This window comes from Streptomyces torulosus (genome assembly GCF_001419765.1).
Lineage (GTDB): Bacteria > Actinomycetota > Actinomycetes > Streptomycetales > Streptomycetaceae > Streptomyces > Streptomyces torulosus.
The window spans coordinates 1-44,590 of record NZ_LIRK01000183.1; the positions used below are offsets into that span (position 1 = coordinate 1).

At 72.3% G+C, this 44,590-nt stretch carries 40 protein-coding genes and 5 pseudogenes; 23 read left to right on the forward strand and 22 right to left on the reverse strand.

The window, feature by feature from the left end; all coding sequences use genetic code 11:
• The first annotated feature begins 177 nt into the window (after positions 1 to 177).
• Entirely contained in the window at positions 178 to 1,374 is a 1,197-nt protein-coding gene (locus tag AOK23_RS13215; RefSeq protein ID WP_055712910.1) for an IS701 family transposase, read from the forward strand.
• On the opposite strand, the gene AOK23_RS13220 is transcribed toward AOK23_RS13215, so the two are convergent.
• Both AOK23_RS13220 and AOK23_RS13225 read right to left on the reverse strand, forming a co-directional pair.
• Entirely contained in the window at positions 1,335 to 3,305 is a 1,971-nt protein-coding gene (locus AOK23_RS13220; RefSeq protein ID WP_055712944.1) for a helix-turn-helix domain-containing protein, read from the reverse strand. The two genes, AOK23_RS13215 and AOK23_RS13220, sit on opposite strands and share 40 nt — an antisense overlap.
• Before the next feature lie 182 nt (positions 3,306 to 3,487).
• Complete coding sequence (locus AOK23_RS13225; protein ID WP_157878021.1) at positions 3,488 to 4,264, reverse strand: AfsR/SARP family transcriptional regulator; 777 nt, start codon at positions 4,262 to 4,264, stop codon at positions 3,488 to 3,490.
• A 465-nt stretch (positions 4,265 to 4,729) separates the two neighbouring features.
• On the opposite strand from AOK23_RS13225, the gene AOK23_RS13230 reads away from it, so the two are divergent.
• Entirely contained in the window at positions 4,730 to 6,007 is a 1,278-nt protein-coding gene (locus AOK23_RS13230) for a DUF418 domain-containing protein (protein WP_206336193.1), read from the forward strand.
• Between the two features lie 281 nt (positions 6,008 to 6,288).
• Here the strand turns inward: AOK23_RS13230 and AOK23_RS47830 are convergent, their stop codons facing one another.
• Positions 6,289 to 6,501, reverse strand: a complete 213-nt coding sequence (locus AOK23_RS47830; protein WP_157878022.1) for an alpha-amylase family protein — start codon at positions 6,499 to 6,501, stop codon at positions 6,289 to 6,291.
• Positions 6,502 to 6,739: 238 nt separating this feature from the next.
• Between AOK23_RS47830 and AOK23_RS13235 the strand changes: the two genes are divergently transcribed.
• The gene (locus AOK23_RS13235; protein ID WP_055712946.1) at positions 6,740 to 8,035 is read left to right on the forward strand and encodes a DUF418 domain-containing protein; all 1,296 of its coding nucleotides are present in this window, start codon (positions 6,740 to 6,742) and stop codon (positions 8,033 to 8,035) included.
• Between the two features lie 110 nt (positions 8,036 to 8,145).
• Here AOK23_RS13235 and AOK23_RS13240 read toward each other — a convergent pair.
• A pseudogene (locus AOK23_RS13240) lies at positions 8,146 to 8,938 on the reverse strand (GDSL-type esterase/lipase family protein); the annotation flags it as partial.
• A gap of 524 nt (positions 8,939 to 9,462) precedes the next feature.
• Between AOK23_RS13240 and AOK23_RS13245 the strand changes: the two are divergent.
• The 6 genes and pseudogenes from AOK23_RS13245 (at position 9,463) to AOK23_RS13275 (ending at position 14,803) form a co-directional block, all read left to right on the forward strand.
• A complete protein-coding gene (locus tag AOK23_RS13245) occupies positions 9,463 to 10,122 on the forward strand; it encodes a response regulator (protein ID WP_055712912.1) in 660 nt (219 codons plus the stop codon).
• A pseudogene (locus AOK23_RS13250) lies at positions 10,119 to 11,253 on the forward strand (sensor histidine kinase). The gene AOK23_RS13245 and the pseudogene AOK23_RS13250 overlap by 4 nt, the downstream one beginning before the upstream one ends.
• A 54-nt stretch (positions 11,254 to 11,307) precedes the next feature.
• Entirely contained in the window at positions 11,308 to 11,439 is a 132-nt protein-coding gene (locus tag AOK23_RS51640; RefSeq protein ID WP_281403932.1) for a hypothetical protein, read from the forward strand.
• 663 nt (positions 11,440 to 12,102) lie between these two features.
• Positions 12,103 to 13,263 (forward strand): DUF418 domain-containing protein, encoded by a 1,161-nt coding sequence (locus tag AOK23_RS13265; protein ID WP_055712914.1) that lies wholly within the window; start codon positions 12,103 to 12,105, stop codon positions 13,261 to 13,263.
• Between the two features lie 335 nt (positions 13,264 to 13,598).
• Positions 13,599 to 14,042: pseudogene (locus AOK23_RS13270) on the forward strand (TetR/AcrR family transcriptional regulator); the annotation flags it as partial.
• A gap of 272 nt (positions 14,043 to 14,314) precedes the next feature.
• Positions 14,315 to 14,803, forward strand: coding sequence for a GNAT family N-acetyltransferase (locus tag AOK23_RS13275; RefSeq protein WP_055712915.1), 489 nt, complete (start codon positions 14,315 to 14,317; stop codon positions 14,801 to 14,803).
• A gap of 170 nt (positions 14,804 to 14,973) precedes the next feature.
• Here the strand turns inward: AOK23_RS13275 and AOK23_RS13280 are convergent, their stop codons facing one another.
• A complete protein-coding gene (locus AOK23_RS13280; protein ID WP_055712916.1) occupies positions 14,974 to 16,296 on the reverse strand; it encodes a hypothetical protein in 1,323 nt (440 codons plus the stop codon).
• Positions 16,297 to 16,411: 115 nt separating this feature from the next.
• Between AOK23_RS13280 and AOK23_RS13285 the strand changes: the two genes are divergently transcribed.
• Entirely contained in the window at positions 16,412 to 17,674 is a 1,263-nt protein-coding gene (locus tag AOK23_RS13285; protein ID WP_055712917.1) for a molybdopterin-dependent oxidoreductase, read from the forward strand.
• Positions 17,675 to 18,026: 352 nt separating this feature from the next.
• Here AOK23_RS13285 and AOK23_RS13290 read toward each other — a convergent pair whose 3' ends face one another.
• Genes AOK23_RS13290 through AOK23_RS13300 form a run of 3 tightly spaced genes read right to left on the reverse strand, consistent with a single transcriptional unit; the run spans position 18,027 to position 20,163 of the window.
• Positions 18,027 to 18,836 carry a class I SAM-dependent methyltransferase gene (locus AOK23_RS13290; RefSeq protein ID WP_055712918.1) on the reverse strand — a complete coding sequence of 270 codons (810 nt, stop codon included), beginning with the start codon at positions 18,834 to 18,836 and terminating at the stop codon, positions 18,027 to 18,029.
• Positions 18,833 to 19,450, reverse strand: a complete 618-nt coding sequence (locus tag AOK23_RS13295) for a TIGR04282 family arsenosugar biosynthesis glycosyltransferase (RefSeq protein ID WP_055712919.1) — start codon at positions 19,448 to 19,450, stop codon at positions 18,833 to 18,835. Before AOK23_RS13295 ends, AOK23_RS13290 begins: the two co-directional genes overlap by 4 nt.
• Complete coding sequence (locus tag AOK23_RS13300) at positions 19,447 to 20,163, reverse strand: glycosyltransferase family 2 protein (protein WP_055712920.1); 717 nt, start codon at positions 20,161 to 20,163, stop codon at positions 19,447 to 19,449. The genes AOK23_RS13295 and AOK23_RS13300 overlap by 4 nt, the downstream gene beginning before the upstream one ends.
• Before the next feature lie 114 nt (positions 20,164 to 20,277).
• On the opposite strand from AOK23_RS13300, the gene AOK23_RS13305 reads away from it, so the two are divergent.
• Together AOK23_RS13305 and AOK23_RS13310 are read left to right on the forward strand one after the other, a co-directional pair.
• The gene (locus AOK23_RS13305) at positions 20,278 to 21,033 is read left to right on the forward strand and encodes a response regulator transcription factor (protein WP_055712921.1); all 756 of its coding nucleotides are present in this window, start codon (positions 20,278 to 20,280) and stop codon (positions 21,031 to 21,033) included.
• A gap of 2 nt (positions 21,034 to 21,035) precedes the next feature.
• Positions 21,036 to 22,148 (forward strand): sensor histidine kinase, encoded by a 1,113-nt coding sequence (locus tag AOK23_RS13310; protein ID WP_055712922.1) that lies wholly within the window; start codon positions 21,036 to 21,038, stop codon positions 22,146 to 22,148.
• 30 nt (positions 22,149 to 22,178) lie between these two features.
• Here the strand turns inward: AOK23_RS13310 and AOK23_RS13315 are convergent, their stop codons facing one another.
• Entirely contained in the window at positions 22,179 to 23,180 is a 1,002-nt protein-coding gene (locus AOK23_RS13315; RefSeq protein ID WP_055712923.1) for an NAD-dependent epimerase/dehydratase family protein, read from the reverse strand.
• Between the two features lie 273 nt (positions 23,181 to 23,453).
• Between AOK23_RS13315 and AOK23_RS13320 the strand changes: the two genes are divergently transcribed.
• Both AOK23_RS13320 and AOK23_RS13325 read left to right on the forward strand, forming a co-directional pair.
• Entirely contained in the window at positions 23,454 to 24,017 is a 564-nt protein-coding gene (locus AOK23_RS13320) for a DM13 domain-containing protein (RefSeq protein ID WP_055712924.1), read from the forward strand.
• A gap of 40 nt (positions 24,018 to 24,057) precedes the next feature.
• Positions 24,058 to 25,182, forward strand: a complete 1,125-nt coding sequence (locus AOK23_RS13325; protein WP_055712925.1) for a sulfite oxidase — start codon at positions 24,058 to 24,060, stop codon at positions 25,180 to 25,182.
• A gap of 20 nt (positions 25,183 to 25,202) precedes the next feature.
• Here AOK23_RS13325 and AOK23_RS13330 read toward each other — a convergent pair whose 3' ends face one another.
• From AOK23_RS13330 to AOK23_RS13340, 3 genes are all read right to left on the reverse strand, one after another.
• Positions 25,203 to 25,415, reverse strand: a complete 213-nt coding sequence (locus AOK23_RS13330; RefSeq protein ID WP_055712926.1) for a DUF4287 domain-containing protein — start codon at positions 25,413 to 25,415, stop codon at positions 25,203 to 25,205.
• A gap of 172 nt (positions 25,416 to 25,587) precedes the next feature.
• Positions 25,588 to 26,205 (reverse strand): DUF1707 SHOCT-like domain-containing protein, encoded by a 618-nt coding sequence (locus AOK23_RS13335; protein WP_055712927.1) that lies wholly within the window; start codon positions 26,203 to 26,205, stop codon positions 25,588 to 25,590.
• A 239-nt stretch (positions 26,206 to 26,444) separates the two neighbouring features.
• Complete coding sequence (locus tag AOK23_RS13340; RefSeq protein WP_055712928.1) at positions 26,445 to 26,627, reverse strand: hypothetical protein; 183 nt, start codon at positions 26,625 to 26,627, stop codon at positions 26,445 to 26,447.
• A gap of 45 nt (positions 26,628 to 26,672) precedes the next feature.
• Between AOK23_RS13340 and AOK23_RS13345 the strand changes: the two are divergent.
• From AOK23_RS13345 to AOK23_RS13360, 4 genes and pseudogenes are all read left to right on the forward strand, one after another.
• Positions 26,673 to 27,275 (forward strand): annotated as a pseudogene (locus tag AOK23_RS13345) (response regulator); the annotation flags it as partial.
• A 60-nt stretch (positions 27,276 to 27,335) separates the two neighbouring features.
• The gene (locus AOK23_RS13350; protein WP_055712930.1) at positions 27,336 to 29,915 is read left to right on the forward strand and encodes a sensor histidine kinase; all 2,580 of its coding nucleotides are present in this window, start codon (positions 27,336 to 27,338) and stop codon (positions 29,913 to 29,915) included.
• On the forward strand, positions 29,915 to 30,592 hold the full coding sequence (locus AOK23_RS13355; RefSeq protein WP_055540782.1) for a response regulator: 678 nt from the start codon (positions 29,915 to 29,917) through the stop codon (positions 30,590 to 30,592). The genes AOK23_RS13350 and AOK23_RS13355 overlap by 1 nt, the downstream gene beginning before the upstream one ends.
• 73 nt (positions 30,593 to 30,665) lie before the next feature.
• A complete protein-coding gene (locus AOK23_RS13360; RefSeq protein ID WP_055712931.1) occupies positions 30,666 to 31,001 on the forward strand; it encodes a YnfA family protein in 336 nt (111 codons plus the stop codon).
• A 16-nt stretch (positions 31,002 to 31,017) separates the two neighbouring features.
• On the opposite strand, the gene AOK23_RS13365 is transcribed toward AOK23_RS13360, so the two are convergent.
• A complete protein-coding gene (locus tag AOK23_RS13365) occupies positions 31,018 to 32,187 on the reverse strand; it encodes a magnesium and cobalt transport protein CorA (protein ID WP_055712932.1) in 1,170 nt (389 codons plus the stop codon).
• Between the two features lie 186 nt (positions 32,188 to 32,373).
• Here AOK23_RS13365 and AOK23_RS49720 point away from each other — a divergent pair.
• A pseudogene (locus AOK23_RS49720) lies at positions 32,374 to 32,493 on the forward strand (DNA-binding response regulator); the annotation flags it as partial.
• Here AOK23_RS49720 and AOK23_RS13370 read toward each other — a convergent pair.
• Complete coding sequence (locus AOK23_RS13370) at positions 32,469 to 34,400, reverse strand: SMI1/KNR4 family protein (RefSeq protein ID WP_055712933.1); 1,932 nt, start codon at positions 34,398 to 34,400, stop codon at positions 32,469 to 32,471. The pseudogene AOK23_RS49720 and the gene AOK23_RS13370 sit on opposite strands and share 25 nt — an antisense overlap.
• Positions 34,401 to 34,510: 110 nt before the next feature.
• Here AOK23_RS13370 and AOK23_RS47835 point away from each other — a divergent pair, with 110 nt between their 5' ends.
• Entirely contained in the window at positions 34,511 to 34,684 is a 174-nt protein-coding gene (locus AOK23_RS47835) for a hypothetical protein (RefSeq protein ID WP_157878023.1), read from the forward strand.
• 143 nt (positions 34,685 to 34,827) lie between these two features.
• On the opposite strand, the gene AOK23_RS13375 is transcribed toward AOK23_RS47835, so the two are convergent.
• Positions 34,828 to 35,343 carry a YceI family protein gene (locus AOK23_RS13375; protein ID WP_055712934.1) on the reverse strand — a complete coding sequence of 172 codons (516 nt, stop codon included), beginning with the start codon at positions 35,341 to 35,343 and terminating at the stop codon, positions 34,828 to 34,830.
• Positions 35,344 to 35,480: 137 nt separating this feature from the next.
• On the opposite strand from AOK23_RS13375, the gene AOK23_RS13380 reads away from it, so the two are divergent.
• Positions 35,481 to 36,008: a MarR family winged helix-turn-helix transcriptional regulator gene (locus AOK23_RS13380; RefSeq protein WP_055712935.1), complete on the forward strand. Its 528-nt coding sequence runs from the start codon at positions 35,481 to 35,483 to the stop codon at positions 36,006 to 36,008.
• Between the two features lie 24 nt (positions 36,009 to 36,032).
• Here AOK23_RS13380 and AOK23_RS13385 read toward each other — a convergent pair whose 3' ends face one another.
• The 3 genes from AOK23_RS13385 to AOK23_RS47840 all read right to left on the reverse strand — a co-directional run bounded on the left by AOK23_RS13385 (position 36,033) and on the right by AOK23_RS47840 (position 37,761).
• Complete coding sequence (locus AOK23_RS13385; protein WP_055712936.1) at positions 36,033 to 36,941, reverse strand: GlxA family transcriptional regulator; 909 nt, start codon at positions 36,939 to 36,941, stop codon at positions 36,033 to 36,035.
• 10 nt (positions 36,942 to 36,951) lie between these two features.
• On the reverse strand, positions 36,952 to 37,554 hold the full coding sequence (locus tag AOK23_RS13390; RefSeq protein WP_055712937.1) for a cysteine hydrolase family protein: 603 nt from the start codon (positions 37,552 to 37,554) through the stop codon (positions 36,952 to 36,954).
• A gap of 69 nt (positions 37,555 to 37,623) precedes the next feature.
• On the reverse strand, positions 37,624 to 37,761 hold the full coding sequence (locus AOK23_RS47840; protein WP_157878024.1) for a hypothetical protein: 138 nt from the start codon (positions 37,759 to 37,761) through the stop codon (positions 37,624 to 37,626).
• Between the two features lie 191 nt (positions 37,762 to 37,952).
• Here AOK23_RS47840 and AOK23_RS13395 point away from each other — a divergent pair, with 191 nt between their 5' ends.
• On the forward strand, positions 37,953 to 38,144 hold the full coding sequence (locus tag AOK23_RS13395; RefSeq protein ID WP_055712938.1) for a hypothetical protein: 192 nt from the start codon (positions 37,953 to 37,955) through the stop codon (positions 38,142 to 38,144).
• 24 nt (positions 38,145 to 38,168) lie between these two features.
• Here the strand turns inward: AOK23_RS13395 and AOK23_RS13400 are convergent, their stop codons facing one another.
• From AOK23_RS13400 to ppk2, 4 genes are all read right to left on the reverse strand, one after another.
• The gene (locus AOK23_RS13400; protein ID WP_055712939.1) at positions 38,169 to 39,440 is read right to left on the reverse strand and encodes a globin domain-containing protein; all 1,272 of its coding nucleotides are present in this window, start codon (positions 39,438 to 39,440) and stop codon (positions 38,169 to 38,171) included.
• Between the two features lie 236 nt (positions 39,441 to 39,676).
• Positions 39,677 to 40,087, reverse strand: coding sequence for a pyridoxamine 5'-phosphate oxidase family protein (locus AOK23_RS13405; RefSeq protein ID WP_055712940.1), 411 nt, complete (start codon positions 40,085 to 40,087; stop codon positions 39,677 to 39,679).
• Between the two features lie 98 nt (positions 40,088 to 40,185).
• Entirely contained in the window at positions 40,186 to 40,887 is a 702-nt protein-coding gene (locus AOK23_RS13410) for a response regulator (RefSeq protein ID WP_055712941.1), read from the reverse strand.
• A gap of 418 nt (positions 40,888 to 41,305) precedes the next feature.
• On the reverse strand, positions 41,306 to 42,109 hold the full coding sequence (gene ppk2 / locus AOK23_RS13415; protein WP_055712942.1) for a polyphosphate kinase 2: 804 nt from the start codon (positions 42,107 to 42,109) through the stop codon (positions 41,306 to 41,308).
• A 49-nt stretch (positions 42,110 to 42,158) separates the two neighbouring features.
• On the opposite strand from ppk2, the gene AOK23_RS13420 reads away from it, so the two are divergent.
• Positions 42,159 to 44,540 carry a phosphoketolase family protein gene (locus tag AOK23_RS13420; protein WP_055712943.1) on the forward strand — a complete coding sequence of 794 codons (2,382 nt, stop codon included), beginning with the start codon at positions 42,159 to 42,161 and terminating at the stop codon, positions 44,538 to 44,540.
• Positions 44,541 to 44,590 lie beyond the last annotated feature (50 nt).

Sequence of the window (44,590 nt, forward strand, 5' to 3'; positions counted from 1 at the left end):
GCCGAACCACCAGTGGTCCGGCACGCATGGGCGACGGGAGACGGATGCCGTCACCACCTCGTGCGCGGCACCGTCCCCCGGGGATCGTGGGAGGGCCAGCGAGCAGGCCACCCCCCAGGTTGGAGTGTCGTGAACACAGCTGCCATCAGGCGACGAGACCCGGTCCGAACGCTGACCATGCCTCACCGGAACGAACGTCCCGCGGACCCGGCCGTATCCGACGACGCCGTATCCGACGACGCCGTGTCCGAACTCTGCGCCACCCTGCTGACCTCCTTCCTCAGGAAGGACCAGCGCAAGCGGGGAGAGCAGTACCTGCGCGGGCTGCTCACCACCCGGGGACGCAAGACCACGCGCAACATCGCGGCCCAACTGGGCGCCCCCGCCACGGAGCAGACACTGCATCACTTCATCGCCGACTCCACCTGGAACTGGCAGCCGCTGCGCGCCGCGCTGGCCGCCCATCTGGAGCGGAAGACGGCCGTCCAGGGCTGGGTGGTTCGTCGGATGCCGATACCGAAGACCGGTGAGCACTCGGTCGGTGTCGACCGAGGGTTCGCTCCACACCCGGGCCAGACGTTCCGGGGGCAGCAGGCGTTCGGCGTGTGGCATGCCTCCCTGGAACTGAGCGCGCCCGTCGACTGGCGTCTGGTCCTGCCGGATCAGTGGGTCCACGACCACGAGCTGCGCGACCGGGCGGGCATCCCGGAGGGCGCGGGGGCAGAGAGCCCGCAGGAGTGCGCGGTCGCGGTCGCCCTGGAGACCGCGCGCCGCTGGGGGCCCCGCCGACCGGTCCTGATCGATCTGCGGGATGGCGACGTGTCGGCGGCGGTGGCCCGGCTCTCGGCGGCGGGCGTCCCCTTCCTCCTCCGGATCAGCGACACCCAGCGGCTGTCCGGCGCCGACCGCGCCATGCCCGTATTCCGGGGCGGCCCGCTGCCGGCCCAGCGGATCCTCCAACTGGTCAAGGGGGTTCGCCGGCCGGTGCCGTGGCAGGACGCGGCCGCCGGACCCGCCCCGCGCACATCGCTCGCCGCGATGGTCCCGGTGGCGCTGCCGGACGCTTCCGGCGCGACGCGCGGACTGTCCCTGCTCGGTGAGTGGACCGACCCGTCCCGCCCGCCGTCCGCGCTGTGGCTGACGGGCATGACGCGGCCGGGCCCCGGCTCGCTGCTGCGCCTCACCAAGCTCACCCGCCGCGTGGACGCGGACTTCGCGCGCGTCGGCGAGGAGACCGGGTTACGGGACTACGCGGGCCGTTCCTTCCGCGGCTGGCACCGGCACATGACGTTGGCCTCCGCCGCACACGCGGCCGTCGTCCTGTCGGCCGGCGGCTACGGGAGGGGCCGTTCCACCGAACTCGCCTCCGGTTGAGCCTCGGTGGCCGCCCGGCGCTGCCGGCGCAGGACCTCGCGGGAGCGGTGCAGGCGCAGCGCCAGCTGCACCTCCAGCGTTCTGCCGGGTTGCTGCCACGCGTCGCCGAGGAGGTCCGTGACCCGGTCGAGCCGTCGGGACACGGTGTTGGGGTGGACGGTCAGCCTGTCGGCCGCCGCGGCCTGGCTACCGCCCGAGGCGAAGTACGCCTCCAGGGTGCCGGTCAGGTCGGTGAGCCGGTCGCGGTCGTAGTCGAGGACCGGGCCGATCGTGCACCGGATGTAGCCGTCCACGTCGTAGTCGTCGGAGAGCAGCAGGCCGAGGAAGCCGAGGTCCTTCGCCGAGGCCGTGCCGCCCGCGCCGTCGAGCGCGGTGAGCGCGTCCAGGCAGCGTACGGCCTCCTTGTACATCCGGCCGATGCCGGCGGCGCCCCGGCCCGGCCCGGCCGTCCCCACGGACACCGGGTGGCCGAGCAGCGGTGACAGCTGGTCGGCGACGGCGCGGGCCGCGGCCGAGGCGTCCGAACCCGGAAGGAGCAGCACGATGTTGCCGCTGTGGACCGTCTTGAGCCCGGACATCCGGTGCGCGTAGGAGGAGGCCCACACCACGGCTCGCCCCTGCTCGCCGCCCTCGGGACGGGCGACGAGCAGGACGTGGGGTGCCTCCAGGTCGATCCCGAGGCGCCGCGCGCGCTGCACGAGGTAGTGCGTCTGGTGCCCGCTGCGGCTGCCGGCCGCGAGGAGCTCGTCGAACAGGTCGTCCCGTACGAGCCCTTCGGCGACGGCGGTGCTGCGTCGCAGGAGGAGCTGGATCGCGAAGGTCTGCGCGGTCAGCCGGAGCAGCCCCTCGTCCTCCCCCACCAGCGCCGTCGTCGGGCGCAGCACCAGCACGCCCAGGTTCTCCGCGCCCGCGGTCACCGGAGCGACCCAGACGCCCCCGGCAGTGACGACGGGCCTCAGCTGCGCGTGCGCGTCCAGGGCCGCCTCGGCCACGGCCGACTCGTCCAGCTCGCCCAGGTCACCGCTGGCGGCGAGTGGCCGTCCGGCCGGGTCACGCAGGTGCAACGCGGAGTCCAGCGCGTCGCCGGCCGCCTTCGCCACGGTGGTGAAGTCGGCACCGGCCAGCAGCAGGCCGAGGGTGTGGCTGTGCGCCTCGTTGAGCTGCCGCAGCCTGACCAGGCTCGTACGGGTGCGGAAACCGTCCAGTTCCAGGCGGCCGACCTCGCCCTGGGCCTGCTCGAAACTGCCGGCCCGCTCGATGGCGACGGCGGCGAGCGCCGCCAGCGAGGAGACCAGACCTATCTCGTCCGGGCTGAAGTAGCGTACGGAGCGCGCGGCGCCGTAGAGAACCCCGACGGTCTGCTCGCCGTTGCAGATCGGCACGGCCAGCATGGCGCGCAGCCCCTCGGCTCGCACCACGTCGTCGGCGCTCTCGTCGTGTGTGAGCGTGTCGTCGTCGAGGTAGTCGGCCGTCCACAGCGGCGCTCTGGCTGCCAGCGCCGGGTGGCCCAGGCCGTAAGGGGCCGGGATCGTGTGGCCGGCGACGAGCGCGGTGGTGGAGCCGTCGGAGACGTACAACCGAAGGCCGCCCTCCGGTTCCAGCAGGGCGATGGACGTCATGTCGAAGTTGATGAGCCGCTTGACCTTCCGGGTGACCACCTGGAGCAAGGAGTCGACGTCATGTGGCGACGCCAGGTCCGTCGCGGTGTCCACCAGATCGGCCAGGCCGTCCTCACGCTGGCGGCGCTGCCCCTGCCATGCCTGCACGCCCCGGGCCAGTCGCACGGCTCGTTCCAGGCGGATCAGCTCCTCATCGGTGGCGCCGTCGCGACGGGCACGCTGCAACACCTGGTCGAACCGGCTCGCCGGCGCCTGTTCGGAGAGGAGTTCGAGGACGGCCATCAGGCCGGTGTCGTCGGTCGGAACCGTCATGATGTGCGAGCCCCCAGCCTGTCCTGCACGTTCGCCCGTCATCGGGGTGCAACTGGTATTGGTACTGGTACTGGTACTTGTGTCGGTGTCGGTGTCGGTGTCGGTGTCGGTGTCGGTGTCGGTGTCGGTGTCGGTGTCGGAACTGAACTGGAACGGGAACTGGTTCGACGGCGGTCTCGTGGTCAACGCGAGGCGGCAAGCGTGCGGCGCGCCGAGTGGGGAACGGTCCTGGCACGGGCCGCCGCGGCCCTCCCGGCAGGACCGTGCCGCACCGCCGCGCGGTCCGCGCCGGGGACGAGGTCCGCGACCATCACCGCGTATCTGGGTGGCGATCCGCCGAACCGGGAGAGGAAGACGGACAGGCCGGCGTAGAGCTCGTGCCGGCGGCCGAGCCTGCGCTGTGCCTCGACCCACTGGTCGAGGGCCCGCAGCCGGGACTGTTGGAGGCGGGCGATGTGTGTGCGCAGATGTGGTCCGGCCACGACGCCGGTGTAGGGGTCGGAGGCCCACAACTCAAGCGCCTCACCGAGTCGTTCGGCACCCGTCGCGTAGTCCTCCACCTCCATGGCCCGGTAGCCGGCGCCGGCCGCGCGCAGGAACAAGCGCAGGTCGGAGGCGCCGCCTCCGGTGTGGAGCTGGTAGCCGCCGGACAGTGAGACGAGGACGTCGCGCGCCGTCCGGCGCCCGGACGCGGCGGTTGCGCCCGCCACCGGCTCGGGGCGAACGCCCAGCGCGGCGTCGATCAGCTCCCGCAGCTGGCGGACGTGCGTCTCGATGACGTCCCGCGCGTGCGGTGGCGCGCCTTCGGGCCAGAGTTCCTGCGTCAGGACGGTCGTCGGCACGAGGTGATCGGCGTGGGCCACGAGCACTGCGAGCAGTTGGCGGGCCGGTGCCGAGGTGGGAACGATGGGCGTCCCGCCCTCCCGTACGTCGAGCAGGCCCAGCACCTTCAGATCCATGACGCCCCCCTCTGTGACCACGTCCCGCCACACTAAGATAATAATGATTATTCGTTTTTTGAAGGATGTATTTCCTGACGCGGAGGAGCACTCGGCGGGCAGGGGTGCGCCGGGGGTGGGAGCCCAGACCGCTGTTACCGCAGAGCAGTTGGGCAGCGGCCCATGACTCGTCCGCCACGAGGTCGGTCGACGCTCTGCGGATCCCTGCTCCCGCTAGTGGTGCTGTACTCGGAGGAGAGGGAGAACAGGGCGGCATCGCCCGGGAGTACAGCGCCTGGTCGGGGACAGCGAGTACAGACTTGAGTCCCAAACCGAAGCGCCCGAGCCGGCCGCCGGCCGGGCCCGCCCGGCCCGTCGGTGCGGCGCGGTTCCGCCGGTCGGCGGGGCGGTCCCGGCCGGTCGGCGGGGGCGTTGCCGAAGCCTGTCGGATGTTCCGCCTCCTGGCGGCACCGAAGGATTCGTCGTATGACACAGGTAAAGCCGACGCAGGAGCTGTCGGCTCCGCAGAGGAACGCGACTCCACCGCCGCAGGCCTCGTCCGAGTCCGGCGAGGGGGTCTCGGGCGGCCCCTCGATGGGGCGCCTCGTCGGGCTGGATCTGGCCCGTGCGCTGGCGGTGTTCGGCATGTACATCGTGCACATCGCCCCGATGGACTCCCCCCAGGGCAGCGTCGGCAGCTGGGTGTACTTCCTGGCCGAGGGACGCTCCTCGGCCCTGTTCGCCACCCTCGCCGGGTTCTCGCTGATGCTGATCGCCGGCCGCCGTGAGCCGAAGACCGGCCTGGCGGGCCGACAGGCGAAGGCCCGCATCGCGATCCGCGCCGTGATCCTGCTGGCCCTGGGCACCGTGCTGGCGATGGAGTACGGGGACATCATCATCCTCGCCTACTACGGCGTCTACTTCCTCCTCGCACTGCTCCTGGTACGACTGAGCGCCAGGACACTGGCGCTCATCGCGGCCGGGATCGCGCTCGTCATGCCACAGTTGGCGTTCGTTTTGAAGATGTGGCTGAGCGACTCCGTCCAGCAGAGCATCAACGCCTACGACCCGCTGGAACGGCTCAGCACCGTGGGAGTACTCGATCTGCTGCTGACGGGCCTCTACCCGACCATCACGTGGATGGCGTTCGTGACCACCGGCATGGCTCTGGCCCGCCTCGACCTGTCCGCCCCCGTCGTCCGGCGGCGCCTGGCCGTCCTCGGTGCCGGCCTCGCCACAGCCGCCTACGGCCTGGCCACGCTGCTGACCGGCGCGAGCGCGGTATGGAACGTCGGCGGAGGTGGGGGACCCTCCAGCGGCTCCGGTCCGGGCTCCATGGGCAGCGGCTCCGCGGTCTCCGGCTCGATGGGCAGCGCACCCGGCGGGCCCGAGCTGTCGGCGTCGGACCTGCTGGGCGCCGTGTCCCACACCGGCACCACCTTCGACACCATCGGCTGCGCGGGCATCGCGATCCTCGTGATCGTGGCCGCGACGGCGGCGATGGACCGTCTGCCGCTACTGCGCCGCCTGGCCAAGCCGGTCATCGCCGTGGGCACCATGTCCCTGACCGCCTACGTAGGCCACTTCCTCGCACAGTCGGCGTGGCCCGCTTCCGGCGCCGGCACCACGACGTCCTGGGTACCCGTGCTCACGTACATCCTGACAGCGATCGTGTTCGCCACGATCTGGTCCCGCTTCTTCCGCCGCGGCCCTCTGGAGCATCTGCTCAACGCCGCCACCAAACCCGCCAAGTACATCCGCTGATGTCCGGTCGGGGTGGCTCGGCTTCCTGCCCCACCCCGGCCTGCACGGCCCGCTCGGCCCGCAAGGGGACAGCCCTTGCGGGCCTTGGCAGTGGCCGGCCATGTCTGGGCCAGGGGCGGGGACATGGTGCCGGGGCAGGGTCGGGCGCGGGCCAAGGCGCGACTGCCGCCGATGCCGCTGAGGCCACGACGGATACACCCAGGTTGGTGCACCACGGAGTTGGCGGCCACAGGCTCCTCGCCGCCTCATCTGGTCGAAGGGGCAGCGGCGGTTACCTAGGCTCAGCGAACGTAGTTGGCGTTTAGTCGCCGCCACAGCGCGGCGCGTGCGCAGGCGGCGTTGTGTTGTACGCCACCGGGAGCGCTTGGCGCCTCGTCGACGCCCGGGTTGGCGACGCGAAGGTGAGCAGACCGCCCCGTGTCGCTGCCGGGTTCGGCGGTCTGCCACATCGAGACGGCGACCTTCACCTCAAGGTCGGCCAACTGCTCGGCCACAGCGCGGGGTCGGGCCACTCGCTCTCCTCGAAACGCCAGTCGCCCGGCTCCGGCCAGCGGAAGAAGTCGCAGATGATGCCGGATCCGCGGCATCCCGGTGGCTAGTTCGACGGCCACAGTCGTTCCTGTAGGCCGAGACCGCCCCCGCCGACCGGAGGGGGTCGGTGGGCCGACTGGCGGGACACCTCCTGAAGCCTGGCGGATGGTCGATGTCCCGTGCCTCGGCGAGGTTGTCCCGGTGACCGAGATCGAAAGCGCCATCAAGGCGCCTGCCCAGCCCTTGGACGTACCCGAGCCTGATACGGCGACGGGACGCCCTTCGTCGACGGCGCGGCTGGTCGGGGTGGACCTCGCCCGTGCGGTGGCCGTGTTCGGAATGTTCGCCGTGCACGTCGGCCCCTTCAATCCCTTCCCCGTCTCGGGCGACAGCATGGGCACCCGGGCCGTCTGGCTGGCGAGCGGCCGGGCGTCGGCGCTGTTCGCCACCCTCGCCGGGTTCTCGCTGGTGCTGATCGCCGGCCGTCTGGAGCCGAAGACCGGGCTGGCCGGCCGGCAGGCGAAGGTCAGGATCGTGATCCGGGCCGTGATCCTGCTCGTGGTGGGGACCGCGCTGGCGATGACCGACTTCGGCGGCGGCGTCATCATCAACTTCTACGCGGTGTACTTCCTGTTGGCCCTGCCCCTGCTGCGGTTGCGCGCCAGGACGCTCGCGCTCATCGCGGTCGCGCTCGCGCTCGTCATGCCGCAGGTGGCGTACGCCCTGCGGGCGCTGCTCAGCGAGTCGACCGTGAACATGATCGACTCCTACGACCCGATCGCGCGCCTCTCCGGCGTGGGTGTGCTCGACTTCCTGCTCACCGGCTTCTATCCGGCGATCACCTGGATGACGTTCGTGGTCACCGGTATGGCGCTGGGCCGGCTGGATCTGTCCTCCGGTGCGGTGCGGCGGCGGCTGGCCGTGGTCGGTCCCGCGCTGATCGCGTTCGGATACGGCGTCTCGTGGCTGGCGCTCCGGTTGACCGGCGGTGCCAGGGAGGTCATGGCCGGGATGCCTGACATGAAGGGCTTCGACGTCCTGAAGGACCGCACCGCCATGAAGGATCCCGGCATGGCAGAGGGGTCCTTCGACCTGCCGGTCGGCCATGGACTGTGGGGCCCCGACGCCTGGGGGCTGCTGGCGGCGGAGCCGCACAGCGGTTCCACGTTCGACCTCATCGGCTGCCTGGGAGTCGCGATCACCGTGATCCTGTGCCTGACGGTGGCCGTCGACCGGCTGCCGGTGCTGCGCAGGCTGGCAGCGCCGGTCATCGCCGTCGGCACCATGTCCCTGACCCTCTACGTGAGCCACATCCTGGTGATCCTCGCCCTGCCCGGCGAAGGGGTCACCCCACCGCAGTCCGCCTCCTTCGAGCTGCTGCTCTGCTTCGTGGTCGGCGCCACCCTGTTCGCGGGGATCTGGTCCCGCTTCTTCCGCCGCGGCCCGTTGGAGTACCTCCTCAACAGCGCCACCAAGCTGGCGAACCGCGTCCGCTGAGCCCAGGCGGGCACGCCGGGAAATCCGTACAAAGAAGTGGCAGCTGTCCGGGATCACCGCAGAGGGGGCAGCAGCGTGAGTGACCTTCGGCACGCGGGCCGGAAGTTGTAGGTCCAGATATGCACCTTGGTGCCCTTAGCGGTGCCCCCGCCGTCGGCATCGAGGAACTTGCCCATGGAGCGCGCGGTGCCGTCGGTGCAAAGCGATCAGGCCTGATCGGCACTGCCGCTGCAGCCCTGGACCTGGACGGCGGTTCCCGTCGGCGGTGCCGGCACCCTTGAGATCCGTTCACTTGCCGGCGAGGCCGGACCGCACGAGTGCGGACGCGGGGGCCGGGTTCTTCAGCCAACCGGCGCTGCCCGCGGCTTGGACGCCGCGGTGGAAGGCGTCTGCCATCTTCTGATAGCCCGAGTCGTTGGGGTGCAGAGGGTCAGCCAGGTCGGCCGTGGTCAAGCCGCTCATGTCGACGTATGCGACGCGCTTGCCCGCGCCCTGGGCGTTACTGACGATATGGCGGACGGCCTGGTTGTACATGCCCCGCCACTGCTCCTCCGTGCTGCTGGTGGAAACGACCAGGGAAGCGACGAGGACGGTGGCGTCGGGGACATCGGCGGTGATCTGGTTGACCAGTGACCTCAGCCGGGTGATAGCGGTGTCGACCTCCGAGGCCCTTCGGAGGTCGTTGGTACCGATGTGCAGCGTCACGACGTCGGGCCGGTAGCGCGTCAGCGAGGCGTCGGCGAGTGCGGCAATCTGGTCAATGCGATATCCGGAGTGGCCTTCGTTGCCGGGGTCGGACATCGAACCGTTCTGCACCGAGCCCACGAAGTCCGGCGCATGGCCGTCCGCGGCAAGCTTGTTCCACAACGGCCCCCGGTAGCCGTTGCCCGTACTGCTACCCACACCCCACGTTATCGAGTCGCCCAACGGCATTACCCGCAAAGGCGTGTCGGAGGCGACGAGGACAGGGGTCGCACCTGTCGCCGTCACCCCGAGCGTGGTGGCGACAAGCGCGATCAAGGGTAGAACCCAGCACTTTCTCATGGAGTTTCCTCCCTTTCGCGAGTGATTGCGGAATCAGCGGGGCTGCGACGACGCCCCTCTCGGCTTCCAGCCCTTCGCACACGAGGGCGCCGTGAGGCCGTTGCCCCTCAGGGATGCGTCCTCCCGGCAGGCGGGCGGGATGGCTCCGGCGTGCAGTGGTCGGGCCCGTTGATCGTGGTCATGGCCCTCAGACTGGAGGCCGGGCCGATCACGGCCCATCCGGCAGAAGGCTGCCGTCGCCCTGCCGAGTGGTGGGTGCTACCCCGCCGTGTGGCTGTAGCTGCAGCTCAGCGGGCCGCCGGGACCGATCGGGGCTTTAGGGTCGAGTCGGCATGGGCCGGACGGTGTGAACGAAAAGTCAGGGGGAGCGCGTGATCCGGGTAATGGTGGTCGACGACGAGGCTCTGGTCCGCTCGGGCTTCCAGCTGATTCTGGGCACATCCGAGGACATCGAGGTCGTCGCGACCGCGAGTGGCGGTGAGGCGGTCGAGACGGTCCGCCGGGTGCGGCCGGACGTGGTGCTGCTGGACATCCGGATGCCGGACGTCGACGGGCTCACCGTGCTCCGGGAGCTGCGCACAATGGCGGACCCGCCGGTGGTGGCGATGCTGACGACGTTCGACGCCGATGAGTACATCCTCACCGCCCTGCACTCCGGCGCGGCCGGTTTCCTGCTGAAGGACACCGAGCCGGAGCAGCTCGCCCACCTGGTGCGGACCCTGGCCGCGGGTGGTGTGGTGCTCTCCCCGAAGGCGTCACGGACTTTGCTGCACAGCCATCCCGGCGCCGGGACGGCGGTGGACGAGGACGCCGCCCGGGTCCGGCTGCTCACCGCACGCGAGCGTGATGTTCTCGTCCTGGTGGCGGAAGGGCTGTCGAACGCCGACATCGGGGCGCGTATCCATCTGGGGGCGGGCACGGTGAAGGACCATGTCAGCGCCATCCTGACCAAGCTCCGTGTGACCAGCCGGGTGCAGGCGGCCCTGCTGGCGCAGCGGGCAGGACTCCTCGACGAGCGCCTGCGGTCGGAGGTCGGCGGATGAGCCGTGCACGCGCCCTGTGGCAGCGGGTTCCCGCGCCGGTCATCGACCTCGCCCTGGTGGCCGCGGCGGCCCTGGACGTGCGGCTGAACGACTGGGAGCCCACGCGCCTCGAGTTCGCGCTGGCGGCTGTCGGGTGCACCGCGCTGGCCTTCCGGCGCCGGTTCCCGCTCGTCGTCTTCCTGCTCACCCTGCCGATCGCGCTGACGCAGGAGGTCGCCGTCGCTGTGCTCGTGGCGCTGTTCACCCTGGCCGAACGCTCCCGCAACCGCCGTCTCCTCGCCGGGTGCGTCGCCCTGGCCGCCGTCGCGAGCAGCACTCCGTGGCCCCTGGCCGAGGTCGACCGGACCATGACATTGGTCTTCTTCGTGTGCGGCCTGGCTACGGCCGCGGCACCGGTCCTCTTCGGCCAGCTACTCCAGGCACAGCGGGACCTGGCGCGGCGGTTGGCCGAGATCGAGGAAGCCCGAGAACACGAACGCGCCCTGCACGCCCAAGCCGTCCTCGCCCGCGAACGCGCCCAACTCGCCCGCGAGATGCACGACGTCGTCTCCCACCAGGTCAGCCTCATCGCCGTACAAGCCGGCGCGCTGCAGGTCGCCACCCAGGACACGAACGCCAAGAACGCCGCCCGCACCATCCGCTCGCTGAGCGTCACCACGCTCGACGAGCTGCGCACCATGTTCACCCTGCTGCGGGCCTCCGGCGGCGACGCCACCGAGCTGACACTCAGCCCACCCTTGCCGACCTGCGTAAACTCGTGGAATCGAGCGGCACTCACGTACAGCTGACGGGGGAACTGCCGCCCACGGTGAGCACACCCACCCAACGCGCCCTCTACCGTACGGTTCAGGAAGCGCTGACCAACGTCCGCAAACACGCACCTGGCGCCACGGCCAGCGTCGAGTTGTGGCAGGACGGCGAGAGCATCGGAGTGACCGTCACCAACACCCTTTCCACGCGTCCTTCCCTGTCTCTCCCCGGTTCCCAGCAAGGCCTCGTCGGGCTGCGGAACGCGCCGACATCCTGCACGGCACCCCCACCACCAGCGGCCATTCGGCGAACACGGCACGCACCACACCCCGTACGCCGGGACGTCCCTGCGCGTCGCGGTGGGCGATCTGGTGGGCGTAACCATGGGCCAGGGCCGAGGCGAGGGCGGTGAACAGGACCCACAGGGCGTCGTCCATGCGTGCCGCTCGAGTCGTCTCGCCGAACTGGGTGAGCGCGGCGACGGCCGAACTCGACACCAGCAGCCCGTACACGCCGCCGAACAGCGCGGTCGGCTGCGCCAGCCAGCTCCACACCGCACGTCTGTGACCGATGGAGGACTCGGTGTACATGGGCGGCCTTTCGCGGTCTTGGTCTGCGTGGGTGTGGGTGTGGTTGGTTGTCCGGCCGGGCGTGGGGCAGTGGCCGACCGGACTACCTCGCGTGTGGTGGGGTCATCGGGCGGGTCCGGCCGTTCCCGGGGCGAGGGCACGTACCAGCGCTCCGGGCACCTCAGGGCGTACGACGAGCAGGACAAGGGCGCCCGCCGCCAGCACCAGGCCGAGGAACCTCAGGAATTGGCCCCCGGGAGAAACCACGTCATGCCCCGGTTCGTCAGCTGGTGAGGTGCGGGAGGTGTCGGGCTCCTCGTGCCGCGCACGGTGTGTCGTGCCTCCACCCTGGAAGCCCAGCCTCCGCACGCCCATCCGGCACCTGTCGGGTCCACCCCCGCCGAGTGGCTGAACAAGACCACCGCCCGGTCGCACCGGACCGGGTCGGGGACGAGGTTCCGCTGGTCGGCAGGGCGGTACCCGCCGGTCGGCGGGGGCGTCACCGAAACCTGCCGGATGGCCCGCCCCCTGAGCTCCGCGCGAGGTTTGCCGTATGACACAGACGCAGCCGCCGCAGGAGACGTCAGCTCTCCCGGAGACCTCACCTCCGCCGCCCCGAGCCTCCCCCCAGCCCGCCGTGCCGGCCTCGCCCGGTCCCGCGATGGGACGCCTTGTCGGGGTGGACCTGGCCCGCGCGCTGGCGGTGTTCGGCATGTACGTCGTGCACATCGGCCCCCCGCTGTCCGCCACGACCGGCGTCGCCAGCTGGATCCGCTACATGGCGGACGGTCACTCGTCGGTCCTGTTCGCCACTCTCGCCGGGTTCTCACTGATGCTGATCGCCGGCCGCCGCGAGCCCAAGACCGGCCTGGCGGGCCGGCAGGCGAAGGCCCGCATCGCGATCCGCGCCGTGGTCCTGCTGGTGCTGGGCACCGTGCTGGCGATGGAGTACGGGGGAGTGATCATCCTCGGCTTCTACGGGGTCTACTTCCTCCTCGCCCTGCCCCTGGTGCGCCTGAGTGCCAGGACACTCGCGATCATCGCGGCCGCTTTCGCCCTCGTCACACCGCAGCTGGCGTTCCTCCTGAACTCGCTGCTGACGTCGTCGGTCCAGGAGAGCATCAACGCCTACGACCCGCTCCGCCGCCTCAGCGAGGTCGGAGTGCTCGACCTGCTGCTCACCGGCTTCTACCCGGCGCTCACATGGATGTCCTTCGTGATCGCGGGCATGGCACTGGGCCGCCTCGACCTGTCCTCCGGCACCGTTCAGAAGCGCCTCGCCGCTCTCGGCGCCTCCCTCACCGCGGCCGCCTACAGCATGTCCCTGCTGCTCGCCGGATCGGGCGCGTTGAGGAGCACGGCGGAAGACGGGGCGTCGTCCGGCAGCTCCGGGGCGATGCCCCCCGCCAGCGGTTCGATGCCGCCCGACGGGGGGTCGTTCCCCGAGATGTCCGCGTCGTACCTGCTGAAGGCCGGGCCGCACAGCGGGACCTCGTTCGACATCATCGGCAGCGTGGGCGTCGCGATCCTCGTGATCGTGGGCGCGACGGTGGCGATGGACCGCCTGCCGCGACTGCGCTGCCTTGCCAAGCCGGTCATCGCCGTGGGCACCATGTCCCTGACCGCCTACGTCGGCCACTTCCTCGCCCAGTCCGCGCTGTCCGTGCCCGCCGGGACCGGCACCCAGCAATCTTGGGTGCCGCTGATCATGTTCGTCCTCGGGGCGACCGTGTTCGCCGCGATCTGGTCCCGCTTCTTCCGGCGAGGCCCCCTGGAATACCTCCTCAACGCCGCCACCAAGCCGGCGAAGCACATCCGATGAGACCCGGCCGGGGTGGGACGCCCCCTCGCTCCACCCCGGCACCGCGATGCCCGAGCAGTTCCTCATTGAAGAGGGCGAGGTCCTGCGGACGTCACCATGGTGTCTGGGTGGGGGAAGTGGCACCAGCGCTTTCGACGGGTGTTAAACCCGCAGGTAGAGGGGAGGCTGGGGGGAACGTGGATTTGGCGGGGCGGCCCGTCCGGTGCGACGTCGCAGGGGCCCTCGACCAGCTTCGGACCCGGTTTCGGCAACAACGGCTCAATGGGCGACCACAGTTCGTCCGAGACGATCCACTGCCGCGACTGGCGTTCAGCTCAGCAGCACGAACTTCGACTATCGAGGCGGCGGTGGTCGACGCCCTGGAGGAGTTCGGCCAGACCTACGACGAGCGGCTGACCGGGATCGACGACCCGGCGGAACTCGTCGCGGCCGGCTTCCGGCTCAGCGCCCGCATGTCCGACTCCCACCCGGAGCTGATGCAGGTCCTGCGCCGCCGCGGCCTGGGACACATCCACTCGGACAACGGACTGGCCCGACGGGCGCTGCGCGATCTCCAGGTCGGCATCGCCTCCGGCCGCTTCACCACCCTCGACCCGAGGGTCGCCCTGTCCGCGCTGGGCGGAACCCTGCTGGCCCTGGTGGAGCTGCGTTTCGCCCGCCCCGAGGTGGACGGCGACGAGGCCGCGATGAACCTCGCCGAGATGGTTTTGCGCATGCTGGCCGTCCCCGCGGACGACGCCCACGAGGTAGCCCGGCGCCCCCTGCCCGACCTGGACTGACGGCCCCGCACGACGGGAAGGGCGCGCCTCCCGTGACCGGGCCGCGGGCCGCGCGCGGCAGCCGCCCCCGGCTCGGGCTGGTTGACCAAGCCGGTCTGCGGGAAGCCGTGGTTGCCGGGCCGTCGGCCCACCAACACCGCGCCCGCCGAGTCGCCCTGCGAGCCCTCCTCGGCGACGGCGCCGCCGAACCCGGCCCTGTTCAAGGGCCTCGCCGGTGCGGGAGCGGTCGGCCCGCCGTAGGAAGGCACTTTCCGGTGCGCGATACTCGGCCGATGAGTTCACGCAAAGCTCCGGGCAGCCGGCCGATCATGATCCGGAGGGCCGTCGCGGGGGACGCCAAGCGGCTCACGCGGCTCGTGCGTGGCTCAGGTGCCTACGAGGGCAAGTACGCGGCGGCGGTCGCGGGCTACCGGGTCGGTGCTGATTACATCGAGGCCCACCGCACCTTTGTGGCTGTCGGCGCCGAGGAAGACGGGGGCCGGGTCCTCGGGTTCTACTCCCTCGTCCTCGCTCCACCGGAGCTCGACCTGCTGTTCGTCGCCGACGACGTGCAAGGACGGGGTATTGGCCGGCTGCTCGTCGCGCACATGCAGTCCGAGGCCCGTGCCGCCGGGATCGACCGTCTCAAGGTCGTGTCGCATGTTCTCGCCGAGGGCTTCTACCACCGCGTCGGCGCGGTGCGGACAGGGACCGCGTTCGCTAACCCGCCCGCCGTGCCGTGGGACCGTCCCGAATTCGAGTTCCGCATTCCTGTGGGATGAACACCGGGTGCCGGTGGGCGGGGCAGCGGCTCGGCCTCGTGGCAGGAAGCCGCAGGGCGGTCACGGCCGGGAGCGGGTGCCGCGCGCGGAAGGGCGCGTCGGCCGTCGTGCTCCAGGAGCTCGCCGGGTGGACGACGGGTTCTCCCCGTGCCGCCCGCACCGGGGGCGCCTCACCAGCCCGTCAGCAACAGGTGGTTGAGGAGCAGGGCCAGGGTCGCCTGGGCGGTCAGCCAGGCGCGGGGGCGGTCGAGGAAGGCGCCTGCCGCGAGCAGCCACATCGCGAACGGCAGCCAGATCCGTTCCGTCTCGGCCTTGCTCATCCCGGACAGGTCGGCGACGAGCAGCATGAGCAGGGCCGAGCACAGCAGCAGCCCCAGACGGCGCTCCGCGGCGGGCGAGGCGCCCCACCGCGCCAGGACGGCGCCCGTGCGGCGCAGGCCCGCCACCGTCGCCGGACCCACGACGAGGACGGTGCACGCGAGATTGGCCCACACCCAGTAGCCGTACGGGCGGAAGCCGCCCGCGCCCTGGTGGTAGCGCTCCACCAGCAGGCGGTACGCCTCCCACCAGTCGAAGCCCACCACGGTGAACGCCGCCGGGACGACGCAGAGTCCCCCGATCACGTACGGGACGACCGCCCGCCGCCGGGCGCCGAGGAACAGGACGGCGGCGACCATCACGCCGAAGAGCGTGAGGCCGTACGACAGGTAGACCGTGAGCCCGAGGAGGAGCCCGGCGGCGAAGGCGGTCGTCCGCGGCCGGTGCCCGGTCACCGCGAGGGCCAGGAACGCCACGGCCCAGGCGGCGACCGCCGCGAAGTACCCGTCCGCCGACGTCCCGGCCCACACCGCCGCCGGGGACAGGACGAGGAACGGGGCGGCGCGGCGCGCCAGGGCCTCGCTCGTGAGCGTCCGTACGGTGACGAGGACCGCGGCCGTGGTGGCCGCCCCCACCGTGATGACGAGGACACCCGCCCAGGCACCGCCGCCCAGGCCGATCCGGTCGAGGAGGACGAAGGTGAGTGTGGCCCCCGGCGGGTGGCCCGCGACGTGCGGGGGCCAGTGGTCGGGGGAGCCGAGCAGGATGTGCCGGGTGAAGTCCCGCAGGGTGCGGGGGATGTCGTCGAAGCGGTCGATGACCTGGAGGTACTCGTACCGGGTCGTCAGTCGGCGGGCGATCCCGCGGTGCCAGCCGTCGACGAGGGCGAGCGAGAACGTCCACGCCGTGGCGGTGGCCCACGCGGTCCACAGCAGGGGCCGCCAGGGCAGCCGGGCGGCCAGGGCCGGGCCGTACGCCACGACGGCGACCGCCACGGTCAGCGCGGCGGGCGTGCCCGGGCCGGCGTGGGGCAGCCAGTTGGCGTACAGGGGCGGCCACCCCACGTGCAGGACGTCCTTGGCGCGCTTGACGGCGACGCCGACCAGCGCGGCCGTCACGACGAGCAGCGCGGCGGCGGCGACGGCGTACAGGTCGCGGCGGAGATCGCGGTTCACGCTCCGAGACGTTAGGCCGGACAGCGGCCGGTGCCCGCCCGACGGGCGCGGACGTCAGCGTTTCGTCATGAGTCGCGCACCCCCGCACGGGGTGCCCCGGGCCTAGCGTCGGGGCATGGAACGGTCTCCTTCCTCGCCCGCCTTCTGGCGCAGCCCCCTGCGCGGCCCCTGGTTCACCTCCCTCCTCGGCGTGGTCCTCCTCGCCGGGATCACCGTGCTGTTCGCGACGGGACTGCTGTCGTACGCCGCGTACAACCCGGATCTGTCGCCGGTCAACGACAAGACCCCGGACAAGGGCGTCCTCGGCTTCTATCTGTTCCCCTGGCCGACGGACCCGCCCTGGCTGTACCGGCTCACCCAGGGCGTCCACGTCACCCTCGGGATCGCGCTCGTCCCCGTGCTGCTGGCCAAGCTGTGGTCGGTGGTGCCGAGGCTGTTCCAACTGCCCCCGGCTCGGTCCGTGGCCCACGCCCTGGAGCGGCTCTCGCTGCTCCTGCTCGTCGGCGGTGTGCTGTTCGAGTTCGTGACCGGTGTGCTCAACATCCAGCTCGACTACGTCTTTCCCGGCTCCTTCTACCCCCTGCACTTCTACGGGGCGTGGGTGTTCTTCGCGGCGTTCGCCGTCCACGTGGTGCTGAGGGCGCCGACGGCCGTACGCAACCTGCGCCGGATGCGTACCGGCGACGAGGAAGGGGCTCCGCCTCCCGTGTCGGCCGAGGAACCCTCGCTCGTGTCGCCGAATCCAGCCGAGCCCACCGTGTCGCGGCGCGGTGCCGTATGGCTGGTCGGGGGCGGATCCCTGCTGCTGCTCGGGACGACCGTGGGCCAAAACTTCGACGGCCCGGCACGGCGCACGGCCCTCCTCGCCCCGCACGGCGGCGCCGAACCGGGCAGCGGACCGAACGGCTTCCAGATCAACAAGACGGCCGCGGCGAGAGGGATCAGCGCGGCGGAGACGAGCGAGGAGGCATGGCGCCTGGTCGTCACCGGACCTGCGGGCACCGTCCGGCTGAGCCGCGCCGAACTGGCGCAACTGCCCCTGCACAGCGCGGCACTGCCCATCGCCTGCGTCGAGGGCTGGTCCACCTCCGACCAGTGGTGGCGGGGCGTACGGCTGCGGGACCTCGCCGCACTCGTCGGACACGCACCCGAGACCGCCCCCGACGTCCTCGTGGAGTCCCTCCAGCGGCACGGCGCCTTCCGCCGCGCCGCCCTGCGCGCCAACCAGGTCCGCGACCCCCGCTCCCTGCTCGCCCTGGACGTGAACGGCGAGCGGTTGTCCCCGGACCACGGCTACCCGGCGCGGATCATCGTGCCGGCCGCGCCCGGAGTCCTCAACACCAAGTGGGTGGCACGGATGACGTTCGGAGAGCTGTGATGACCACGTACCGGCTGCCCCTCGGCAGCCCTCTCCAACTGCTGCTCCTGGCATGCTCGTTCGCGCTCGCCGGGTACGCCGGGGTGCGGCTGCTCGCGGACGACTGGTTCGGCGTCGCGCTGTGGTTCGTGGGAGCCGCGGTGGCGCACGACCTCGTCCTGCTGCCGCTGTACGCGGCGGCGGACCGCGCGCTCGTCCGGGCGGCGGACACGGCCGGGCCCCGCGCGGGGGCGGCGGCCGCGTCGCCCCCGGTGCGGCGGGCGCGAGTCATGTACGTGCGGGTGCCCGCCGCTCTGTCCGGGCTGCTCCTGCTGGTGTGGTTCCCGCTGATCAGCGGGCGGGTCGCGGACCGCTACGCGTCCGCCACCGGGATGTCGGCCAGTGGCTTCCTCGGCCGCTGGCTGCTGATCACGGCCCTGCTGTTCGGCGGTTCGGCGCTGCTGCTGGTACTGCGGGCCCGCAGGGCGACGAAGGACCGCCCGCCCGCCGTCCACTGATCGGCGGCACGCCAGCCGAGGGGGCGGGCGTGCCGCAGCAGCGCCGGTGTGCCGAGCCGCGCCCACGGGAACCCGGCCTCGGCGCCGACGTCGGGCCCGGCGCCGCTCACCAGGCGGACCTCGGCCCGCTCGTCCACATCCATCGGCACCGTCTCCGCGATCAACAGACCACCGGAGCACAGCAGTTGGCTCAGTCGGCGCAGCAGGGCGGCAGGGTCGCCGCCGATGCCGAGGTTGCCGTCGAGGAGCAGCGCGGTGTCCCAGCGGCCCTCGCCGGGCAGGGGCTCGAACACCGAGCGGGTGAGGGCCTGGCCACCGAGCCGCCGGGTGCGGGCGACGGCGGCCCGGCTGACGTCGACGCCGAGCACGGGCCGCCCGCGGGCGGCGAGTTCGGCGACCAGCCGCCCCGGCCCGCACCCCACGTCGAGGACGGCGCCCTCGCACCGTTCCAGGACCTGGAGGTCCACCTCGTCGGCGCGGGCGCACCACCGCTCCACCTCCAGGGGCAGCATCCAGCCGTCGCCGCGGCGCAGGAACAGCGGGCCCCGGCCGGCGCGCAGGGCGTCGGCGTAGGGATCGCAGGCCCAGGCCGGGTTGTCCGAGGGCCGGGCCGGGTCCGAGGGTCGGGCCGGCCGCCGTATGGTGTCCTGCCTGTGCCCGCTCATCGGCCGCCGACCGCGCGCAGCCGGGCCAGTTCCGCCGAGAACCGGCCGTGCGGCGCGACCGCGGCGACGGCCTCCGCGTCGTCGGCCGTGTCGACGTCCCGGAGGACCGGCAGGTCGCGGACCCGCAGACCGGCGGCGGTCAGCCGGGCCCGCTGGACGGCACCGGTGACGGCCGTCGACATGGGCACCCCCCTCAGCAGCTCCGGGTCCGGTGCGGCGAGCCCGAGGGCCCAGAACCCGCCGTCCTGTGCCGGACCGAAGTACGCGTCGTAGGCCGCCAGGTCCACGGTCAGCAGCTCCGGGGTGACCTGCGGGGTGTCCATGCCGATGAGGAGGGCGGGGCCGTCGCAGTCGGCGAAGGCGGCGGAGAGCCGTTCGTCCAGCCCGCCGCCCCGCTGCGGTACGACGTCGAAGCCGGGCGGCAGCCAGGGGCCCGGCTCCCCGTCCAGGACCAGGACACGACGGTCCGCGGGGGTCGCGGCCACCGCGTCCAGGGTGTCCACCAGGGCGGCCTCGGCGAGCGCCGCCGCCTCGGCCGGGGTGAAGGGCGGGCACAGCCGGGTCTTCACCCGACCCGGCCTCGGCTCCTTGGCGATGACGAGGAGCGTGGTCATCGGCGGACCCCCTCCGCCTCGGCGGGCGCCGGTGTCTCGTTGAGGACGCGGCTCATGTCCCGTACCGCCTGCCAGGTGCCCCGCCAGGTCCCCGTGACCTTCGAGGTCCCGGTGCGCGGCCGGTACGGCACGTCGTGCTCCGTGACGCGCCAGCCCGCGTCGGCGGCACGCACCACCATCTGCAGCGGATAGCCGCTGCGCCGGTCGGTCAGGCCGAGGGCGAGGAGCGGTTCGCGGCGGGCGGCGCGCAGCGGGCCCAGGTCGTGCAGGCGCAGCCCCGTGCGGCGGCGCACCATCCGGGCGAGCGCCAGATTGCCGGCCCGGGCGTGCGCGGGCCACGCGCCCCGGCCCTGCGGACGTCGCCTGCCGAGCACCAGGTCGGCCCGCCCGTCCGCGACCTCGGTGACGAAGGCGACGAGGAGGGACGGGTCGAGGGAGGCGTCGCAGTCGCAGAAGCACACGATGTCGGCCGTCGCGGCGGTCAGCCCGGCATGGCAGGCCGCGCCGAAGCCACGGCGCGGTTCATGGATCACCTGCGCGCCCAACGAGCGGGCGAGGTCCGCCGAACCGTCGGTCGAGCCGTTGTCCACGACCAGGGCGCGCCAGCCGGCCGGGATCCTGGCCAGCACCCAGGGCAGGGCCTCCGCCTCGTCCAGGCAGGGCAGCACGACGTCGACGCCCGAAGGCGGGGGAGAGGTAGTCACGGCTTTCACCCTACGAGGACGAACTTCGCATAACGGGCGTCGTCTCCTTACGAAACACGGACGTCGACGGCCCCCGCACGGTCCGCGCCGCCCGAACGCCCGGCGAGGTGCGAGGCTGGCCGCATGGAACAGCAACCGAGCCCACCGGCGGCCGCGCGCGTCCTGGTGGTGGACGACGACCCCACGGTCGCCGAGGTCGTCACCGGATACCTCGACCGCGCCGGATACGCGGTGGACCGCGCCGACGACGGCCCGGCCGCACTGGCCCGCGCCGCCGCGCACCGGCCCGACCTCGTCGTGCTGGACCTGATGCTGCCCGGCATGGACGGCCTGGAGGTGTGCCGTCGGCTGCGGGCGCGCGGTCCGGTCCCGGTCATCATGCTCACCGCGCGCGGCGACGAGGACGACCGCATCCTGGGCCTGGAGGTCGGCGCCGACGACTACGTCACCAAGCCCTTCAGCCCGCGCGAACTGGTCCTGCGCGTCGAGTCCGTGCTGCGCCGCGCCCGGCCCGCACCCGACGTCCGGCTCCTCAGCTCGGCCGGTCTCCGCCTCGACCCGGCCGCCCGCCGCGCCACCCGCGACGACAACGAACTCGCCCTGACCCTGCGTGAGTTCGACCTCCTCGCCTTCTTCCTCCGCAACCCGGGCCGCGCGCACAGCCGTGAGGACCTGATGCGCGAGGTGTGGGGCTGGGACTTCGGTGACCTCTCCACGGTCACCGTTCACGTCCGCCGGCTGCGCGGCAAGATCGAGGACGACCCGGCGCGACCGCGGCTGATCCAGACGGTGTGGGGCGTCGGCTACCGCTTCGACCCCACGCGCACACCGGCCGACGGCGAAGCGCGGCACGCCCCGTCCGAGGGCGGGAAGGACTGACGATGCGCGACACCCTGCTCATCGCCCTGTACGCGTTCCTCGGCGCCGTCGCGGCCGGAGGGCTGGGCGCGCTGGCGCTGTGGCCGCTGCGCCGCCGTTCGCTCACCGCGTCGCTCACCGTCGTGGCCGCCGTCGCCGTGACCGCGATGCTCGCCGGCACGCTCGCCGTCGCCTGGGCGATGTTCCTCTCCCCGCACGACCTGACCGTCGTCACCACGGTCGTCGCCATGGCCGCCGTCGTCTCCCTGGCCACCGCGCTGCTCCTCGGCCGCTGGGTCGTCGCCCGCAGCCGCGCCCTCCAGATCGCCGCGCGATCCTTCGGCGACGGCGGCGACTTCACCGCCCCCGACGGCCCGGCCACGGCCGAACTCGCCGCGCTCAGCGCCGAGTTGGCCGCAACGAGCGCCAAACTCACCGCGTCCAGGGAACGCGAACGCGCCCTGGAGTCCTCCCGGCGTGAACTCGTCGCCTGGATCTCCCACGACCTGCGCACCCCGCTCGCAGGTCTGCGCGCCATGGCCGAGGCACTGGAGGACGGGGTCGCCGCCGACCCCCACCGCTACCTCAGGCAGATCCGTACCGAGGTCGAGAGCCTCGACGGCATGGTCGGCGACCTCTTCGAGCTCTCCCGCATCCACGCGGGCAGCCTGACTCTCTCCTTCTCCCGGATGTCCCTGTACGACCTCGTCGGGGACGCCCTGGCGGGCGCCGACCCGCTCGCCCGCGAACACGGTGTGCGGCTCGCCGCCACGCGCGTCGAACCCGTGCCGGTCGAGGTCGACGGCAAGGAGATGAGCCGGGTCCTCGCCAACCTGCTGGTCAACGCGATCCGCCGGACCCCCGCCGACGGCACGGTCGCGGTGGCGGCCGAGCGGTCCCCGGACGGCGTGGTGCTCTCCGTGACCGACGGCTGCGGCGGCATCGCCGAGGAGGACCTGCCGCGTGTCTTCGACACCGGCTGGCGCGGCACCCACGCCCGCACACCCCCGGCCGGCGCGGGTCTCGGTCTCGCCATCGTCCGGGGGATCGTGGAGGCCCACCGGGGGCACGCCTCCGTACGCAACATCCCCGGCGGCTGCCGTTTCGAGGTGGTGCTGCCCGCGGCCGCTTCCTGAAAGCGGGCAGCACCACCGGTCCACGGGGCCCTACGCGCCGCGCATCCCGGCCCGAGCGAACTCCCGCATCCCCTCGGCGAACCCGACCTCCGGCTTCCAGCCCAGCTCGGCCCGCAGCCGTCGCGAGTCGGCGGTGATGTGCCGGACGTCCCCCAGCCGGTACTCCCCGGTGACGACCGGTTCGGGTCCGGCGTGGGCGGAGGCCAGCGCCCGCGCCATCTCCCCGACGGTGTGCGGCTCGCCGCTCCCGGTGTTGTACACGGTCAGCGCGCCGGTGGCCGTGTCCGCCTCCAGTGCCACCGCGTTGGCCGCCGCCACATCCCGGACGTGGACGAAGTCCCGCCGCTGACGGCCGTCCTCGAACACCCGGGGCGCCTCACCGCGTGCGAGCGCGGAACGGAAGAACGACGCCACCCCCGCGTACGGGGTGTCCCGCGGCATCCGGGGCCCGTACACGTTGTGGTAGCGCAGCGAGACGGCGGTTCCGCCCGTGGCCCGTGCCCAGGCCGCCGCCAGATGCTCCTGGGCGAGTTTCGTCGTCGCGTACACATTGCGCGGGTCGACCGGCGCGTCCTCCTCCACCAGCCCCGGCGCCAGCTCGGCCCCGCACCCCGGGCACGGCGGCTCGAAGCGCCCGGCGTCGAGATCGGCGGTGTCCCGTGGCCCCGGCCGCACCACGCCGTGCCGCGCGCACTCGTACCGTCCCTCCCCGTACACCACCATCGACCCCGCCAGCACGAGCCGCCGCACCCCCGCGTCCGCCATGGCGGTGAGCAGCACGGCGGTCCCCAGGTCGTTGCGCGAGACGTACTCCGGCGCGTCGGCGAACCCCGTGCCCAGACCGACCATCGCCGCCTGATGGCACACGGCGTCCACACCGTCCAACGCGCGGGCGACGGCATCGCGGTCCCGTACGTCCGCGCCCGCGTCCGCCGCCACGTCGAACACGACGGGCTCGTGGCCGTCTTCCGCCAGCGCGTCGACGACATGGGACCCGATGAATCCGGCACCGCCGGTGACCAGTACTCGCATGCGGCCCACGCTAGAACCGGCCACCGGCCGCACCCCAGGGCCACGCCCGGCACGTCACGCTTCCGTAAGACGGTGACGGTGGGACGACGACGATGAGACGGCGGCGGTGAGACGGCGACGGTGGGACTACGACGGCCGGGTCCGCGACGTAAGGATTTCGTCATCGGCGGGGCCGGGCCGAGGGCACCCCGGACTGCGTTGAATGGGGGGACGACACGGACGCACGGACGCACGGACGCACCGGCGGACCACGGAACAGGAAGAGGGAACGGCATGGGGCGCAAGCGGAGGACGCCGCTGATCACCGGGTTGACGGCGATGGTGGTCGTGGCCCTGGCCGCCGGGCTGTACTGGTTCCAGCCGTGGAAGCTGTGGCAGGACGAGACGGTGACGGAAGCCCTGCCCGGTACGGTCGTGGACGTCTCCCGGGACCCCGCGGCGGAGCCGGGGGAGTCGCCCTCCGGCTCGGCGCCGACCGGCCCCGTGACCGTGTCGAGCGGCGATCTGATCAGCCACGAGCACACGACGACGGGCACGGTGAGGCTCGTACGGCTCGCCGACGGCACCCATGTGCTCCGGTTGGAGCGGCTCGACACCAGCAACGGCCCCGACCTGCGTGTGTGGCTGACCGACGCGCCGGTGAAGGAAGGGCGGGCCGGCTGGCACGTCTTCGACGACGGCGCCCATGTCAGCCTCGGAAAGCTCAAGGGCAACAAGGGAAGCCAGAACTACCCGCTGCCCGACGGCGTCGACTCCTCCCGGTACACCAGCGTCACCATCTGGTGCGACCGTTTCGACGTCTCCTTCGGCGCCGCCGCCCTCACCGACGAGGGGTGACCGCCGTGCGGGCACCGTCTGAGAAGCGGACAATACGAGCATGGGGCGTCGGCTCTCCGATGTGAGCGCACCAGCGCGGCTGGCCGGGCCGGACGAAGGCATCGGCCGGGACGAACTGGCGCTGGCCGCCCGCAATCACGGCCTGCCGCTGGAGGCCCTGCGGTACGACCTCACTCCACCCGGACTGCACTACGTCCTCACCCACTACGACATCCCGTACGTCGCAGATGAGGCGCCCTGGGAACTGACCATCGGGGGCGGCGTCCGCCGCCCCCTGCGTCTCACCCCGGCGGATCTGCGCGCGTACCCCGCCGTCACCCTGCGCGTCACCCTGGAATGCGCCGGCAACGGGCGGGCCCTGCTGACGCCCCGGCCGGTCAGCCAGCCATGGCTGGTCGAGGCCGTCGGCACCGCGGAGTGGACGGGAGTCCCGCTGCGGCTGCTGCTCGCCGACGCCGGGGTCGAGGACGGTGCCGTCGAGGTCGTCTTCACCGGCGCCGACCACGGCGTGGAGCGCGGCGTCGAACAGGACTACCGGCGCGCCCTGCCCGTGGACGTGGCCGTCGGCGACCAGGCCGACGTGCTGGTCGCCCACTCGATGAACGGTGCCCCGCTGCCTCCCCAGCACGGCCGCCCGCTGCGCCTCGTGGTCCCCGGCTGGTACGGCATGGCGCACGTGAAGTGGCTGCGCGACATCACCGTGACCGACCGGCCGTTCACCGGTTTCCAGCAGACCGTGGCCTACCGGCTCCGGCAGCACCCCGAGGAGGAGGGCGAGCCGGTCACCCGCATGGCACCGCGCGCCCTGCTGATCCCGCCCGGCTTCCCCGACTTCATGTCGCGGGCGCGGGTCGTCCGGCCCGGCGCTCTCGCGCTGGAGGGGCGCGCCTGGTCGGGGCGGGCGCCGGTGTCGCGGGTGGAGATCAGCACGGACGGGGGACGCGGTTGGGGCGAGGCCGAGGTCGAGCCGGAGGGCGCGCATCGCTGGGCCTGGCGCTGGTGGCGCTTCGCGTGGACGGCCGTGCCCGGCGACCATGTCCTGATGGCACGGGCCACCGACGCCGAGGGCCGCACCCAGCCCCTGGACCAGCCCTGGAACCGGGGCGGGTTCACCAACAACCTCGTCCAACGGGTACCCGTCGTGTGCCTGGAGTCCGGGAGCTGAACGGGAAGAGGCGAAGCGGCTCAGTCGCCGGTCCCCTCCGCGAGGGTGTGTGCGACGAGGGCGTTGGCGTGACCGTGACCCAGGTGGTGCTCGGTCTTCAACCAGTTCACGAGTTCCATGTGCTTGGTCAGCGGCGAGGAGCGGATGAGGTCCTTCCACTCCGCGATCGGTCGGCCGTACTCCTTCTCGATGGAGGGGAAGTAGCTGGCAGGGCCCTTCACGGTGGCGGTCATGTCGATGATCCTGTCTGTCCGTTGTCCTGTGCCGGTGTCGTCGCTGATATGACCGAGGGACGCTGGGTGAATCATCGGCCGATGCTTGTGCTCCGCGTCACATCGCGCGTCCCGTGCGGGGCGACGGCCGAACGGTCCTGCCGGCGCCGGGAGTTCGTGAGCAACGGCGGTCTCATCGCCAACGGCGGCGGTGCGGTGCCCGGACCACCACCCGGCCGTGGGTCTTCTGGCCGACCAGTTCCACGCGCAGGATCACCGGTGTGTCGGAACTCGTCGGAGCGGGCCGGTGCTTGACCTTGCTGTGCACCAGTTGCAGTCCGTCGGTGTCGACCACGACGCCCGGCCTCGTGATCAGCTTCAGGGTCTTCCCCATCATGTTCAGGTCGATGCGCAGGGTGTCGTGTGTGATCACCGCGTCGGTGAAGTCGAGCGTCACCGCGCAGAACGTCACCGCGAGGTGCAGCCTCCGCGGCACCACCCAGCGGCCCAGGCGTTCGACCGGGCCGCTGTGGACCTGCTCGATCCGCACCAGGTCCTTGGCCTCCGCTCCGGCCGCTCCAGCCGTAGCCGACGCGGGCAGGTCGGCGGTGAGCGGGGTCAGGTCGCCCAGGGTCCGCGCCGACAGGGCCGCTTCCAGGCGCTCGTCCAGCTCCTCGGCGGTCAGCAGGCCGTCGCCCGCGGCGACGCGCAGCACGTCCACCACCCGGTCGCGGTCCGCGTGGGAGGCCCGCACCTCGGGCGACGACACGGCGCCGAGGCGCTTCCCGGTGGGTGAGATCTCTCCCGGCATGCTTCCGTCCCGCTCCTGTCGAATGCCTCGGCGCGACGCGGCCCGCGACGCGAGACAAGGCTAGCGCTATATCGCGATATAGATCCAGAGGTTGCCGGGTGTTCCGGCGGGTGGCGGGGCGCGGCGTCAGAGGCGCGTCCAGGAAACCCAGGCCGCTGTCAGGGGTCCGTCAAGGACGCCCGTACGGCCGTCAGGAACCCGTCAAGAGCGGCCGCTTCCCGCCCTGACGGCGTTCTCCTCTAGGTGTCCGACGTACTTCCGCACCTCATCCAGGAGTTCGCGATGGCCGATGCGGCCTTCGTCGTCACCACGGCAGGGCCAAGACCGACACCGTCGCCCGACGGCTCCTCGAGCTCATCGACCTGCTCATCTCCCTCGAAGCTCATCGCGTCGGTCGAGGAGGCGAAGGCGAAGGTCGTCAAGGGCAACTCCGTGCCCGGCTACACCGTCAAGCCGTCCCAGGTCGGGTCGACGCGGCCCCCGACGGGACCACGGCCCTCCGGCTGGCGGCCGCACACCGGCCCGACGTGGTCATGCTCGACCTCGGTCTGCCCGACATGGACGGCGTCGACGTCATCAAGGCCCTGCGCGGCAGGACCCCCGTCCCCATCCTCGTGCTGTCGGCGCGGACGGCCTCCGAGGACAAGGCCGCGGCGTTCGACGCGGGCGCCGACGACTACATCACCAAACCGTTCGCCATGGACGCGCTGATGACCCGGCTGCGCGCCGCCGCCCGCCGTACGGAGACCACCCCGGTACCACCCGGCGTGACGCGGGTCGAGACGGACGGCCTCACCGTCGACCTGGTGGCCAGGAAGGCCGCCAGGGACGGCCACGACATCCGTCTCACCCCGACCGAATGGCATCTGCTGGAGATCCTGATCACCAGCCCCGGCCGCCTCGTCCCGCAGAAGGACCTGCTACGGGAGGTGTGGGGGCCGCCCCAGGGCGACCGGACCCCCTACCTGCGGGTGTACATGGCCCAGCCGCGCCGCAAACTGGAGGCGGACCCCTCCCGGCCCCGTCACCTCATCACCGAGCCGGGGACGGGCTACCGCTTCGAGACGTGAGCCCCGCCCGCCCCACGGCCGGAACCGCGCACGACAGCAGACGAGAGCAGAGACGAGACCATGGCACGCGGGAAGCTCAGGATCTACCTCGGCGCGGCACCGGGCGTCGGCAAGACGTACGCGATGCTGTCCGAGGCGCACCGCCGGACCGAACGCGGCACCGACTGCGTGGTGGCCTTCGTGGAGCACCACGGGCGGCCGCGCACCGAGGTCATGCTGCACGCTCTGGAGCAGGTCCCGCGCCGCGAGCTGGAGTACCGCGACACGGTCTTCACCGAGATGGACGTCGACGCTGTCCTCGCACGGCGCCCGCGGGTGGCGCTGGTCGACGAACTCGCCCACACCAATGTGCCCGGCTCCCGCAACACCAAGCGCTGGCAGGACGTGGAGGAACTGCTGGCGGCCGGGATCGACGTCATCTCCACGGTGAACATCCAGCACCTGGAGTCACTGGGCGACGTGGTGGAGTCGATCACGGGAGTGCGGCAGCGGGAGACCGTGCCGGACGAGACGGTGCGCCGCGCCGACGAGATCGAACTGGTCGACATGTCCCCGCAGGCGCTGCGGCGGCGCATGGCGCACGGCAACGTCTACAAGCCGGACAAGGTCGACGCGGCGCTGTCCAACTACTTCCGCCCCGGCAACCTCACCGCCCTGCGCGAGCTGGCGCTGCTGTGGGTGGCCGACCGGGTCGACGAGTACCTGACGGAGTACCGCAGCGAGCACCGGGTGTCGACGATATGGGGCTCGCGGGAGCGCATCGTCGTCGGCCTGACCGGCGGTCCCGAGGGGCGCACCCTCCTGCGGCGGGCGGCCCGGCTGGCGGAGAAGGGCGCGGGCGGCGAGGTCCTGGCCGTCTACATCGCCCGCAGCGACGGGCTGACCTCCGCCTCACCCAAGGAGCTGGCCGTCCAGCGCACCCTGGTGGAGGACCTCGGCGGCACCTTCCACCACGTCGTGGGCGAGGACATCCCGGCGGCGCTGCTGGACTTCGCGCGCGGGGTGAACGCCACCCAGATCGTGCTGGGCGTCTCACGCCGCAAGAGCTGGCAGTACGTGTTCGGGCCCGGCGTCGGCGCGACGGTGGCCCGCGACTCGGGCCCCGACCTGGACGTCCATCTGATCACGCACGACGAGGCGGGCAAGGGGCGCGGACTGCCGGTGGCGCGCGGCACCCGGCTCGGCCGGGCACGGATCGTCGCGGGCTGGCTCGTCGGCGTCCTGGGGCCCGCCCTGCTCACCCTGTTGCTCCAGCTCGGGCCCGACGCCGGTCTCGCCAACGACATGCTGCTGTTCCTGGCGCTGACGGTGGCGGCGGCCCTCCTCGGCGGTCTCCACCCGGCGCTCGCCTCGGCCGTGGTGGGCTGCGTGCTGCTGAACTGGTTCTTCACCCCACCCTTCCACACGCTCACGATCGCCGACCCCGAGAACATCCTCGCCATCGTGATCTTCGTCGGGGTGGCGGTGGCGGTGGCGTCGGTCGTGGACCTGGCGGCCCGGCGCACCCACCAGGCGGCCCGGCTGCGCGCGGAGTCGGAGATCCTCTCCTTCCTGGCCGGCAGTGTGCTGCGCGGCGAGACCAGTCTGGAGGCGCTGCTGGAACGCGTCCGGGAGACCTTCGCCATGGAGTCGGCGGCGCTGCTGGAGCGGACCAGCGACGTCGACCCCTGGATACGCGCCGGCAGCGTGGGCCCGCGTCCCGCCGGGAGCCCCGAGGACGCGGACGTCGACATGCCCGTCGGCGACCATATGGCGCTCGCGCTGTCCGGGCGGGTGCTGCCCGCCTCCGACCGCCGGGTGCTGGCCGCCTTCGCCGCCCAGGCCGCCGTGGTCCTGGACCGTCAGCGGCTGCGGCAGGAGGCGGACCGGGCCAAGGAACTCGCCGAGGGCAACCGCATCCGCACCGCGCTGCTGGCCGCCGTCAGCCACGACCTGCGCACCCCGCTCGCCGGGATCAAGGTGTCGGTGTCGTCGCTGCGCTCGGACGACGTGGAGTGGTCCGAGGAGGACAGGGCCGAGCTGCTGGCGGCGATCGAGGACGGCGCCGACCGCCTCGACCACCTCGTGGGCAATCTGCTGGACATGTCGCGCCTGCAGACCGGCACCGTCACCCCGCTCATGACGGAGACCGACCTGGACGAGGTCGTCCCCATGGCGATGGGCGGCATACCGGATCCCGGGTCGGCGGTCGTCCTGGACGTGCCGGAGAGCCTGCCCATGGTCGTCACGGACAAGGGGCTCCTGGAGCGGGTCGTCGCCAACGTCGTCGAGAACGCCGTCAAGTACAGCCCCCGGGGCGAGCCGGTCGTGGTCGCGGCCAGCGCCCTGGCCGACCGGGTGGAGGTCCGGGTCGTGGACCGCGGTCCCGGCGTCCCCGACGAGGCGAAGGACCGTATCTTCGAGCCCTTCCAGCGCCACGGCGACGCCCCGCGCGGCGCGGGGGTCGGCCTGGGCCTCGCGGTCGCCCGCGGCTTCGCCGAGGCCATGGGCGGCACCCTCACCGCGGAGGACACCCCCGGCGGCGGCCTCACAATGGTCCTGACCCTCCGCGCCGCGGGAACGGGCACCGGACCCCGGCAGCCCGTACCGGCGGCGACCGCTGGGCCGCACCACCTGGTACCCACCGAGAGGCAGACCTGATGACCCGGGTGCTCGTGATCGACGACGAGCCACAGATCGTGCGCGCGCTCGTGATCAACCTCAAGGCGCGCAAGTACGACGTCGACGCGGCGTCCGACGGAGCCACCGCCCTTCAGCTCGTCGCCTCCCGCCACCCCGACGTGGTCGTCCTCGACCTGGGGCTGCCCGACATGGACGGCGTCGATGTCATCAAGGGCCTGCGCGGCTGGACCCGGGTGCCGATCATCGTGCTGTCCGCCCGCCACACCTCGGACGAGAAGGTCGAGGCGCTCGACGCGGGCGCCGACGACTACGTCACCAAGCCCTTCGGCATGGACGAACTCCTCGCCCGGCTGCGGGTGGCCGTCCGCCGCGCGGAACCCACCGCCGGCGAGGACGTCCTGGTGGAGACCGCCGGGTTCACCGTGGACCTGGCCGCCAAGAAGGTCAACCGGGGCGGTGAGGACGTACGCCTCACCCCGACCGAGTGGCAACTGCTGGAGGTGCTGGTGCGCAACACCGGCCGCCTGGTCAGCCAGAAGCAGCTGCTGCAGGAGGTCTGGGGCCCGTCGTACGGCAAGGAGACGAACTACCTCCGGGTCTACATGGCACAACTGCGCCGGAAACTGGAGGCGGACCCGTCGCACCCGAAGCACTTCATCACGGAGCCGGGGATGGGATACCGCTTCGAGCGTTGACGGCGCCGTGGCAGGGCGAGGCCTGGAGGACTGCCGGGAGGGACGGTACGACCCCGCCGATAGTGTCGCGCCCATGACCGTCGCCCGCTCCGCCGCCCTGTTCCTCGTCGCCGCCCTCCTGGAGATCGGCGGGGCCTGGCTGGTCTGGCAGGGCGTCCGCGAGCACAAGGGATGGGCCTGGATCGGCGCCGGAGTTGTCGCCCTCGGCCTGTACGGCGTCGTCGCGACCTTCCAGAGCGACGAGAACTTCGGCCGGATCCTCGCCGCCTACGGGGGCGTCTTCGTGGCCGGCTCCCTCGCCTGGGGCATGGTCGCCGACGGCTACCGCCCCGACCGGTGGGACGTCGTGGGCGCGCTGATCTGCCTGGCCGGCATGGCCGTCATCATGTACGCCCCACGCGGCCACTGACCCTCCCCGGCGCGGCTCACAGCCAGTCCCGGTGCTTGAACACGATGTACAGGCTGACGCAGACCAGGGCCATCAGCACGATCGCGAAGGGGTAGCCGAGGACCCAGTGCAGCTCCGGCATGTGGTCGAAGTTCATGCCGTAGACGGTGCCGATGAGGGTGGGCGCGAACAGGATGGCCGCCCAGCTGGAGATCTTCTTGATCTCGTTGTTCTGCGCGTGGCCCGCCTCGGCCAGGGCCTTCATCTCCTCGTTCTGCGCCTGGGTGACGAGGGTGGCGTTGACGGTGAGGATGTCGCCGAGCGCCTGCCGGAAGCCGTCGACGCGTTCGGCGACGGTGGTGGCGTGGTCGGCGACGTCCCGCAGATAGCGCTGCAGCTCCTCGTTCGTGCCGTACTTCGCGAAGCCGGCCTCCAGGCTGCGCATGATGGTCAGCAGCGGACGGGTGGCCCGCTGGAAGTCGACGACCTCACGGGACAGCTCGTAGATACGGCGGGACACCTTCGGGTCGCCGCCGAACACCTCGGTCTCGATCTCGTCGATGTCGTTCTGCAGACCCGCCACCACCGGCGCGTACTCGTCGACGACGGCGTCCAGGATCGCGTAGAGCACCGCCTCCGGGCCCATCGCCAGCAGGTCCTGGTCGGTCTCCAGCCGTTTACGGACGGCACCCAGGTCGGGAGCCTGGCTGTGGCGGACGGTGAGGACGAACTCCGGGCCGACGAAGATGTGGATCTCACCGAAGTCCACCTCCTCCGTCTCGTCCAGATAGCGGGCCGAGCGCAGGACGACGAACAGCGTGGCCCCGTAGCGCTCCAGCTTCGGCCGCTGGTGGGCGACGATCGCGTCCTCCACGGCCAGCTCGTGCAGCCCGAACTGATCGGCGGCCTGCCACAGCTGCTCCGGGGTCGGCCGGTACAGCCCTATCCAGGCCATCGTCCCGGGCGCGCCGGGCAGCTGCTCGTAGATCTCCGCCAGGGACGCGGGGGTGTCGACGCGTCGCCCCTCGCGGTAGACCGCCGCGTCCACCAGACTGCGCTCCAGCGGCACCCGCGGCACGTCGTCCGGCTCCGTCCACGCGTCCAGCGCGTGCTCCGGGGCCGGCTCCGTACCGCCGCGGCCGGCATGGCCCGCCGAGCGCAGGGGCCACTTCCCGGCGCGGGCCGCGCGTACGCGCCATTCGGACATGACGCCACCTCCGGAAGGAGTACCCGAATCTGCTGCGCGGGAGGTGCCGAGCGGGTGCACCTCGCCCGCCGGGGCCGGTGAGGCCAAGGGGACGGCGACAACGAGACTAGGTGCTGTGGTGCCGCCGCGCGACGCGGCGGTCTGCCGCGATCGCAGTATCGCGAGTGTCTGCGGACGGCCGACGACGAGCTCGGGGCCCGCGATCGCGCCCAACTCGTCGTCATGGCCTACGAGAGCGGTCTGGTGCGCGCCGCGGAGACACGCACCGTGGGGGTGCCCTCTCAACCCACGCGGATGACCGTGTAGATCTCTCCGTCCAGGGGCGGACGCCTCCAGGAGCGCGTGGTGAAGGTGTGCAGCCGCCCCCTGACGAGGGCGTGCCGGGGCAGGGACACCCCGAACTCCTCCGCCACCGCCTCCAGCACGGCCCGTTCCGCCTCCGCGTCGTCCGCCCTGTCGCCGAAGAACCTGCTCGGGTCCAGCGCCCGGGGTATCTCCCCGCTGCGCCACACCTCTCCCTCGGCGTACGTGAACGCGTACTGCTCGGCGCCGTCCCGCGCGACCGAGAGATGGAAGGACGGCTGGTGATGTGTCCGCAGAGCGCTCCACACCACGACCGCGCGGGTGCCGTCGACGGAGGCGGCCCCGGCCGGGGAGATGAACCGCCCCCGGTCGAACGGGGCTGGCTCGCCGTCGAAGGCGAAACTCCAACCGTTGCCGGTCCGGCCCACCGACATGAGCGCCCTGTCCTCGAAGGGCGGGAACTCCCTGCGGTCGTCCAGCGCTCCGCGGCGCGCCTCCCAGCGGGTCTGCTCGGCACCCAGCGTGGCGCCGTCACCGTCGGCGAGACGTGCGGGCAGCTCCTGTGGCTCGACCCCTTCCACCAGCACGAACCGGTAGGACACGCGGTTGTTGCCCGGGTCAGGCTCCGCGAGCCACGCCAGACCGCCCGGGTCGAGCGCCGCCGCCGGTAGCGGGACCGCACCGGACTGCCCGCCCGCTGTCGGTACCGGTACCGCACCGACCTGTCCGCCCCGGGGAGTGGACAGCAGCTCCCGGCCCCGCTCCTGGGTCAGCAGCGGCCCGAGCAGCGGGTCGGCCAGCCAGCCCAGCGGAGCCAGGTGGTCCGGTCCCAGCGGCTCCCACAGCGGGAGCGCGTCGATCAGCGTCCGCCACGCCCCGTCGGACTCACCCCACCGCGCCAGCTCCCGCGCCCGCTCGACCGCCTCCCCGAACGGTCCGCCCGCCGTGTACCGGTACGCGCCGCTCCTTACCTCGTCCAGCGTCGCGTACGCGAGGGACACCAGGTCCTGGTCGGCACCCCGCAGGGAGAACCTCAGCGTGGAGTCGTCCCGGTAGGAGTGCGCCGCTTGCTCCGCGACCAGCGGCGGCAGCAGGTCGGGCGCGTACCGCGGGTCCGTCACCACGTCCTCGAAGTGGACCATGTAGGTCTCCCCGAGCAGGCGCCGTATCTGGTCGCCCAGGCCGGCGGCGCGTGGTCTGCCGTACTCCTTGGCCTCGTCCAGCACCGTCACGGCCCGTTCCCAGTCGCCGCGCAGCGCCGTCGACCGGGCCTCGTCCATCCGGGCGTCCAGCCCGCGCGTCGTGTCGTTGACGAACTCCGGGGCGCCGTCGCCGCCGCGCGCCCGCAGCCGGTGGAACTCGCGGTGCATCTCCCGCATGAACGCGCCGAAGTCCGCGAACCGCTCGGGTGGCGCGGCCCGCCAGCTCGCCCACGTGTACACCGCCCATTCCCCGCTCTCGTCGACGTCCCCGGGGTCCAGGAGGACGTGGGTGGCGTCGGACTCGACGTCGATCTGCAGCCCGCGCCGCCACACGTCCGCCTCGCACCGCTCCTCGGGCCCGGCATCCTCGTCCAGGTGCTCCTCGAAGAACTCCGCGAGTCCCGACTCGTTGTCGTGCCAGCGGGCGTGCCCGGTGCCCGCCAGCCGCCACACGAACCCGCCCGCGTGCCGCCAGCCGTCGCTGATCCGCAGGAACGCCCGGTACGACGGGGGCATCCGTCGCCCGAGGCGCTCCTCCATGGCCGTGATCCGCTCCTCGGACGCGGGCGGGAACCCCAGCCACCGCGTGTCCCGGGCGGTCTCTTCCTCGTCCCGTAACTCGTCGTCCGGCACGGAGTCCGCCCACTCCCCGCTCCACGCCCGCAGAAAGGACTGCCAGTCGAATGCCGTGCTGTCCATGTCGGTCATGCGTCCGATGCTGCCACCGCCCACTGACAGCGCCCCGAACGGCGGGGTACGGCGTCGGGGCAGGCGTGGCCCGCGCCGTGGCGGAGGCGCCGGCATGCTGGTGTGAGGCGGTGCGCCTCGTGATCCTCGGCGGCACCGCGACGCACGGGCAGAAGTCCGGGAGCGCTGACCCGCCTTCGCGCCCCATGCGCGTGCCCTCGGAGCCGCGCCGCTACTCCCAGGAGAGCAACGTCGAACTCCGCGAGATCGCCCGCCGCGTCTGCGCACAGGGCGACCTCGGCTGACCTCGGGGCGTCGGCTCCCCCGGCTCACTGCTGAACAGGAGGAGCCTGAACCGGGTCAGCCCCCCAGGGGGAAGGCCGCTGAATCCGGTCTGCCCACCAAGTCCCCCCTCTGGGCGCCCCGACACCTGGCGGAGACGGTCGGGTCAGGCGGTGGTCCGGACGAAGCGCAGCGTCGCCGTGATCGTGGCCAGGCCGCGCATCATGCCGAGCTGGTTCCAGCCCATGCCGAACTGCTCCCGGTCGACGGTGAACTCGGTGCCCAGGGTGACCCCTTCGGCGCCGGCCTCCGTCAGGCGCGCCGTGAGGGACAGCGGCCTGCTGATGCCGCGCACGGTCAGTCGGCCGACGACGCCGACCGTGTCGCCGTCCCGGAGTTCGGCGCTGCGGACGGCGAAGGTGATCTCCGGGTGGTGGTCCACGTCGAAGAAGTCGGCGGACCTCAGGTGCTCGTCGCGCTTGGCGCTCCTGGTGTCCAGGGAGGCCGCGTCGACGGTCACGACGCCCACGGCGGACCCGTCGGGCCGCACCTCGCCCTGGCCGCCGACGGTGCCGAAGGCTCCCTTCACGGTGACCAGGCCCCACATCGTCCTGTGCTGCAGGGCGACGGTGGAGGCGGTGGTGTCGAGCTGCCACAGTCCGGTTTCCACGGCGACTGTCATGGGGGTTCTCCTGTCGAGCGGTCATGAGGGGAGTCATGATCAGGCGGTCGTCCAAATTTGCATGACTGAAGCTAGCTCGTTATTCGAATTTGGACAACCAGGTCTTCCAAAAATGGACAACAGGTACACTGGGGTCCATGGCCGACCACGACAAACACCCTGCCCACCTGCCCGAATGCCCGTCCGCGCAGGGGAGCGGCGGCCTGCTGCCGGCCGAGCTGCACGCCTGGATGCTGCTGCTGGGCGCGACGGGCGCGGTGGAGCAGCGGCTGCGTGCGGTCGTGAAGGAGCGGCTCGGCGTCTCCCACGACGAGTTCCTGATCCTGTGTCTGCTGGCCACCCAGCCGGAGGACGGGCTGCGCATGACCCGTATCGCGGAGCTCCTCGGCCGCCCCAAGACCCGGCTCACCTACCAGATCGCCTGCCTCCAGCACTCCGACCTCATCACCCGTGCCTCGGTGTGCGGCGACAAGCGTGGGATCCAGGTCGCGCTCACCGAGAAGGCGCGGCGCCTGCTGAAGGAGGCCTCCGACGCGCTCGCCGGGACGGTCACCGACGCGCTCGGCGAGTTCATGGGGCCCGCGCAGCGCGAGGCGCTGCGCGGACTGCTGCCGGACCTGGTCTCCGAGCGCCCCGCCGAGACACCGGACCCGGCCTCGACGTGACCCGCGCCAGGGCCTGCGGCCGGGTCAGTTCGCGCGGGCGCGCAGGCGGCGGAGCATCCGGGCGTCCTCGAAGCCGACCGAGCGCGCCGCGGCGTCGACCGTGGCGCCGTGGCTGATGAGGTGCTCGGCGCGCTCCAGGCGCAGGGTCTGCTGGTAGCGCAGCGGGGTGAGGCCGGTGGCGCGGGTGAACATCCGGGTGAGGGTGCGTTCGCTGACGCCGACGGCCGAGGCCAGGCCGGGCAGCGGGAGCGGCCGGTCGAAGTGGGTGTCGATGAGGTCCTGGACGCGGTGCACGGTGTCGTCGAGATGGGACCGGTGCCGGAACATCGCGCTCGTCTGCGGCTCGTCGCCGTTGCGGCGGGCGTAGACGACCATGTCGCGGGCGACCCGGGCGGCGACGGCCGGGCCGTGCCGGCCTGCGACGAGATGCAGGGCCAGATCGATGCCGCTGGCGATGCCGGCCGAGGTGATCACCCGGTCGTCGGCGGTGAACAGCACGTCGCGCACGACGACGGCGCCGGGATGGCGCAGGGCCAGCTCGTCCTGCACATCGTGGTGGGTGGTGCAGCGGCGGCCCTTGAGGAGGCCGGCCCGTCCGAGTGCCTCCGCGCCGGCGCAGACGCTGGCCACAGTCCCGCCCCGGGCATGGTGGTCCCGCAGGACCTCCAGGGAGGCGTCGGCGATGGCCGGGGAGTCGGCGAGGGTGACGGTCCGCCAGCCCGGCACCACGATCAGGTCCTCGGGCCCGAGGTCGGGCCAGTCGGGCGCGGCCACCAGGGGCAGACCCTGAGCGGTGGGGACCTGGGGCCGCTCGGCGACGTAGCGGAGGGTGTAGGGGTGCCCGAAGTCCGCCGCGGTGGAGAAGACCTGCGCGGGGCCGGCGAGGTCCAGCAGATGGACTCCGGGCACCAGGAAGAACACGACGTGGCTCACGATCCGGTCATCATGCCGGATCGTCCGCCGCGGCCTCCAACGCGTCCACCGTCGCGATGGTGGCGAACCGTCCCGCGAGCGCGTACTCGGTGCGGCGGATCACCTCGTCGGCGGGCAGGGTGCGCGGGTCGGCGAGCAACTCGGCGACGCTCTGGTCGGCGGGCGCGTCGCGGTGCGGGATCGGGTTGGTGGCGGTGGCGTCGACGACGAAGGTCACCAGGTAGCCGAGGTCGCTGCCGACGCGGGCGGTGGTCTCGACGCACTGCTCGGTGCGGATGCCGCAGACGGTGAGTTCGCGGACTCCGCGTTCCGTGAGGAGTTGCTGCAGGTTGGTGGTGGTGAAGACGTTGTGCGAGGTCTTGTGGACGAGCGGCTCGCCGGCCTCGGGCCGCTCCAGCTCCTCCAGCAGCCGGACGTGGCCGAGGGCCGGGTCGAAGGCGCCGCCGGTGCCGGGCTCGGAGTGCAGCACCCACACCACCAGGTCACCGGCCCGGCGGGCCAGCCGGACCAGCCGGTTGACCTTGTCGGCGATCTTCGGGTCGGAGATCGCCTCCCACAGCGGGCGGGCGCGGAAGGACTCCTGGACATCGATGACGATCAGTGCTCGGGTCATGCCCCAAGCCTCGGCCGCGCGGAGGGAACGGCGACAGACCGCATCGGGTCCGGAAGCGGACCGATCCGGTCAGCCGCTCCGAGCGCGGCGGACGGCCCGGTCGTGGTTGTAGCCGAACTTCAGGACGTACGTGCCGGACCCCAGCGTGACGCCTGGCTTCAGCGTCACCACGTAGTCCGGCTCCCCGCCCGACGCGGCGGAGGACACGGACACCCTGTCGCCGAGGGAGGTCCACACCCGGTGTCGGCGACCCCACCGGTCTGGACGATCTTGACGGCCACCTTCAGACCGGTGAGCGACTTCGTGGACTTCACCCGCCGGGCGCCGAAACCGCCGCCCGTGGCGCCGCCCCCGGACCCGCCGGTCCCCGGTAGGTAGACGATGTCGGGGCCCTCGCCGTGCTTGCCGCGCTTCGTCCCGGGCGAGGCGGTGACCGTCGGCTGCCGAAGCCCCGGCTCCGCGGCGACATCCTCGGCGCCCGCCTCACCCACGCCCAGCTCCGCAACCGCAGGACCGGCCGGGGCCTGACCGTCGACCCGCGCTCCGGCGAGCCGATCAACGTGCAGATCCCCGAGACGAGACTCGACTGACCGCTCCCTCGGGCGACCGCTCCGTCAGGAACCGGGCAGCCACAGGTCGGGGCCGAACACCTCGTAGCGGATGCTGCGGGCGGGTATCCCCGCGGCCAGCAGCTGACCGCGCACCGCCCGCATGAAGGGCAGCGGCCCGCACAGGAACACCGTGGCGTCCTGGGCCAGTTCGAGACCGTCGAGGTCCATCAGACCGCTCCGGAGCTCCGTGCCGACCCGGTCGGCCCGGTCGGCCCCCTCGACCTGTTCGGCTTGCGCGGTCGGGTGGGTCGCCTCGGCCGGCTCGGGGTGCTCGTACCAGAAGACGGCGCGGGCACCCGGCAGCCGGTCGACGAGCGCACGGGTCTCGGCGCGCAGGGCGTGGTCGGCGGGGGAGCGGTCGGCGTGCAGCACCAGCACCGGGCGGGTCGAGCCGGCGGCGGTGAGATGCGCCAGGATGCCGGTCATCGGCGTACAGCCGATGCCCGCCGAGACGAGCACGACCGGGGACCCGGCGTCGGCCGGATCGTCGAGGAAGACATCGCCGAACGGCGCCGACAGGGTCAGTTCGTCACCCGCGGACACCCGCTCGTGCAGCAGGGTGGAGACCTCGCCGTCCGGCGTGCCCTCCGCCGCGGCGACCCGCTTCACGGTGATCCGCCGCAGGCCGTCGCCCGGGTCGGACGAGAGGCTGTACTGGCGTACCTGGCGCACACCGTCCGCCATGCGCACACGGACGCTCACGTACTGGCCGGCCCTGGCCCGCGGCGCGGGTCCCCCGTCGGCGGGGCGCAGCAGGAAGGACACCGTGTCCGGGGTCTCCGTACGGCGCTCGACGACGGTCCACGGCCGCCACACCTCTCCGGGCGTCACGCCCGCGTCCTGGTAGAGCCGGGCCTCCCGGCCGATCAGCGCGCCCGCCATCAGCCAGTACACCTCGTCCCAGGCCGCCGCGACCTCCGGGGTGACGGCGTCGCCGAGCACCTCGGCTATCGCGCCGAAGAGGTACTTGTGGACGATCGTGTACTGGTCGTCGGTGACCCCGACCGCCGCGTGCTTGTGCGCGATCCGGTCCAGCAGCGTGTCCGGGCGGGTGTCCGGGTCGTCCAGCAGCGCGGTCGCGAACCCGGCGATCGACCCGGCCAGGGCCCGGCGCTGCGCGCCGCTCGCCTGGTTGCCGCGGTTGAACATCCCGTCGAGCAGCTCCGGACGGTCGCGGAACATGGCGCCGTAGAAGCGGGTGGTGATCTCGTCGAGCGCTCCGGCGACCGCGGGCAGGGTGGCGCGGACGACGGCGGCGGACTCTTCGGACAGCATGAGGCCTCCCAGGCATGGGCGTCAGGGGTGGGGTCGGGCGCCGCGTCCCCTCGGGGCGCCGGTCTTCTGTGTATCAGGCAACGGACCGCGTTTCGGCGCCGTTCGCCCGTTACCGGCGAAGTGGGGACCAATGGCCCCATCGAGTCGGGAGCATCGGCCCAACCTGTGCGGTCGACGTGGGACCGGGCGGCCCCGGGACGACCTCCCAAGAGCCCTGTCGTGGCGCCGACGCCCGGTCAGCGCGTGCCGAGTTCACGGCCGGTGACCATCTCGGACGCGATCCGTACGAAGACCTCGTTCCGTGCGGGCATCCAGGAGGCGGGGCCGGAGCGGGAGAGCCGCTCGTGCTCGGCGGGATCGGTCACCACGTCGGCCCGGCCGGTGACGACGACGCTCCAGCCGGACCGGGTGGCCGGGTCGAACTCGTCGCCCTCGAACGCGACGACGACACCGTCGATCGCCCGCACCAGGTCGGAGCCGGCCGACGTGCACAGCAGCACGGCGTCGTCGCTGTCGAGGGCGAAGTTGACCGGGAGCACGGCGGGCAGCGCGCGCCGGGTGTAGACCACCCGCCCGACCGGCACCTTGGCCAGCAGTCTCAGGCACTCCTGCCGGTCGAGCACGCGAAACGCATCGTTCTGAACCATCAGTCCATCGTCCGTACGACACCCGAACACGGGTAGGGCCGGTCGGCCCGTTCTCCAGCCCGTCCGGCCGGGGACCCTGAGGGCGGCCCCTGTTTCGTTCAGCTCGGCCGGTGTTCGCCCGGGGTCGGTTGGTCCAGGTGGGTGGCGAGGACGGCGGCCTGGACGCGGCGTTGGACGCCCAGCTTGGCCAGGAGGCGGGAGATGTGGTTCTTGACGGTCTTCTCCGACAGGTAGAGCCTCTTGCCGATCTCCCGGTTGGTGAGCCCCTCACCGATCAGCGCCAGGATGTCCCGCTCCCTCGGCGACAGCGTCGCCAGTTCCGACGGCTCGGCCGGCCCCGCCGCCGGCTCGGCCCGCAGCGACCGCATCAGCCGGGCGGTGGTCGCGGGGTCCAGCATCGACTGGCCGGAGGCCACCGTACGGACCGCGGAGACCAGGTCCGACCCCTTGATCTGCTTGAGGACGTACCCCGAGGCACCGGCCATGATCGCGTCGAGCAGGGCCTCCTCGTCGTCGAACGAGGTCAGCATCAGACACCTCAGCCCCGGCATCCGGCTGCGCAGCTCCCGGCAGACCGAGATGCCGTCGCCGTCCGGCAGCCGCACGTCGAGGACGGCGACATCGGGCCGCAGCGCCGGGCCCCGCACCAGGGCCTGCTCGACGGTGCCGGCGTCGCCGATCACGGAGATGTCCGGCTCGGAGTCGAGCAGATCGGCGAGGCCGCGCCGGACGACCTCGTGATCGTCGAGCAGGAACACGCGGATCGGGTTCTGCTCGGTGAAAGTACGTGGCTCGGACATCGTGGCCCCTCGTTCCCCGGCGAAGAGGACAGAACACGGGTCTGCCCATGATGTCGATCATCACGCCGCCCGGGCCGCCCGCACTAGGGCCGATCGGCCCCCACCAGCCCACCCTCCGCGCACGGGCGGGCCCGGGCGCCGCGCCAGGGGCCGCGCGGCCTGCCGCCCAGGCCGTCCGGCCCTGTCGTCGCGGCCCTTCGGCATCCGGCGCGGCCGGCCGCGATCCGCGAGGGTGAGGGACGCGAGGTCGAGCGACGCCGGGTCGCGGTCCGGCCGAGGACGAAGGGGCGCATCTCCATGGCCGTACGCCAGCACCTGCCCGTACGCCAGCACGCGGCCGTACGCCAGCATCCCCGGTGTGCGGGTGAGCGTGGTGGCCCGACGTTCGGAGCGTCGCCGACGTTCGGAGCGCCGCCGTTCAGAGTTTCGCCGCGTGGTCCGGGACGTACGTCCGCAGGTCGCGCGGAGGGCGCTGGTAGCCGGTCGACGCGGGACGCTCGGGCAGTTCCAGCACCGGCGGCGGGACCTCGTGGTACGGCACCGAGTCCAGCATGTGCGCCATCATGTTCAGCCGGGCCCGCCGCTTGTCGTCGCTCTCCACCACGAACCAGCGCGCCTCGGCGATGTCGGTGTGCACCATCATGGTGTCCTTGGCCTGCGAGTACGCCTCCCAGCGGGAGATCGACTCCAGGTCCATCGGCGACAGCTTCCAGCGCCGCAGCGGATCCTCCAGCCGCCGGCGGAACCGGTCCTGCTGCTCGGTGTCGCTCACCGAGAACCAGTACTTGCGCAGCAGGATCCCGTCCTCCACCAGCATCCGCTCGAAGATGGGGCACTGTCGCAGGAAAAGTTGGTACTCCTGATCGGTGCAGAAGCCCATCACGTGCTCGACGCCGGCCCGGTTGTACCAGGACCGGTCGAACAGCACGATCTCCCCGGCCGCCGGAAGGTGCTGGATGTACCGCTGGAAGTACCACTGGCCGCGCTCGCGCTCCGTCGGCTTCGGCAGGGCGGCGATCCGGGCGACACGCGGGTTGAGGTGCTCGGCGACCCGTTTGATCGTGCCGCCCTTGCCGGCCGCGTCCCGCCCCTCGAAGATCACGACCAGTCGGGTGCCCGTCGTCCGCACCCATTCCTGGAGCTTCACCAACTCCGTCTGCAGACGCAGCAGTTCCTCTTCGTACGTCGCGCGCGGCAACTTCGTCGCCTTCTTGCCGGCCATGCCGCCTCCACCGCCCTATGACCCCCGCCGATGAGTTCCGGAGTCACCCATGACCAAGGTCGAACACCAGAACGTCACCGTACTTTCCGACGCCGAGCTGCGCACCCTGGACGCCCACTGGAGGGCCGCCAACTACCTGGCCGCCGGACAGATCTACCTGATGGCGAACCCCCTGCTGAACGAGCCGCTGCGGCCGGAGCACATCAAACCGCGGCTCCTCGGCCACTGGGGCACCTCGCCCGGCCTCAACCTCGTGCACACCCACCTCAACCGAGTGATCAAGGCACGCGGACTGGACGCGCTGTGCGTCTGGGGCCCCGGCCACGGCGGGCCGTCCGTGCTCGCCAACTCCTGGCTGGAGGGCAGCTACAGCGAGATCTACCCCGACGTCCCGCGGGACGCGCAGGGCATGGAGCGGCTGTTCCGGCAGTTCTCCTTCCCCGGCGGGGTGCCGAGCCATGTCGCCCCGGAGACCCCCGGCTCCATCCACGAGGGCGGCGAACTCGGCTACTCGCTGGCCCACGCGTACGGCGCCGCCTTCGACAACCCCGGCCTGCTGGTCGCCTGTGTGATCGGCGACGGGGAGGCGGAGACCGGGCCGCTGGCGGCCGCCTGGCACTCGAACAAGTTCCTGGACCCGGTGCACGACGGCGCGGTCCTGCCGATCCTCCACCTCAACGGCTACAAGATCGCCAACCCGACCGTCCTCTCCCGCCTCCCCGAGAGCGAGTTGGACGCACTCCTGCGGGGCTACGGGCACGTCCCGATCCATGTGACCGGCGACGACCCGGCGCAGGTGCACCGCGCGATGGCCGCGGCCCTCGACGAGGCCCTCGACCGGATCGCCCTCATGCAGCGCACCGCCCGTGAGGACGGCGTCACCGAGCGCGTGCACTGGCCGGTGATCGTGCTGCGCACCCCGAAGGGCTGGACCGGCCCCGCCGAGGTCGACGGGGAGCCCGTCGAGGGAACCTGGCGCGCCCACCAGGTCCCGCTCGCCGGGGTACGGGAGAACCCGGACCACCTGCGGCAGTTGGAGGCGTGGCTGCGGTCGTACCGGCCGCAGGACCTGTTCGGCCCCGACGGCCGGCCCGTCCCCGACGTCCTCGCCTGCGTCCCCGAGGGTCCCCGCCGCCTCGGCGCCACCCCGCACGCCAACGGCGGTCTCCTCGTCCGCGACCTGCCCGTCCGCTCCCTCGACGACTTCGCCGTCCCGGTGGAGAAGCCCGGCACCACCCTCCACGAGCCGACCCGGGTCCTCGGCGGCCTCCTGGAGGCGGTCATGAACGACACCCGCTCCCGCCGGGACTTCCGGGTCGTCGGCCCGGACGAGACGGCCTCCAACCGCCTCCAGGCCGTCTTCGACGCCAGCGGCAAGGCCTGGCAGGCCCAGATGCTGCCGGTGGACGAGCACCTGGACCGGCACGGCCGGGTGCTGGAGATCCTCTCCGAGCACACCTGCCAGGGCTGGCTGGAGGGCTACCTCCTCACCGGCCGGCACGGCCTGTTCTCCTGCTACGAGGCGTTCGTCCACATCGTCGACTCCATGGTCAACCAGCACATCAAATGGCTGCGGACCTCCCGCGAGCTGCCCTGGCGGGCCCCCATCGCCTCCCTCAACTACCTGCTCACCTCCCATGTGTGGCGCCAGGACCACAACGGCTTCTCCCACCAGGACCCCGGCTTCGTCGACCACGTCCTGAACAAGAGCCCCGAGGTGGTCCGGGTCTATCTGCCGCCGGACGCCAACACCCTGCTCTCCGTCGCGGACCACGTCCTGCGCAGCCGGGACTACGTCAACGTCGTCGTAGCGGGCAAGCAGCCCTGCTACGACTGGCTGTCCTTGGACGAGGCCCGCGCCCACTGCGCGCGCGGCGCGGGCATCTGGGACTGGGCCGGCACGGAGAACGGCGGCGAACCCGACGTCGTCCTCGCCTGCGCCGGCGACGTCCCCACGCAGGAGGTGCTGGCCGCCGCGCAACTGCTACGCCGGCACCTGCCCGGACTCGCCGTGCGCGTGGTGAACGTCGTCGACATGACCCGGCTGCTGCCGCGGGAGGAACACCCGCACGGGATGAGCGACTTCGAGTACGACGGGCTGTTCACCACCGACAAACCGGTGATCTTCGCCTACCACGGCTACCCGTGGCTGATCCACCGCCTCGCCTACCGCCGCACCGGCCACCGGAACCTGCACGTCCGCGGCTACAAGGAGTCCGGCACGACGACCACACCGTTCGACATGGTCGTCCGCAACGACCTCGACCGCTACCGCCTGGTCATGGACGTCATCGACCGCGTCCCCGGCCTCGCCGTGCGCGCCGCCGCCGTACGGCAGCGGATGGCCGACGCCCGGACCCGCCACCACGCCTGGATCCGCGAGCACGGCACCGACCTGCCCGAGGTCGCCGACTGGGCCTGGAACGCCTGAGGGCCGCCGTCCACCGGTGGAAACACCCTCCACCGGTGGACCGACGGCCC

Excerpts from the sequence above, each read along its gene's own strand:
- AOK23_RS13215 (WP_055712910.1), top strand. The coding sequence starts at position 178 with ATGCCTCACCGGAACGAACGTCCCGCGGACCCGGCCGTATCCGACGAC.
- AOK23_RS13220 (WP_055712944.1), bottom strand. The coding sequence starts at position 3,305 with ATGACGGTTCCGACCGACGACACCGGCCTGATGGCCGTCCTCGAACTC.
- AOK23_RS13225 (WP_157878021.1), bottom strand. The coding sequence starts at position 4,264 with ATGGATCTGAAGGTGCTGGGCCTGCTCGACGTACGGGAGGGCGGGACG.
- AOK23_RS13230 (WP_206336193.1), top strand. The coding sequence starts at position 4,730 with ATGACACAGGTAAAGCCGACGCAGGAGCTGTCGGCTCCGCAGAGGAAC.
- AOK23_RS13245 (WP_055712912.1), top strand. The coding sequence starts at position 9,463 with ATGGTGGTCGACGACGAGGCTCTGGTCCGCTCGGGCTTCCAGCTGATT.
- AOK23_RS51640 (WP_281403932.1), top strand. The coding sequence starts at position 11,308 with ATGCGTGCCGCTCGAGTCGTCTCGCCGAACTGGGTGAGCGCGGCGACG.
- AOK23_RS13265 (WP_055712914.1), top strand. The coding sequence starts at position 12,103 with ATGGGACGCCTTGTCGGGGTGGACCTGGCCCGCGCGCTGGCGGTGTTC.
- AOK23_RS13275 (WP_055712915.1), top strand. The coding sequence starts at position 14,315 with ATGAGTTCACGCAAAGCTCCGGGCAGCCGGCCGATCATGATCCGGAGG.
- AOK23_RS13285 (WP_055712917.1), top strand. The coding sequence starts at position 16,412 with ATGGAACGGTCTCCTTCCTCGCCCGCCTTCTGGCGCAGCCCCCTGCGC.
- AOK23_RS13290 (WP_055712918.1), bottom strand. The coding sequence starts at position 18,836 with ATGAGCGGGCACAGGCAGGACACCATACGGCGGCCGGCCCGACCCTCG.
- AOK23_RS13295 (WP_055712919.1), bottom strand. The coding sequence starts at position 19,450 with ATGACCACGCTCCTCGTCATCGCCAAGGAGCCGAGGCCGGGTCGGGTG.
- AOK23_RS13305 (WP_055712921.1), top strand. The coding sequence starts at position 20,278 with ATGGAACAGCAACCGAGCCCACCGGCGGCCGCGCGCGTCCTGGTGGTG.
- AOK23_RS13310 (WP_055712922.1), top strand. The coding sequence starts at position 21,036 with ATGCGCGACACCCTGCTCATCGCCCTGTACGCGTTCCTCGGCGCCGTC.
- AOK23_RS13315 (WP_055712923.1), bottom strand. The coding sequence starts at position 23,180 with ATGCGAGTACTGGTCACCGGCGGTGCCGGATTCATCGGGTCCCATGTC.
- AOK23_RS13320 (WP_055712924.1), top strand. The coding sequence starts at position 23,454 with ATGGGGCGCAAGCGGAGGACGCCGCTGATCACCGGGTTGACGGCGATG.
- AOK23_RS13325 (WP_055712925.1), top strand. The coding sequence starts at position 24,058 with ATGGGGCGTCGGCTCTCCGATGTGAGCGCACCAGCGCGGCTGGCCGGG.
- AOK23_RS13330 (WP_055712926.1), bottom strand. The coding sequence starts at position 25,415 with ATGACCGCCACCGTGAAGGGCCCTGCCAGCTACTTCCCCTCCATCGAG.
- AOK23_RS13335 (WP_055712927.1), bottom strand. The coding sequence starts at position 26,205 with ATGCCGGGAGAGATCTCACCCACCGGGAAGCGCCTCGGCGCCGTGTCG.
- AOK23_RS13350 (WP_055712930.1), top strand. The coding sequence starts at position 27,336 with ATGGCACGCGGGAAGCTCAGGATCTACCTCGGCGCGGCACCGGGCGTC.
- AOK23_RS13355 (WP_055540782.1), top strand. The coding sequence starts at position 29,915 with ATGACCCGGGTGCTCGTGATCGACGACGAGCCACAGATCGTGCGCGCG.
- AOK23_RS13360 (WP_055712931.1), top strand. The coding sequence starts at position 30,666 with ATGACCGTCGCCCGCTCCGCCGCCCTGTTCCTCGTCGCCGCCCTCCTG.
- AOK23_RS13365 (WP_055712932.1), bottom strand. The coding sequence starts at position 32,187 with ATGTCCGAATGGCGCGTACGCGCGGCCCGCGCCGGGAAGTGGCCCCTG.
- AOK23_RS13370 (WP_055712933.1), bottom strand. The coding sequence starts at position 34,400 with ATGACCGACATGGACAGCACGGCATTCGACTGGCAGTCCTTTCTGCGG.
- AOK23_RS13375 (WP_055712934.1), bottom strand. The coding sequence starts at position 35,343 with ATGACAGTCGCCGTGGAAACCGGACTGTGGCAGCTCGACACCACCGCC.
- AOK23_RS13380 (WP_055712935.1), top strand. The coding sequence starts at position 35,481 with ATGGCCGACCACGACAAACACCCTGCCCACCTGCCCGAATGCCCGTCC.
- AOK23_RS13390 (WP_055712937.1), bottom strand. The coding sequence starts at position 37,554 with ATGACCCGAGCACTGATCGTCATCGATGTCCAGGAGTCCTTCCGCGCC.
- AOK23_RS13400 (WP_055712939.1), bottom strand. The coding sequence starts at position 39,440 with ATGCTGTCCGAAGAGTCCGCCGCCGTCGTCCGCGCCACCCTGCCCGCG.
- AOK23_RS13405 (WP_055712940.1), bottom strand. The coding sequence starts at position 40,087 with ATGGTTCAGAACGATGCGTTTCGCGTGCTCGACCGGCAGGAGTGCCTG.
- AOK23_RS13410 (WP_055712941.1), bottom strand. The coding sequence starts at position 40,887 with ATGTCCGAGCCACGTACTTTCACCGAGCAGAACCCGATCCGCGTGTTC.
- ppk2 (WP_055712942.1), bottom strand. The coding sequence starts at position 42,109 with ATGGCCGGCAAGAAGGCGACGAAGTTGCCGCGCGCGACGTACGAAGAG.
- AOK23_RS13420 (WP_055712943.1), top strand. The coding sequence starts at position 42,159 with ATGACCAAGGTCGAACACCAGAACGTCACCGTACTTTCCGACGCCGAG.